Annotated in this window: 50 protein-coding genes; 28 read left to right on the top strand and 22 right to left on the bottom strand. The window is 72.4% G+C overall.

The window, feature by feature from the left end:
* Window positions 1-73 precede the first annotated feature (73 nt).
* Entirely contained in the window at window positions 74-1,075 is a 1,002-nt protein-coding gene (locus IG94_RS0133375; RefSeq protein ID WP_031046120.1) for an NAD-dependent epimerase/dehydratase family protein, read from the bottom strand.
* Window positions 1,076-1,297: 222 nt separating this feature from the next.
* Here IG94_RS0133375 and IG94_RS0133370 point away from each other — a divergent pair, with 222 nt between their 5' ends.
* The 4 genes from IG94_RS0133370 to IG94_RS0133355 all read left to right on the top strand — a co-directional run bounded on the left by IG94_RS0133370 (window position 1,298) and on the right by IG94_RS0133355 (window position 3,573).
* Complete coding sequence (locus tag IG94_RS0133370) at window positions 1,298-1,702, top strand: hypothetical protein (protein WP_031046116.1); 405 nt, start codon at window positions 1,298-1,300, stop codon at window positions 1,700-1,702.
* Window positions 1,699-2,340, top strand: a complete 642-nt coding sequence (locus tag IG94_RS0133365; protein ID WP_031046113.1) for a class F sortase — start codon at window positions 1,699-1,701, stop codon at window positions 2,338-2,340. Before IG94_RS0133370 ends, IG94_RS0133365 begins: the two co-directional genes overlap by 4 nt.
* 62 nt (window positions 2,341-2,402) lie before the next feature.
* Window positions 2,403-2,894 carry an RNA polymerase sigma factor gene (locus tag IG94_RS0133360; RefSeq protein WP_031046111.1) on the top strand — a complete coding sequence of 164 codons (492 nt, stop codon included), beginning with the start codon at window positions 2,403-2,405 and terminating at the stop codon, window positions 2,892-2,894.
* Complete coding sequence (locus tag IG94_RS0133355) at window positions 2,878-3,573, top strand: hypothetical protein (protein WP_263446478.1); 696 nt, start codon at window positions 2,878-2,880, stop codon at window positions 3,571-3,573. The genes IG94_RS0133360 and IG94_RS0133355 overlap by 17 nt, the downstream gene beginning before the upstream one ends.
* A 78-nt stretch (window positions 3,574-3,651) precedes the next feature.
* Here the strand turns inward: IG94_RS0133355 and IG94_RS0133350 are convergent, their stop codons facing one another.
* From IG94_RS0133350 to IG94_RS0133335, 4 genes are all read right to left on the bottom strand, one after another.
* The gene (locus tag IG94_RS0133350) at window positions 3,652-4,017 is read right to left on the bottom strand and encodes an SCO5918 family protein (protein WP_051159564.1); all 366 of its coding nucleotides are present in this window, start codon (window positions 4,015-4,017) and stop codon (window positions 3,652-3,654) included.
* Between the two features lie 114 nt (window positions 4,018-4,131).
* The gene (locus IG94_RS0133345; RefSeq protein ID WP_031046101.1) at window positions 4,132-5,736 is read right to left on the bottom strand and encodes a DEAD/DEAH box helicase; all 1,605 of its coding nucleotides are present in this window, start codon (window positions 5,734-5,736) and stop codon (window positions 4,132-4,134) included.
* A gap of 269 nt (window positions 5,737-6,005) precedes the next feature.
* Window positions 6,006-6,209, bottom strand: a complete 204-nt coding sequence (locus IG94_RS0133340) for a cold-shock protein (protein WP_019324834.1) — start codon at window positions 6,207-6,209, stop codon at window positions 6,006-6,008.
* Between the two features lie 198 nt (window positions 6,210-6,407).
* A complete protein-coding gene (locus IG94_RS0133335; RefSeq protein WP_031046096.1) occupies window positions 6,408-7,265 on the bottom strand; it encodes an aldo/keto reductase in 858 nt (285 codons plus the stop codon).
* A 281-nt stretch (window positions 7,266-7,546) separates the two neighbouring features.
* Here IG94_RS0133335 and IG94_RS0133330 point away from each other — a divergent pair, with 281 nt between their 5' ends.
* On the top strand, window positions 7,547-8,200 hold the full coding sequence (locus IG94_RS0133330; protein WP_031046094.1) for a helix-turn-helix transcriptional regulator: 654 nt from the start codon (window positions 7,547-7,549) through the stop codon (window positions 8,198-8,200).
* A 48-nt stretch (window positions 8,201-8,248) separates the two neighbouring features.
* Here the strand turns inward: IG94_RS0133330 and IG94_RS0133325 are convergent, their stop codons facing one another.
* A complete protein-coding gene (locus tag IG94_RS0133325; RefSeq protein ID WP_031046091.1) occupies window positions 8,249-8,833 on the bottom strand; it encodes a TerD family protein in 585 nt (194 codons plus the stop codon).
* Window positions 8,834-9,022: 189 nt separating this feature from the next.
* On the opposite strand from IG94_RS0133325, the gene IG94_RS0133320 reads away from it, so the two are divergent.
* The 7 genes from IG94_RS0133320 (at window position 9,023) to IG94_RS0133290 (ending at window position 15,974) form a co-directional block, all read left to right on the top strand.
* Complete coding sequence (locus tag IG94_RS0133320) at window positions 9,023-9,649, top strand: TetR/AcrR family transcriptional regulator (protein ID WP_037763932.1); 627 nt, start codon at window positions 9,023-9,025, stop codon at window positions 9,647-9,649.
* Between the two features lie 40 nt (window positions 9,650-9,689).
* Window positions 9,690-10,895, top strand: a complete 1,206-nt coding sequence (locus IG94_RS0133315; RefSeq protein ID WP_052410985.1) for an acyltransferase family protein — start codon at window positions 9,690-9,692, stop codon at window positions 10,893-10,895.
* 220 nt (window positions 10,896-11,115) lie between these two features.
* A complete protein-coding gene (locus IG94_RS0133310) occupies window positions 11,116-12,411 on the top strand; it encodes a phosphatase PAP2 family protein (RefSeq protein ID WP_031046086.1) in 1,296 nt (431 codons plus the stop codon).
* A 206-nt stretch (window positions 12,412-12,617) separates the two neighbouring features.
* Complete coding sequence (locus IG94_RS0133305) at window positions 12,618-13,139, top strand: toxin-antitoxin system HicB family antitoxin (RefSeq protein ID WP_031046085.1); 522 nt, start codon at window positions 12,618-12,620, stop codon at window positions 13,137-13,139.
* Window positions 13,140-13,238: 99 nt separating this feature from the next.
* On the top strand, window positions 13,239-14,081 hold the full coding sequence (locus tag IG94_RS0133300) for a DUF4097 family beta strand repeat-containing protein (RefSeq protein WP_031046084.1): 843 nt from the start codon (window positions 13,239-13,241) through the stop codon (window positions 14,079-14,081).
* Window positions 14,082-14,163: 82 nt separating this feature from the next.
* Window positions 14,164-15,189, top strand: coding sequence for an ATP-binding cassette domain-containing protein (locus IG94_RS0133295; protein WP_211269708.1), 1,026 nt, complete (start codon window positions 14,164-14,166; stop codon window positions 15,187-15,189).
* A complete protein-coding gene (locus IG94_RS0133290) occupies window positions 15,186-15,974 on the top strand; it encodes an ABC transporter permease (RefSeq protein WP_031046080.1) in 789 nt (262 codons plus the stop codon). Before IG94_RS0133295 ends, IG94_RS0133290 begins: the two co-directional genes overlap by 4 nt.
* Before the next feature lie 67 nt (window positions 15,975-16,041).
* On the opposite strand, the gene IG94_RS0133285 is transcribed toward IG94_RS0133290, so the two are convergent.
* Genes IG94_RS0133285 through modA form a run of 3 tightly spaced genes read right to left on the bottom strand, consistent with a single transcriptional unit; the run spans window position 16,042 to window position 18,910 of the window.
* Window positions 16,042-17,208 (bottom strand): ABC transporter ATP-binding protein, encoded by a 1,167-nt coding sequence (locus tag IG94_RS0133285; RefSeq protein ID WP_224326352.1) that lies wholly within the window; start codon window positions 17,206-17,208, stop codon window positions 16,042-16,044.
* Window positions 17,205-18,080, bottom strand: coding sequence for an ABC transporter permease (locus tag IG94_RS0133280; RefSeq protein ID WP_031046076.1), 876 nt, complete (start codon window positions 18,078-18,080; stop codon window positions 17,205-17,207). The genes IG94_RS0133285 and IG94_RS0133280 overlap by 4 nt, the downstream gene beginning before the upstream one ends.
* Window positions 18,077-18,910: a molybdate ABC transporter substrate-binding protein gene (modA, locus tag IG94_RS0133275; protein WP_031046074.1), complete on the bottom strand. Its 834-nt coding sequence runs from the start codon at window positions 18,908-18,910 to the stop codon at window positions 18,077-18,079. Before modA ends, IG94_RS0133280 begins: the two co-directional genes overlap by 4 nt.
* Window positions 18,911-19,096: 186 nt before the next feature.
* Between modA and IG94_RS0133270 the strand changes: the two genes are divergently transcribed.
* The gene (locus IG94_RS0133270; RefSeq protein ID WP_043485323.1) at window positions 19,097-19,588 is read left to right on the top strand and encodes a molybdopterin-dependent oxidoreductase; all 492 of its coding nucleotides are present in this window, start codon (window positions 19,097-19,099) and stop codon (window positions 19,586-19,588) included.
* Window positions 19,589-19,686: 98 nt separating this feature from the next.
* Here IG94_RS0133270 and IG94_RS0133265 read toward each other — a convergent pair whose 3' ends face one another.
* A complete protein-coding gene (locus tag IG94_RS0133265) occupies window positions 19,687-20,085 on the bottom strand; it encodes a TOBE domain-containing protein (protein ID WP_031046068.1) in 399 nt (132 codons plus the stop codon).
* Between the two features lie 68 nt (window positions 20,086-20,153).
* Window positions 20,154-20,927, bottom strand: a complete 774-nt coding sequence (locus IG94_RS0133260) for a polysaccharide deacetylase family protein (RefSeq protein ID WP_031046065.1) — start codon at window positions 20,925-20,927, stop codon at window positions 20,154-20,156.
* A 337-nt stretch (window positions 20,928-21,264) separates the two neighbouring features.
* Between IG94_RS0133260 and IG94_RS0133255 the strand changes: the two genes are divergently transcribed.
* Both IG94_RS0133255 and IG94_RS0133250 read left to right on the top strand, forming a co-directional pair.
* Window positions 21,265-22,323 (top strand): medium chain dehydrogenase/reductase family protein, encoded by a 1,059-nt coding sequence (locus tag IG94_RS0133255; RefSeq protein WP_031046062.1) that lies wholly within the window; start codon window positions 21,265-21,267, stop codon window positions 22,321-22,323.
* A gap of 140 nt (window positions 22,324-22,463) precedes the next feature.
* Complete coding sequence (locus IG94_RS0133250; RefSeq protein WP_031046060.1) at window positions 22,464-23,084, top strand: hypothetical protein; 621 nt, start codon at window positions 22,464-22,466, stop codon at window positions 23,082-23,084.
* An 87-nt stretch (window positions 23,085-23,171) separates the two neighbouring features.
* Here the strand turns inward: IG94_RS0133250 and IG94_RS0133245 are convergent, their stop codons facing one another.
* The gene (locus IG94_RS0133245) at window positions 23,172-23,582 is read right to left on the bottom strand and encodes a RidA family protein (RefSeq protein ID WP_031046057.1); all 411 of its coding nucleotides are present in this window, start codon (window positions 23,580-23,582) and stop codon (window positions 23,172-23,174) included.
* 90 nt (window positions 23,583-23,672) lie between these two features.
* Between IG94_RS0133245 and IG94_RS0133240 the strand changes: the two genes are divergently transcribed.
* Window positions 23,673-24,095: a winged helix-turn-helix transcriptional regulator gene (locus IG94_RS0133240; RefSeq protein ID WP_078892526.1), complete on the top strand. Its 423-nt coding sequence runs from the start codon at window positions 23,673-23,675 to the stop codon at window positions 24,093-24,095.
* A gap of 7 nt (window positions 24,096-24,102) precedes the next feature.
* Complete coding sequence (locus IG94_RS0133235) at window positions 24,103-24,930, top strand: SDR family NAD(P)-dependent oxidoreductase (protein WP_043485320.1); 828 nt, start codon at window positions 24,103-24,105, stop codon at window positions 24,928-24,930.
* Window positions 24,931-24,978: 48 nt separating this feature from the next.
* On the opposite strand, the gene IG94_RS0133230 is transcribed toward IG94_RS0133235, so the two are convergent.
* The gene (locus IG94_RS0133230) at window positions 24,979-26,544 is read right to left on the bottom strand and encodes an alpha/beta hydrolase (RefSeq protein ID WP_031046049.1); all 1,566 of its coding nucleotides are present in this window, start codon (window positions 26,542-26,544) and stop codon (window positions 24,979-24,981) included.
* Complete coding sequence (locus IG94_RS0133225; RefSeq protein ID WP_031046046.1) at window positions 26,541-27,779, bottom strand: serine hydrolase domain-containing protein; 1,239 nt, start codon at window positions 27,777-27,779, stop codon at window positions 26,541-26,543. Before IG94_RS0133225 ends, IG94_RS0133230 begins: the two co-directional genes overlap by 4 nt.
* Before the next feature lie 338 nt (window positions 27,780-28,117).
* Between IG94_RS0133225 and IG94_RS0133220 the strand changes: the two genes are divergently transcribed.
* Window positions 28,118-28,642: a hypothetical protein gene (locus IG94_RS0133220; protein ID WP_107060768.1), complete on the top strand. Its 525-nt coding sequence runs from the start codon at window positions 28,118-28,120 to the stop codon at window positions 28,640-28,642.
* 102 nt (window positions 28,643-28,744) lie between these two features.
* Here IG94_RS0133220 and IG94_RS0133215 read toward each other — a convergent pair whose 3' ends face one another.
* Window positions 28,745-29,227 (bottom strand): DUF5990 family protein, encoded by a 483-nt coding sequence (locus IG94_RS0133215; RefSeq protein WP_224326350.1) that lies wholly within the window; start codon window positions 29,225-29,227, stop codon window positions 28,745-28,747.
* Between the two features lie 201 nt (window positions 29,228-29,428).
* On the opposite strand from IG94_RS0133215, the gene IG94_RS0133210 reads away from it, so the two are divergent.
* The 3 genes from IG94_RS0133210 to IG94_RS0133200 are packed head-to-tail and all read left to right on the top strand — an operon-like array spanning window position 29,429 to window position 31,954.
* Window positions 29,429-29,719: a hypothetical protein gene (locus tag IG94_RS0133210; protein WP_031046040.1), complete on the top strand. Its 291-nt coding sequence runs from the start codon at window positions 29,429-29,431 to the stop codon at window positions 29,717-29,719.
* A complete protein-coding gene (locus IG94_RS0133205; protein ID WP_031046037.1) occupies window positions 29,712-30,764 on the top strand; it encodes a polyprenyl synthetase family protein in 1,053 nt (350 codons plus the stop codon). The genes IG94_RS0133210 and IG94_RS0133205 overlap by 8 nt, the downstream gene beginning before the upstream one ends.
* 26 nt (window positions 30,765-30,790) lie before the next feature.
* Window positions 30,791-31,954: an oxygenase MpaB family protein gene (locus IG94_RS0133200; protein WP_031046034.1), complete on the top strand. Its 1,164-nt coding sequence runs from the start codon at window positions 30,791-30,793 to the stop codon at window positions 31,952-31,954.
* A gap of 37 nt (window positions 31,955-31,991) precedes the next feature.
* Here IG94_RS0133200 and IG94_RS0133195 read toward each other — a convergent pair whose 3' ends face one another.
* The 3 genes from IG94_RS0133195 to IG94_RS39825 form a co-directional block, all read right to left on the bottom strand.
* Window positions 31,992-32,534, bottom strand: coding sequence for a DUF1707 SHOCT-like domain-containing protein (locus IG94_RS0133195; RefSeq protein WP_031046032.1), 543 nt, complete (start codon window positions 32,532-32,534; stop codon window positions 31,992-31,994).
* Window positions 32,535-32,698: 164 nt separating this feature from the next.
* Window positions 32,699-33,082 carry a hypothetical protein gene (locus IG94_RS0133190; protein ID WP_052410983.1) on the bottom strand — a complete coding sequence of 128 codons (384 nt, stop codon included), beginning with the start codon at window positions 33,080-33,082 and terminating at the stop codon, window positions 32,699-32,701.
* Between the two features lie 114 nt (window positions 33,083-33,196).
* On the bottom strand, window positions 33,197-33,571 hold the full coding sequence (locus IG94_RS39825; protein ID WP_157852374.1) for a hypothetical protein: 375 nt from the start codon (window positions 33,569-33,571) through the stop codon (window positions 33,197-33,199).
* A gap of 347 nt (window positions 33,572-33,918) precedes the next feature.
* Between IG94_RS39825 and IG94_RS0133180 the strand changes: the two genes are divergently transcribed.
* Window positions 33,919-34,728, top strand: coding sequence for a peptidoglycan-binding protein (locus IG94_RS0133180; protein ID WP_043485313.1), 810 nt, complete (start codon window positions 33,919-33,921; stop codon window positions 34,726-34,728).
* Window positions 34,725-35,621 (top strand): helix-turn-helix domain-containing protein, encoded by an 897-nt coding sequence (locus tag IG94_RS0133175; RefSeq protein WP_031046022.1) that lies wholly within the window; start codon window positions 34,725-34,727, stop codon window positions 35,619-35,621. Before IG94_RS0133180 ends, IG94_RS0133175 begins: the two co-directional genes overlap by 4 nt.
* Window positions 35,622-35,707: 86 nt before the next feature.
* Here IG94_RS0133175 and IG94_RS0133170 read toward each other — a convergent pair whose 3' ends face one another.
* Window positions 35,708-36,847, bottom strand: coding sequence for an FAD-dependent oxidoreductase (locus IG94_RS0133170; protein WP_031046019.1), 1,140 nt, complete (start codon window positions 36,845-36,847; stop codon window positions 35,708-35,710).
* 163 nt (window positions 36,848-37,010) lie between these two features.
* Complete coding sequence (locus IG94_RS0133165; RefSeq protein ID WP_031046017.1) at window positions 37,011-37,703, bottom strand: TetR/AcrR family transcriptional regulator; 693 nt, start codon at window positions 37,701-37,703, stop codon at window positions 37,011-37,013.
* A 177-nt stretch (window positions 37,704-37,880) separates the two neighbouring features.
* On the opposite strand from IG94_RS0133165, the gene IG94_RS0133160 reads away from it, so the two are divergent.
* Together IG94_RS0133160 and IG94_RS0133155 are read left to right on the top strand one after the other, a co-directional pair.
* Window positions 37,881-38,102, top strand: coding sequence for a type II toxin-antitoxin system VapB family antitoxin (locus tag IG94_RS0133160; protein WP_031046014.1), 222 nt, complete (start codon window positions 37,881-37,883; stop codon window positions 38,100-38,102).
* Window positions 38,099-38,509: a PIN domain-containing protein gene (locus IG94_RS0133155; protein WP_031046011.1), complete on the top strand. Its 411-nt coding sequence runs from the start codon at window positions 38,099-38,101 to the stop codon at window positions 38,507-38,509. Before IG94_RS0133160 ends, IG94_RS0133155 begins: the two co-directional genes overlap by 4 nt.
* Window positions 38,510-39,399: 890 nt before the next feature.
* On the opposite strand, the gene IG94_RS0133150 is transcribed toward IG94_RS0133155, so the two are convergent.
* Entirely contained in the window at window positions 39,400-39,813 is a 414-nt protein-coding gene (locus IG94_RS0133150; RefSeq protein ID WP_031046009.1) for an arsenate reductase ArsC, read from the bottom strand.
* 92 nt (window positions 39,814-39,905) lie between these two features.
* On the opposite strand from IG94_RS0133150, the gene IG94_RS0133145 reads away from it, so the two are divergent.
* Genes IG94_RS0133145 through IG94_RS0133135 form a run of 3 tightly spaced genes read left to right on the top strand, consistent with a single transcriptional unit; the run spans window position 39,906 to window position 42,443 of the window.
* Window positions 39,906-40,214 (top strand): ArsR/SmtB family transcription factor, encoded by a 309-nt coding sequence (locus IG94_RS0133145; RefSeq protein WP_019324863.1) that lies wholly within the window; start codon window positions 39,906-39,908, stop codon window positions 40,212-40,214.
* Window positions 40,211-41,320, top strand: a complete 1,110-nt coding sequence (gene arsB, locus IG94_RS0133140) for an ACR3 family arsenite efflux transporter (protein WP_031046004.1) — start codon at window positions 40,211-40,213, stop codon at window positions 41,318-41,320. The genes IG94_RS0133145 and arsB overlap by 4 nt, the downstream gene beginning before the upstream one ends.
* 58 nt (window positions 41,321-41,378) lie before the next feature.
* Window positions 41,379-42,443, top strand: coding sequence for an ArsO family NAD(P)H-dependent flavin-containing monooxygenase (locus IG94_RS0133135; RefSeq protein WP_031046000.1), 1,065 nt, complete (start codon window positions 41,379-41,381; stop codon window positions 42,441-42,443).
* A 10-nt stretch (window positions 42,444-42,453) separates the two neighbouring features.
* On the opposite strand, the gene IG94_RS0133130 is transcribed toward IG94_RS0133135, so the two are convergent.
* A complete protein-coding gene (locus IG94_RS0133130; protein WP_031045997.1) occupies window positions 42,454-42,822 on the bottom strand; it encodes an ArsR/SmtB family transcription factor in 369 nt (122 codons plus the stop codon).
* Window positions 42,823-43,409 lie beyond the last annotated feature (587 nt).

Below are 43,409 nucleotides of genomic sequence, written 5' to 3'. Positions count from 1 at the left end.
CCCCGCAGCCCGCCGCGCCAGCCCCCCGCCGCCCGCCGCGCCAGTCCCCCGCAGCCCGCGGGGGCCGGTGCGGTCAGTCCCCCCGCAGCCCGGCGCGGGCGAACTCCCGCATGCCCTCGGCGAATCCGACCGCCGGGCGCCATCCCAGCTCCTTCCGCAGCCGGGCGGAGTCCGCGGTGATGTGGCGTACGTCGCCGAGGCGGTACTCGCCGGTGACGACGGGCTCCGGGCCGCCGTACGCGTCGGCCAGTGCGGCGGCCATCCCGCCGACGGTCTGCGGGTCGCCGCTGCCGGCGTTGTAGGCGGTGAGCGTGCCGGCCGGCCGGTCCGCCGTCAGCGCGGCGACGTTGGCCGCGGCCACGTCCCGCACGTGCACGAAGTCCCGGCGCTGGCGGCCGTCCTCGAAGACCCGCGGCGCCTCGCCGCGCGCGAGGGCGGACCGGAAGAAGGAGGCGACACCGGCGTACGGGGTGTCGCGGGGCATCCCGGGGCCGTACACGTTGTGGTAGCGCAGCGACACCGCCGTCCCGCCGGTCGTCCGGGCCCAGGCGGCGGCCAGGTGCTCCTGGGCCAGCTTGGTGGTCGCGTACACGTTGCGCGGGTCGGCCGGGGCGTCCTCGTCGACCAGGCCCGGCGCCAGGTCCGCGCCGCACTCCGGGCACGGCGGCTCGAACCGGCCCGCGTCCAGGTCGGCGACGGCCCGCGGTCCCGGGCGCACCACCCCGTGCCGGGCGCACTCGTAGCGCCCCTCCCCGTACACGACCATCGACCCGGCGAGTACCAGCCGCCGCACGCCGGCCCCGGCCATCGCGGCGAGCAGCACGGCGGTGCCGAGGTCGTTGTGCGAGACGTAGTCCGCGGCGTCCGTGACGCCGTTGCCGAGCCCGACCATCGCCGCCTGGTGGCACACGGCGTCCACCCCGGCCAGCGCCCGCCCGACGGCCGCGGGGTCGCGCACGTCGGCGCCGGGGTCCTCGCGGACGTCGTAGCCGACGGGCTCGTGCCCCTGCTCCCGCAGGGCGTCGACGACATGGGACCCGATGAACCCGGCACCGCCGGTGACCAGTACGCGCATGCGTCCACGCTAGGCGCGCGGGCGCTCCGGGCCGGGCGCCACGACGGGCACGTCACGGGTCCGTAAGAAGCGGCGCAGCCGCCCGCCCGCGCACCCCTCTCACGACTTTGCCATCTCTTTACAACCTGTGTGCCGGCTGTCTCGTCTCTCCGTCCGATCCACCGCACCACCCAGCACCACCCCCCCCGCACGACTCCCTACACGACGAGAGTGAGCAACCCGATGCGCCGAACCCTCCTCAGCGCCGCCGCCCTGGCGTGCGCCGCCGTACTGGCCACCACCGCGCCCGCATCCGCCGACGACAGCCCGCGCCCCGCCCCCACCGCCCCGTCGGAGGAGCGCGCCCCGAGCACCGGCGACGAAGCGAGCGCCGTGCCGAGCGAGGAGAAGCCGAGCCAGGACAAGGACCGCTCCGAGGCGGCCACCCCGGTCCCGGCCGAGCGGGCGCCCGGCCGCGGCCAGGTCTCCGCCGTGCCCGAGGGCGCCGCCGACACCGGCGTCGCGACGTCCGATTCCTCCGGTACCGACGAGGGCCTCATCGGCGCGGGCGCCGGTGCCGTGCTCCTCGCGGGCGGCGTGACCCTGCTCGTGGTGCGCCGTCGTCGGGCGGCGGCGACCGGGGCATGATCCGTTCCTCCGGGCGCGCTCTCGCCGCCGCCGCGCTGGCCGTGCTGCTCGCCGGCTGCGGCGGGGGCGGCCAGAGCGAGGGCGGTGCCGCCGGCGGGGGCGGTGGCGCCGCGCCGGACCGCGGCGCCGCCTCGGCACCGTCCTCGCCGGCCGGGTCGAATTCCGCGCGTCCGCTGCGCCGTTCGGAGCCGGTCGGCCTGCGCATCCCGGCCATCGGCGTCGACACCCCGGTGATGCGGCTGGGGCTGGCGGCGGACCACACGGTGGAGGTCCCGCCCGTGGAGGACGACGACCGCGCGGGCTGGTACCGGCACTCGCCGACGCCAGGTCAGGTGGGCCCGTCCGTCCTCCTCGGCCACGTCACGGTGGGCAGCCACGGCGACGGCGTCTTCCGGCGCCTGGCGGAACTGCACCGGGGCGACCGGATCGAGACGCGCCTGGAGAACGGCACGGCCGCACAGTTCACGGTCACGTCCGTACGGACGGTCGCCAAGGCCGAGTTCCCGACGGACGACGTCTACGGGGACGTGGCCGGGCCGGAGTTGCGGCTCATCACCTGCGGAGGCCCGCGGACCGGCGAGGAGTACCGCGACAACGTCATCGTCTTCGCCGAACTCGGCTCCACCACGGGCACGTAGCGTCCCGCGGCCTCCCGACCGGCCGTGCCGCACACGGCATACCCTCACGACCATGGAGAGCGTTGAAACGGTCCCGTGACAGGGCGGCGTCCGAACTGTTCGCCGCCCTGTATCCGCGCCTCGCCGGCTGGTGCCGCCGTCTCGTCGACGACGACGGGACGGCGCACGAGATCGCCTCCGAGGCGTTCACCCGGCTCTGGGCCCGCTGGACGTCCGTGGAGGAGCCCCGCGGCTTCCTCTACGTCACCGCCGCCAACCTGGTCCGCGACCACTGGCGCAAAATGGAGCGCGAGCGCCGGGCGGTGCGCCGGGTCACCGCGGAGGTCGCGGTGCGTCCGCACGCCGAGCAGGCCGACCCGTCGGTGCGGATGCTCGTGCAGTCCCTGCCGGAGCGGCTGCGGGTGCCGATCCTGCTCCACTACTACGCCGACATGCCGATCCGGGAGGTGTCCGTGCTGACCGGACGCAAGGAAGGAACCGTCAAGGCCGACCTCCACGCGGCCCGCGAACTGCTCCGCGTCCACCTGAGGAGAAGCCTTGACCACACACCGTGAGGACGGGCCCGACGGGCAGGACGACCGGAACGGCGGGCGCGACGAAGCCCACTGGCGCGGTTCGGGCGACCGGCACGACCGGCACGACCGGGATGACCGGGATGACCGAGGCGACCGGCACGGCCGGTGGGAGCACGACGAGTCGGGCTCCGAGTGCGGCGCCGATGCCGAAGCCGACGATCCGCTGCTGGTCGTACTGCGTCCGGGCGCCGACTTCCTGGGCCCGCCGCCCGGCCGCTACCGGGAGATCCGCCGGGCGGCCTCCCGCCGGCGCCTGCTGCGGGCCGCCGCCGGCGCCGCGGCGACCGCTGCCGCCGCAGCCCTGATCGCGCTGCCCCTGCACTGGGCGGCCCCCGCGCAGCCCACGCGTCCCACGACACCGCTGGCTCCGGCGCCGTCCGGCTCCGAGACCCGGCCGCCGACGTCCGCACCGAGTCCGGCGCCCAGCGACCCTGCGCGAACTCCCAGCGAGATCCCCCTCCGGCCGTCCCCGGACCCGGGCCGCACGGAGCGCTCGGACCCCACCCCGTCGGCCCCCGACGCCGAGCGGTTGGACCGCCCGAGCACCGCGCAGGACGCCGAACGGCGGGTACCCGGAGACGAGACACCGGGCACCCGCCGTGAATCCGTGCCCACGCCGACGGCGGAGCGCGGGGCCGCCGCTGCGACGGAGCGCTGATCCGTCACGCGGTGCCGACGGCCGAGTGGGACGCCGATCCCACTCGGCCGTCCTGCGTGTCCGGCCCCGCCCCCGGCCTCAGGCGTCCTGAGGCGGGTTGAGCGCGGGGTTGAGCGCGGTGTCGAAGGCGGGGTCGAGCGCGGCACCGCCGAGCAGCGCGGACGCGGTCTCGACGGGCGTGGCGGCCGGCCCGGGCGCGGGTTCGGCACCGGGGGCGGGGTGGCAGGTGAAGCCGAGACGCGTCATGGCCCGGGTCACCTCGCCGCCGGAGAAGTCGCGGCGGTCCTGCCGGGTGACGACCTCGCCCACCTGCTTGACGGGGTAGCGGCGACGGCCGATCGTCACGGACTCGCCCGTGACGGGCTCGGGCGTGATCCCCTTCATCGAGTCCAGCACCCCGCCCTTGGTGAGGTCGAACGGGTACCGGGCGATGACACAGCGCATGATGCCTCCACAAGGGGGACGGGGCGGCACGGGCCGCCGTTCACCGGCGTCCGTACGGCCGCCGGGGAGAGGTGGAACGCGGGGGGGTGGAACAAGGGCTGCGTACGCGGCGGGTCAGGCAGCCGATCCGCCGGCGGACTGGCGGCGGGGCCTGCGGCGCGGGGCCTCGCCCGCGGGCCGGCCCTGGGTGCCGCGGCCCTGGCCGGTACGGGGCTGTGCGGTGCCGCGGCTCTGGGCCGTGCCGCCGCCCTGCCCGCCGCGGCCCTGCCCGCCGCGTCCCCGGCGCCCGCGGGAGGAGGCACCGCCGCCGGAGGACGCACCGCCGGACGCGGTGCGCCGGGTGCGCTGCTCCACGACCGGGACGGTGATGACGACGGGAACGCCGGAGGGAGCCTGCGCGCCGGTGATGCGGGACAGCTCCGCCTCGCCCGAGCGGACCGGGGTGACCTGCGGGGTGATACCGGCCAAGGCCATCAGCCGGGTCATCTCGCGCCGCTGGTCCGGGGTGACCAGAGTGACGACGGTGCCGGACTCGCCGGCCCGCGCCGTGCGGCCGCCCCGGTGCAGGTAGTCCTTGTGGTCGCCGGGCGGGTCCACGTTGACGACCAGGTCGAGGTTGTCGACGTGGATGCCGCGCGCCGCGACGTTGGTCGCCACCAGCGCCGTCACCTGCCCGTCCTTGAACTGGGTCAGGGTGCGGGTGCGCTGCGGCTGGGACTTGCCGCCGTGCAGGCCCGCGGCGCGCACCCCGCTCTTGAGCAGGTGCTTCACCAGCCGGTCCACCCGGTGCTTGGTGTCCAGGAACATGATGACCCGGCCGTCGCGCGCCGCGATCTCGATCGTCGCCTGCTGCTTGTCCTCCTCGTGGACGTGCAGCACGTGGTGCTCCATCGTGGTGACGGCACCGGCCGACGGGTCGACGGAGTGCACCACGGGGTCCGTGAGGTAGCGCCGGACCAGCCGGTCGACGTTGCGGTCCAGGGTGGCCGAGAACAGCATCCGCTGCCCGTCCGGACGTACCTGGTCGAGCAGGGCGGTGACCTGCGGCATGAAGCCCATGTCGGTCATCTGGTCGGCCTCGTCGAGGACGCTGACGGCGACGTCTCCGAGGTGGCAGTCGCCCCGGTCGATGAGGTCCTTGAGGCGTCCGGGCGTCGCGACGACGACCTCCGCGCCGGACCGCAGCGCGCCGGCCTGCCGGCCGATCGACATGCCGCCGACCACGGTGGCCGAGCGCAGGCCCACGGCGCGGGCGTACGGGGTGAGCGCGTCGGTGACCTGCTGGGCCAGCTCGCGGGTGGGGACGAGGACCAGGGCGAGCGGGCGCCGCGGCTCGGCGCGCCGGCCGGCGGTACGGGCCAGCAGGGCGAGGCCGAAGGCGAGCGTCTTGCCGGAGCCGGTGCGGCCGCGGCCGAGGACGTCGCGGCCGGCCAGGGAGTTCGGCAGGGTCGCGGCCTGGATCGGGAACGGCACGGTCACACCCTCGGTGCCCAGCGCGGCCAGCAGCCGGGGCGGCAGGTCGAGGTCGGCGAACGCCTCGACGGCGGGCAGGGCCGGCGTGACGGTCTTCGGCAGGGCGAACTCGCCGCCCTGGGGAGCGGGTGCCGTCCGGCGCCCGGAGTTCTGGGAGCGGCCGGGATTCTGGGAGCGGCCTGCGGCCCGGGAGCGGCGGGGACCGCCGCCGGAGCGCCTGTGGTCGTTGGAGCGTGCGCGGTCCATGCGGAACCTTCCTCGTACGGCGAGCGATACGGCGGGAGGGCGCGTATCACGGGACGGCGCGTATCAAGGGAGCCCGCGGCTGAGGAGATGCGCAGGGAATCGCAAGAACGAGCCGGATCCGGTCGCTGTCGGCGCAGTCGTCGTCGAGGACGTACTGGCCGGGGGACCGGAGGGGAATGTCGGGTGGAGAAAAAGAGAGAAACGCGAGTGAGGGCCCGCACCCCGAGGTGCGGGCCCCTACTGCGACGTGTGAGAGCGCGTCGTGAGCGTCAGGCGACGACGATGTTCTCGGCCGTCGGGCCCTTCTGGCCCTGCGCGATGTCGAAGGTCACCTTCTGGCCCTCGAGGAGCTCACGGAAGCCCTGGGCGGCGATGTTCGAGTAGTGGGCGAAGACGTCGGGGCCGCCGCCGTCCTGCTCGATGAAGCCGAAGCCCTTTTCCGAGTTGAACCACTTCACGGTGCCGGATGCCATGTTTTTCTCCTTCGGTACGGTGCTCGGAGCCCACCCTGTGCGGACTCCGGTCGCCGTAATGATCACCCCGTCGGAAAAAACCTTCAGGCAACCACAACTGCAACTTCCGTCGACAGTAGCACGCCGTGACCGGGCAGGCTCTGGTGACAATCCGCTGGTCGGATCGTCAGAGCGGCCGGATCGCCGGAGTGGGCCGCGTCATGTCAGGTCGGCGATGTCCTCCGCGGTGAGGTCGATCGACCCGGCGGCCACGTTCTCCTCCAGGTGGGCCGGCGAGCCGGTGCCCGGGATGGCCAGGGTCACGGGGGAGGACGCGAGCAGCCAGGCGAGGGCGATCTGCTGGGCCGTGGCCCCGTGCCGGTCGGCGACCCGGGCGATCCGGTCCTCGCGGATGTCGCTCAGGCCGCCGCCCAGCGGGAAGTACGGCACATAGGCGATGCCCGCCTCCTCGCAGGCCGCGAGTACCTCCGCGTCGTCGCGGTTGCCGGCGTGGAAGTGGTTCTGCACGGCCGCGACGGGCGCGATCGCCCGGGCCTCGGCGAGGTGCCCGGCGTCCACGTGGCTCAGGCCCAGGTGCCGGATCAGGCCCTCCTCGCGCAGCGCCGCCAGCGCCTCGAAACGCGCGGCGACGGACTCGCCGCGCGGGGCGGGGCCCATGCCCCCGGCGCGGAAGTAGACCAGGTCGAGGCGGTCGAGGCCGAGGGCCTCCAGGTTCTCCTCGACCATCGGACGCAGGGCGGCCGGATCGGTGGTCGCCTCGGCGCCGCCGTCGGCTGTGCGCACCGGGCCGACCTTGGTCGCGACGACCAGTCCCTCCGGGTAGGGGTGCAGGGCCTGCCGGATCAGGTCGTTGGCGCGGACGGTGCCGTCGTCGCTGGTGTAGAAGCCCGCGGTGTCGATGTGGTTCACACCCAGCTCCACGGCACGGCGCAGTACGGCGCGTCCGGTCTCCGGGTCGCGGGCCGGGCCGTGGAAGCCGTTGGCGGACAGGCGCATGGCTCCGAAGCCGAGCCGGTGGATGGGGAGGTCGCCGCCGAGGCGGAAGTCGTTGCTCATGCCCTCACCCTGCGAGCCCCGGCCCCGCCTCCGCGAACCCCTGGCAACTTGCTGCCAAACCCGCGGTGGGGAGGGGAGCGGGGCGGTGTCCCCGTCCCCGTGGCGAGGGTGCGCCCGTCCCCGTGGCGAGGGTGCGCCCGACCCCGTGGCGCGCACGTGCCCGTCCCCGTAGCGCGGGTGCGCCCCTCTCCGTGGCCCTGGTGCGCCGGTCCGGGACCCCGCCGATCGCTGGGCCCCCGATCGCGGGGCGCGCCGACACGCCGCGGGGTGACAATGGCCGTATGGCAGAGAGCGTGACGATCCACGGAGAGCTGGACCTTCTGGCCCGGGCCGGGCACCTGTTCTCATCGGTCACCGAGGAGTTCGTGTGCGCCGCCCGCGACCTCGACACCTGGCCCCGCCCCCGCTCCCAGGAGACGGCCCGCGCCCGGGTGCGGGCCAGCCGCGTGCGGCGGGTGCGCAAGCTGTTCAGCCCGACCGCGCTGGTCGGCGAGGAGAGCCGCCAGGGACTCGTCGAGCTGGCCGGTTCCGGCGCCCAGGTGCGTATCGCCGCGGGCGCCCTGCCGCACGAGACGATCGTCATGGACCGCCGGTACGCGATCCTCGCCGGGGCCGACGCGCCCACCGGCCGCGCGTACACGGTGACCACCGAACCCGCCGTGGTCGGCGGGGTGTACGCCCTGTTCGAGGCGGCCTGGGAGGCGGCCACCGACCTGGCGTCCTTCCTGCGGGGCGAGCAGCCCCACCTCGACGAAGGCAGCCGGGCGGTGCTGCGGGCGCTGGGCTCCGGCGCCACCGACGAGGCCGCCGCGCGGGAGCTGGGGATGTCGCTGCGCACCTACCGGCGCCGGGTCGCCGAACTGCTCGCCGCGCTCGACGCCGGGTCGCGCTTCCAGGCCGGGGTGCGCGCGGGGGAACTCGGCCTGACCGGCTGAGGGGAGGCGCCCCCCCCGGCCCTACACTTCTGCCCCCCCGCCGCTCGGCTACTTGCTGACCGCGAAGCGCATCAGGGCGTGCTCGTCGCCCTGCTTGATCTTGCCGGTGTCGTTGATGACCTCCAGCTTCCAGGCGCCGCCCACGCGCACGGCCTTGGCCACGGCGCAGCCGTTGTCCTGGCTCAGCAGGCTGGGCCAGATGTCGGCGACCTGCTGGGTGCTGCCGCCGGTGGCGTCGTACACCTTGAAGCTGATGTTGCGCGCCTTCTGGAAGTTGCTGCCCTTCTTGTACGCGGCCGCGACGAACACGATGGACGTGATGACGCTCGGGAGCCGCGCGAACTCCACGGTCACCGTTTCGTCGTCCCCGTCGCCGTGACCGGTCTGGTTGTCGCCGCTGTGGAGCAGCGAGCCGTTGCCCATGGGGTCGAGCGAGTCGAGCCCGGCCAGGCGCACGGGGTCGGCCCCCTGCAGGGCGACGGCGATCAGGTCGAGGTCGGTGCCGGTCTTGCGGCGCAGTTTGCCGAGCACGCCGCCGCTGCTGCCGGCGGTGGGGTCCCAGGAGACTCCGATGGACAGGTGGGTGACCCCGTCCAGGTCCGCGGGTCCGTCTTCCTTGGTGAGCGTGATCATGCGCGAGTCATCCTCCGTTTTCGGGCCTACAGCGCAGAGTCTGCCTGGCGCCGCGAAGATCCGAAATGGCGGGTCTGTCACGACGGCGGGGGCCGGGGCAGGGTTCCGGGGCCGGACGGTCGCCGCGCGAGCCCGCCCCGGTGGCTCGCGACCGGGGGCGCGCCACCCCCGATTGACTACGCTGCGGGCATGCGGGCGGTGGAGAAGAGCGACCTGACCGGGCGGGCGCGGCTGCGGGCCGCGGCGCTGGAACTGTTCGCCGAGCGCGGCTTCGAGGCGACCTCGACCCGGGCGGTGGCCGCGGCGGCCGGTGTCTCACCGGCGCTGGTGACCCGGCACTTCGGTTCGAAGGACGGGCTGCGCGCGGAGGTCGACCGGTACGTGCTGGAGCGGATCGGCGGCGAACTGGCCGGCGTGGACCCGGCGGACGGCCTGCTGGAGTCCCTGGGGTCGGTCTCGGCCCGCCTGTTCGGCGCGGACCCGGTGCTGAGGGGGTATCTGCGCCAGGTGCTGCTGGAGGACAGCGAGGCCAGCGCGGAGCTGTTCGGCCGGCTGCTGAGCGGGGCGCGGGCCGAGCTGGAGCGGCTCTCCGCCGTGCACGGGACGTCCGGCGGGGGCGGCGGCGCCGACGACGCGTGGGCGCCGTTCCAGCTGCTCTGCCTGATCCTCGGTCCCCTGCTGCTGGAGCGGGTGATGCAGCCCAACCTGGACGACCCGATGTTCGCCCCGGACGTCCTGCGGCACCGCAGCGCCGCCAACCAGCGCCTGCTCCTGCACGGCTTCTACGGCTCGCCGGAGGAGCGCCCGGGGGGCTAGCACCAGTGCAAGGTGTACATGTGTTGAGGATGCTCAACACATGTACACATCGCATACTCCTCCCGCCACTCCTCCCTCCTCCTCCGGGCCGCCGGGCGGCCGCCGCCTCGACTGGCTCGACAACCTGCGCGTCGCGCTGACCGTGCTGGTCGTGCTCCACCACGCCGCCCAGCCCTACGGCCCCGCCGACTGGTGGTACGTCGAGGGCGAGCCGCGGTCCGGGGCCCTCGCCACGTTGTCGGCCGTCGACGGCGCGTTCTTCATGAGCCTGTTCTTCTTCGTCTCCGCCGTCCTCGTCCCCGCCTCGTACGAGCGCCGCGGGGCCCGGCGGTTCCTGACGGGCCGGCTCGTCCGGCTGGGCATCCCGGTCGTCGTCGGCGCGCTGACGATCGTCCCGGGGCTGATGTACGCCTACTACGTCCACTACCGCGGCTATCCGCCCCTCTCCTTCCCGCGCTACTTCACCGACGTGTACCTGGGGCTGGGTGACAGGCCGGCCGGCTGGAGCGGACCGTCCTGGCCGGACCTGCAGTTCGGGCACCTGTGGTTCATCCAGAACCTGCTCGCCTGCACCGTCGTATACGTCGTCCTGCGCCGCCTCGGCGGCCTGCTGCGCCCGCGGGCCCGCCGCCGCCTGCCCCCGCCCGGCCCTCTCGCGCTCGCCGCCCTGACCGTCCTCGTCGCCGGTGCCACCTTCCTCGTCCGGCTGCGGTACCCGCTGGACGAGTGGGTGCCCGTCCTGGATTTCCTGCAGGTCGAGCCCGCGCGCGTGCCGCAGTACCTCGTCTTCTTCACGGCCGGTCTGCTCGCCTCCCGGCACGACTGGCTCGACCGCTTCGACGCCCGCGTCGGCTGGGCGTGGCTGGCGGGCGGGGCGGTGGGGGCGGCCGTGCTGTTCGCGGTCGGCGCCGACGCGGAGTGCTTCGGACCGGGCGGCGCGAACGGGCCGGCCGCGCTGTGGGCGGCGTACGAGAGCGCGCTGTGCGTGGCGCTGTGCGTCGGCCTGCTCACGCTCTTCCGCGCGGTGGCGGCCGGCGGCACCCGCTGGTCGCGGGAGCTGGCGGCGGACTCCTACGGCGTGTACATCGTCCACCTGCCGCTGGTGGTCGCCGTGCAGTACGCCCTGGCCGACCGGAGCACGTCCGCGGCGGGCCTGTGGCTCGCGGTGTCCGTCCTCGCGGTGCCGGCCGCGTTCCTCCTCGCCGCGGGAGTGCGCAGGCTGCCGGGCGCGCGCCGCGTACTGTAGCCGGGCGTCGCAACCCGTGGCGTAATTCTTTCGTCTTCTCCGGCTGACGGGACGGCAACATTCCCGTTGACCGAAAGGTCATCATCCGCCTGAAAGCGGCTAAATCGGCTGGATCGGTAAAGCGGCTGAAAACGGCCGAAAAGAATGAAGATTGAGATACATGCCTTCACCGATACTTTCGCGAATAGGTTGGCATCGGCCGCGGGTCAGACTCTGGGCCGTGGCGGGGGTGGTGACCCTCGGGTTCCTCATCGCACTGGAGGTCGCCGCGCGGCGCTACGGCCTACCCGGGCCGATCACCAACCAGGCGAAAGAGGTGGTGTTCGCCCCGGCGTCGGGACCGCTCCTGTACGCCGGGCTGGCGCTGACGATGGTGGTGCTGACCTGGCGGCAGCGGTTCGTCGCATTCGCCGCCGCCCTCGGCATCGACGCCGCGGTGGCCCTGGTGCGGTGGCTGGCGGACGCCACGGTCACCGGCGGACACGCCTTCGGCAACGGGGCGCTGTGGGTGGTCCTGGGCTGTGCGGTCACGGCCCTCACCCGCCGCACCGGCGCCGAACGGATCCTCCTGCTGAAGGGCGCGGGACTGGGTCTCCTGCTGGTGGCCGGCCGCAAGACGGGGGACGCCTGGCTCCTGATCACGGCCAAGGCCCACCCCGCGGTGCTCGACCCCTACGTGGCCGTCGCCGACCACGCGCTGGGCAACCCCTCCTGGCTGGTGGGCCGGGCGGTCAGGGCGTCGGGGCCGGTCGGCGCCCATCTCCTCGACTGGGTCTACGCGCAGCTCGCGGTGGCCGCGGTCGTCGTCGCCCTCTACCAGCTGCGGCACGTGTCCGCCGAGCGCCGCTTCCCGAAGCACCACCTGGTGCGCACCTTCCTGCTGATAGGCCTGCTCGGGCCGGGCATCTACATGATCTTCCCCGTGGTCGGGCCGATCTTCACCTACGGCGCCGGAGCCTTCGGCACGGGCGGTGAGCAGTGGGCGATCGCCCCGCTGTGGCCGGACACGCTCCCGCCGATCGGCCCGCCCAGGCCGTGGACGTACGACGGGATCACCCCCCGCAATTGCATGCCGAGTCTGCACACGGCGTGGGCCACGGTGATTTTCCTGCATTCCCGGAAGGGGCCGCGCGTTCTGCGTTTCGCGGGCACGTTCTGGCTCGTCGCCACCCTCACCGCGACCCTGGGTTTCGGTTACCACTACGGAATCGACCTCGTCGCCGGCGTGGTGTTCGCCGTCACGGTCGAGGCGGGGCTGCGCTCGTTCGACCGCGGCTGGGACCGCGCGGGACTCCGGCTGGTCGCGCACGGAGTGGTCGTCTTCGCCGCGGTCCTGGCCGCGTCCCGCTATCTGTCGGTGGACCTGGCCCGCCATCCTCTGGTGTTCGGCCCGCTGCTGCTGCTCGCGATGGCCTCGGTGCTCCACGGCTACGCGCGGACCACGAAACGGTGGGCGGAGCCGGAGCCCCGGACGGCCGTCACGCGACCGCCGGGACCGCGCCTCGAAGCAGCCTGATGTCGCGACGGCGTCATGGGGCATCAGGTGACGCCACAGTGACGTCAGGGGGCGTCGGGTGGCGCTCCCGACTGGCTCCACCCGACCGAACTGCCTGACTTGCTTTCCCGTGTTTCCCCAGGTGGTCGCCCTGATGGGGTGCTTTGACGTCATGTGATGCACTGAAAGGGTTGCAGGTGACGTCATGATGGTGCCACCATGACGTCATGGACCTCACCCCGTATGTCGACAGCCTCCGCCGCGACCTCGCGGTGGCCGCCGAAGCCGGTGGCGACGAAGCCCGCGAGCTGGCCGAGCGGCTGATCGCGCCGCTGGAGTCGGCCGCCCGGCTGGCCATGCTCAACGTGCTCTCCGCCGCGATGGACGAGATCACCCGCGACCTCGCCCCCGGCTCGGTCGACGTACGGCTGCGCGGGCTCGACCCCGACTTCGTGGTGACCCCGCCACCGGCCGACGCCGGCGAACCCGCGGTGCCGGCCGCCCCGCCCGCCGGGGTGCCGACGACGCAGGCCCCCGCCGACGGCGACGAAGGCGGCGCCGCCCGGGTCAGCCTGCGTCTGCCGGCCCAGCTGAAGGCGCGCGCCGAGGAGGCGGCGAACAGCGAGGGCCTGTCGGTCAACGCGTGGCTGGTGCGGGCCGTGTCGACCGCGGTCGACGGCGGCGGCGCACCGCGCACGACGGGGAAGGTCCGCACCGTCGGCCAGAGCTTCACGGGCTGGGTGCGCTAGCGGCGCCCCGCCCGCCCCGGGCAGTCGAGCACAGCACCACCCTCCACACCACGTCCCACCAGCGGGGACGCTCCCAGGACTCACGAGGACGGTACAGCCATGCCTTCTTACGACACTCCCGAACCGATCGCCGTCACCGCCCACGTGGGCGCCGGTTCCGTCCGGTTCACCGCGAGCGACCGGAGCGACACGGTCGTCGAGGTGCGGCCCGGCGACCCGAAGCGGGACAAGGACGTGCGGGCCGCCGAGCAGACCGAGGTCGCGTACGCGAGCGGCGTCCTGACCATCAGCACCAGGGAGCGCCGCTTCATCGGACCCTCCGGGGCCGTCGACGTGACGGTGGAGCTGCCCACGGGTTCGCGCGTCGACACGGACGGCTCCTGGACCCAGGTCCTCGGCGAGGGCCGGCTCGGCGAGGTGCGGGTCAAGACGTCGGGCGGCGACGTCCGCCTGGACACGACCGGCCCGCTGCACCTCACCGCCTCCCACGGCTCGGTCACGGTTGACCGGGTCGAGGGCGGCGCCGAGATCACCACCAGCTCCGGCAGCGTGCGCGTCGGCACCGTCGGCGGCCCGGCCGTCCTCAAGAACTCGCACGGTTCCACGACCGTGGGCGCCGCCCTGGGCGACCTGCGGGTGCAGCACGCCAACGGGGACATCGGGATCGCCCGCGCCGAGGGCTCGCTCACGGCCACCACCGCGCACGGCACGCTGCGGGTGGACGAGGTGGCCCGCGGCGAGGTCCGCCTGGAGACCTCCTACGGCGCCATCGAGGTCGGTGTCCGCGCGGGCACGGCCGCCTGGCTCGACGTCAGCTCCGGCGGCGGGCAGGTCCGCAACGAACTCGCCGCGTCCGGCGGCCCCGAGGAGGCCGAGGAGACCGTGCGGATCCGCGCGCGCACCCGGTACGGCAACGTCGACGTCCGCCGCGCCCGCGCCTGAACGCCCGCGCGCAACTGGTCCGTTCACTTCACCCGCTGTACCACGACACCCGCTCACCTCACTCGTCGAACGGGAGGGCGCCATGCCTTCATCTGTCATGCCCACGTCCAGCCACGGTGACGGTGCACAGCCGTCCCCCACCGCTCCTGTCCCTTCCTCTTCTCCTTCTCCTTCTCCTTCCGCCGCACCGGCCGTCTCCGCCGTCGGTCTGCGCAAGGCGTACGGCGACCACACCGTCCTCGACGGCGTCGACCTGCGGATTCCGGCCGGTTCCGTGTTCGCCCTGCTGGGCCCCAACGGCGCCGGCAAGACCACCACGGTGCAGATCCTGTCCACCCTTGTCGCCGCCGACGGCGGGCAGGCGCAGGTCGCCGGACACGACCTCGCCACCGCGGGCCGGCAGGTGCGGGCCGCGATCGGCGTCACCGGGCAGTTCTCGGCCGTCGACGGGCTGATCACCGGCGAGGAGAACATGCTCCTGATGGCCGACCTGCACCTGATCCCCAGGCGCGAGGGACGACGCGTCGCCGCCGGGCTGCTGGCGCGCTTCGGCCTCACCGAGGCCGCGAAGAAGCCCGCGTCCACGTACTCCGGCGGCATGAAGCGCCGACTGGACATCGCCATGACCCTGGTCGGCGGCCCGCGCGTCATCTTCCTCGACGAGCCCACCACCGGACTCGACCCGCGCTCGCGCCACAACATGTGGCAGATCATCCGCGAGCTGGTCACCGGCGGCGTGACCGTCTTCCTCACCACCCAGTACCTGGAGGAGGCGGACGAACTCGCCGACCGCGTCGCCGTACTGAACGACGGCCGGATCGCCGCCGAGGGCACCCCCGACGAACTCAAGCGCCTGGTTCCCGGCGGGCACGTCCGGCTCCGCTTCACCGGCCCGGACGCCTACCGCGGCGCGGCCACCGCCCTGCCCGAGGGCGCCCGGGACGACGAGGCCCTCACCCTGCGGGTCCCCGGCGACGGCAGCCAGCGCGCGCTGCGCTCGCTCCTCGACCGGCTCGACACCGCGGGCGTCGAGGCCGACGAACTCACCGTCCACACCCCCGACCTCGACGACGTGTTCTTCGCCCTGACCAAGGAGACCGCCCGATGAGCAGCCTCACCCTCGCCGCACGCAACTCCTCCACGATGCTGCGCCGCAACCTCCTGCACGCGCGCCGCTACCCCTCCCTCACCCTGAACCTGCTGCTCACCCCGATCATGCTGTTGCTGCTCTTCGTCTACGTCTTCGGCGACACGATGAGCGCGGGCATGGGCGGCGGCGCGGACCGCTCCGCCTACATCGCCTACCTCGTACCGGGCCTGCTGCTCATGACCATCGGCAGCACCACGGTCGGCACCGCGGTCTCCGTCTCCAACGACATGACCGAGGGCATCGTCGCCCGCTTCGGCACCATGCCCATCCACCGCGGTTCCGTGCTGGCCGGGCACGTGGTCGGAAGCGTGCTGCAGTCGGTCGCCAGTGTCGTCCTCGTCGGTGCCGTGGCCGCCGCGATCCGTTTCCGCTCCACGGACGCCACCGCCCTGGAGTGGCTCGCGGCCTTCGGACTGCTCGCGCTGTTCGCCACGGCGCTCACCTGGGTCGCCGTCGGCATGGGCCTGGTCAGCCCGAACGCCGAGGCGGCCGGCAACAACGCGCTGCCGCTGATCTTCCTGCCGCTGATCTCCAGCACCTTCGTGCCCATCGACGCCATGCCGGGCTGGTTCCAGCCGGTCGCCGAGTACCAGCCCTTCACGCCCGCCGTCGAGACCCTGCGCGGCCTGCTCCTCGGCACGGAGATCGGCGCCAACGGGTGGCTCGCGCCCGCCTGGTGCCTGGCGCTCTGCGCGCTCGGCTACTTCTGGTCGCGGTCGGTCTTCGACGGCGGCCGGAAGTGACGGGTGCTCCCCGCGGTCTCTCCCCCCCCGCGGTCTCTCCCCCCCGCGGTCTCCCCGCGGTCCTCGGTCAGTCCCGGTAGGCATGGGTCTGGGTCGCCTTGACCGTGGCCCAGACGGTGACCCCGGGATGGAGGCCGAGTTCGGCGGCGGCGACCGTCGTCAGGTCGGCGGCGAGCGGGAGTTCGCCGGCGAGGTCGGCGCGGATCCGGTCGCCGTGGGTCTCCAGGCCGGCCACCTCGCAGCGCCAGAGGTTGCGGGCGCTGGCGCCGGTGGGCCGCTCCCGGTGCAGGGTGACCGCGCTGGGCGGGAAGGCGACGAACGCCGGCCCGGTCAGCTCCTCGTCGGCCGTGATCGCGGCCCCGCCGTCGAGCCGTACGGTGTGGCCCTCGGCCCGCCCCCGGTAGAGGTTGAGGCCCACCAGGTGGGCGATGTAGTCCGTGCGCGGACGGCGGGCGATGTGGGAGGGGGCGCCCTCCTGGACGACGCGGCCGTCCTCCACGACGACGAGGTGGTCGGCGAGGACCATGGCGTCCAGCGGGTCGTGCGTGACGAGTACGGCGACGGCCTCGAAGTCGGCCAGATGGTGCCGGAGTTGGGCACGGACGTCCAGGCGGGTGCGGGCGTCGAGGGCCGCGAGCGGCTCGTCCAGGAGCAGCAGCCGGGGCCGGGTGGCCAGGGCGCGGGCGAGGGCGACGCGCTGGGCCTGGCCGCCGGAGAGCCGGCGCGGCTTGGCACCGGCGTGCTCGGCGAGTCCCAGCCGCTCCAGCCACCCGGCGGCCTGCGCCCGGGCCTGCGCCTTGGACACGCCCTGGCAGCGCGGCCCGAAGGCCACGTTGTCCAGCGCGGTCAGGTGGGGGAAGAGCAGGTAGTCCTGGAAGACCACGCCGACCGGCCGGGCCTCGGGCGGCGTACGGTCCAACTCCGCACCGTCGAGTCGCAGATGACCGTCCGAGAGCGGGACGAGGCCGGCGAGGGCGCGCAGGGCCGTGGTCTTGCCCGCGCCGTTGGGGCCGAGCAGCGCGACGACGTCACCGGGCGCGGCCGTCAGCGCCACGTCGAGCCGGAAGGCCCCGCGCTCGACGACGAGCCGCGCGTCGAGCCCGTCGGCGGCGGTGCCTTCGGTCTTCTCGATGGCCTCGGTCTTCTCGGTGGTCCCGGCGTCCTCGGTGGACTCGCTGGACTCGCTGGACTCGCTGGACTCGGTGTTCGCGGTGTTCGCGGTGTTCTCGGTCATGAGGCGGTCATCCAGCGGTCGCGCAGTCCGGCGAGTACGGCGACGGACACGGCCAGGAGCACCAGGCTGAGGGCGATGGCGGCCTCCGGGTCGCTCTGCAGGGCGAGGTAGACCGCCAGCGGCATGGTCTGGGTCCGGCCCGGGAAGTTGCCCGCGAAGGTGATCGTCGCCCCGAACTCGCCGAGCGCCCGCGCCCAGGCCAGCACGGCACCCGCGGCGATCCCGGGCGCGATCAGCGGCAGCGTGACCCGGCGGAAGGCGGTGAAGCGGGAGGCGCCGAGCGTGGTGGCCGCCTCCTCATAGCGGGGGTCGGCGGCGCGCAGGGTGCCCTCGACGCTGATGACGAGGAACGGCATCGCCACGAACGCCTCCGCGAGGATCACGCCGGCGGTGGTGAACGGCAGCGTGATCCCGAACCAGGTGTCCAGCCACTGCCCGACGACGCCGTTGCGGCCCAGCGCCATGAGCAGGGCGACACCGCCCACCACCGGCGGCAGCACCAGCGGCAGTGTCACCAGGGCCCGCACGAGTCCCCGTCCCGGGAACTCCACCCGGGCAAGGAGCCAGGCCAGCGGCACGCCGATCACCATGCTCACCAGGGTCGCCGCCGTGGCGCAGATCAGCGAGAGCCGCAGGGCCTGCCACACCTCGGTACTGGTCAGCAGCTCGGGCATGCTCGCCCAGGGCGCCCGGATCAGCAGGGCGACCAGCGGCAGTACGAGGAACGCCAGCCCGATCAGCGCCGGCACGAGCAGCGGCAGCGGGGCCCCGCCCCGGGCGGCACGGCGACGCCGCGGCCGTCCGCCCGCAGCGGGACCGACCGCGGGGCCGACCGCGGCACCGCCCTTGCGCGGCGGGGTCGGCGGGGTCACGGCGCCGTGAACCCGGCCCCGGTCAGCACCTTCTGACCCTCGGCGGACCGCACCAGCTCCATGAACGCCTTGCCCGCCGCGGAGTTGGGCGCGTCCTTGAGCAGGGTGATCGGATAGTCGTTGACGGCCTTCGCCGACTCGGGGAACTCCACGCCCTCCACCTTGTCACCCGCGGCCTGCACGTCGGTCTTGTACACGACCGCCGCGTCCGCCTCCTTCAGCACCACCTTGTTCAGCGCCGACTTCACGTCCTCCTCGTAGGAGACCGGGGTGAGCTTCAGGTCGGCGGCGGTCAGCGCCTTCTGGGCGGCGGCGCCGCACGGCACGGTCTTGTCGCACAGGACGACCTTCAGATCGTCCCCGGTGAGGTCCTTGAGCGAGGAGACGCCGTCCGGGTTGCCGGGCAGGGTGGCGATCTCCAGGCGGTTGCGCACGAAGGTGGCGGGTGTCCCGGCGGCGGCGTCGGCGTCCGTGACGACCTTCATCGTCTTCGGGCTGGCGGACGCGAAGACGTCGGCGGGCGCCCCGCCGGTGATCCCGGCGGCGAGCGAGTCGCTGCCGCCGAAGTTGAAGACGACCTTGGTGCCCGGGTGCTCCTTCTCGAAGGTCTTGCCCAGCTCGGTGAAGCTCTCCGTCAGCGAGGCGGCGGCGAAGACGTTCACGGTCCCGGACACCTTGTCCGAGCCGCCGGAACCGGAACCGGTGTCGGAACCCGATCCGGCGTCGGAGCCGGAGTCGGAGGACGAGCAGGCGCTCAGCGCCAGCAGCGCCGCGACCCCCGCCCCGGCCAGCTGAGACGTCCGCCGGGTCCGGCGCGCGGAACGGGTCATCACGGGTCCACTCCCTCGGTCCTGCCTCGGGCCCGAACGGACCCGCGTCAACCCGATGATAGTGCCGCAGGTGCAAGCTGAAAGTCACCTGTCTCTTCGCATGAGCGGTCGCAGGAGATCTTCGTCCTGGCATGTGCGTTTGTACGGGATGCCGTGCCGGGTACCGTCAGGGAGGAGGTGAGAGCCGTGAGCCAGTCCCTCGCGAACGCCGGTCCGGCCGCCGCACCGACGGCGGAGATGGTCATCACCGGCGACCTGCGCCGCCCGGCCCGGCTGAAGGTCTCCGACCTCCTGGCCTGGCCCCAGCACACGGCGCAGGTCGCCTTCGAGTGCGCCACCAGCGGCGTCCGGCACCACCGCTTCACCGGCCCCCTGCTGTACGACGTCCTCACCGACGCCGTCCCCGACTTCGACCCGCGCCGGCGCAAGGAGCGGCTGCGCTTCCTGATCGCCGTCAGCGGCGCCGACGGCCACTACGCACTGCTGTCCTGGGCGGAGATCGACCCGGACTTCGGCCGCGCCCCGGTCCTCCTCGCGGCCAGTCTCGACGGCGCCCCGCTCGACCGTGCCGGGTCCCAGCTGGTGCTGCCGCAGGACCGCTGCGGGGCGCGGTACGTCAGCGGCGTCGAGGTGGTCCGGGTGGACGGCCGTCCTCCGGTGCCGACCGCGGCGGGGTAGCTGCGGTCAACAGCGGTCAGCTGCGGTCGGCACCGGTCAGCAGCAGGCAGTGGCGGTCAGTAGCGGGCAGTGGCGGGGCAGCGGTCGGGCAAGCGGGCTCACGGCCGGTCGATGTGCACGTTCGTGGACTTCACGCGGGCGGTGGCCTCCATCCCCACCTCCAGGGACAGTTCCTCCACCGCCTCCCGGGTCAACAGCGACACCAGCCGGTGCGGGCCGGCCTGGATCTCGACCTGTGCCGCCACGTCACCGAGCTTGATCGCGGTGACGATGCCGGGGAAGGCGTTGCGCACCGACGTGTAGGACGCGCCCTCCTCGCCGCCCGCGCCGCCCTGGGCCAGTTCCACGGAGAAGGCGGCGAGGTCCTTCCCGTCGATGAGCCGCCTGCCGCCCTCGTCCCGGTGGGTCGCCATCCGGCCCGCGTCCGCCCACCGTCGGGCCGTGTCCGGACTCACGCCGAGCAGCCGGGCCGCCTGGCCGATCGTGTATGCCTGCATGGCCGCCAAGATAGGCGACCCCGGCCGGCCCGGACGCACGCGGCCGCCGCCCGCCGGAGGGCCGGGACTCAGCGCACCGGGAACCCGAAGGAGTAACCCTGCTCCTTGAGCCAGGGCAGGACCCGGCGCAGGGCCTCGACGGTCTGGGTGCGGTCGCCGCCCGCGTCGTGGAAGAGCAGCGTCGGCCCGTTGGAAAGCTCCCGCTGCACGGTCTCGACGATGGCGTCCGTGCCCGGCCGATCGAAGTCCTTGGTGTCCACGTTCCAGCCCAGCGGGCGCATCCCGTGGGAGGCGGCGAGCTTGCGGCTGTAAGGGGTGAAGGCACCGCCGGGCGCCCGGTAGTACAGGGGCCGTACGCCTCCGGACGCCTTGATGATCATGCGCTCGGCGTCGAGGATCTCCTTCGACTGGTAGGACTCCGGCTTCTTGTCCATGGCCGTGTCGTGGGAGACGGTGTGGTCGCACAGCCGGTGCCCGGCCGCGACGACCTGCTTCACGAGGTCCGGATAGGTCTGCGCCTGAACGCCCGTCACGCAGAACGTGGCCTTCACCCCGTACTCGTCGAGCAGGTCGAGCACTTGGGGGGTCCACGTCGGGTCGGGGCCGTCGTCGATGGTGATGTTGACGCCGCGCGCTCCCGCGTCCGAGGCGTGCACGATGGACACGTCGACGGGCTCGGCCGCTCCGCCCGGGGCGGCGGACGCGGACGGCTTCGGTGACGCGCTGCCGACGGAATCGGCCTGCGCGGTCCACACCGACGCCCCGACGGCCAGCAGCGTCACCCCGAGCGCGCCCCCGACCACCTTGCCGTACCAGCCCCGCCCCGCCCCGTGCCGCGCCATGTCCGCTCCGCCTTCCCGCTGTTGCCCGCCGGCCTCGGTCAGCCCGAGTCCATCAGGCAGGACGGCGAAGGGTTGCCCGGGGATCCGCCCGTTACGGATCGCGGACAGTCCCGGAGGGGTTCGCGGACAACTCGGCACGCGGGCGGGCAGCGCGGCGGCACCAGGCGGAGCGGGATCTTCCACTTCACGTAACCTTACGGTCGAAAACTTATCGCCGTAGCCCCTTGCGCGAGCGGTTCCTACACCCGTAGCTTTACACCCGTAAGCAAACGCCCGAAGCTCAGGCCGCAGCCGCAGCCTTCGAGCCAGCCGTGAACCGAATCGCGAGGGACAAGCCATGGACCACCACACCGCCACCCCCACCACCGTCACCGCGACCGAGGTCGTCCTGCCGGGCAAGGTCGAGCCCGAGGGCCTGGAGGTGCGCACCCACGAACTGCCCGCCCCGGACAAGGGCCAGGTCGTCCTGCGGATGGAGGCGACCGGCGTCTCCTTCGCCGAGCAGCAGATGCGCCGCGGCAAGTACTTCGACCAGCCGCCCTTCCCCTTCGTGCCGGGCTACGACCTGGTCGGCACCGTCGTCGGGACGGGCCCCGGGGCCGACCCCGAGCTGGTCGGGCGCCGCTTCGCCGCCGTCACCAAGACCGGCGCCTGGGCCAGCCACCTCGTCGTCGACGCCGCCGACCTGATGCCCGTACCCGACGGCATCGACCCGGCCGCGGCCGAGACCGTGATCGTCAACGGCGTCACCGCCTGGCAGATGCTGCACCGCACCGCCAAGGTCCGGGCGGGCGGCACCATCGTGGTCCTGGGCGCCAACGGCGGCGTCGGCTCCACCCTCGTCCAGCTCGCCCGCCACGCCGGCATCACCGTCATCGGCACCGCCTCCCCCCGCCACCACGAAGCGCTGCGCGAGCTCGGAGTCAGCCCCGTCGACTACCGCGACCCCGACATGTACGCCCGCATCCGCGAACTGGCCCCCGACGGCGTCGACGCCGTCTTCGACCACATCGGCGGCCCCGCCATCGAGGACTCCTGGCAGCTGCTGCGCCGCGGCGGCACCCTCGTCTCCTACGGCACCGCCGCCAGCAAGGACGAGGAGGGCAACTCCCAGGCACCCGTGCTCAAGCTCTTCGCCCGCCTCGGCGCCTGGAACGCCATGCCGAACGGCAAGGGTGCCCACTTCTACAACCTCTGGGCCGGCAAGCGCCGTTGCCAGACCTCCTGGCAGCGGCGCATGACCGAGGACTTCACCCAGGTCCTGCGCCTGGTCGCCGACGGCAGCCTCACTCCGCAGATCGCCGCGACCTTCCCCCTGGCCGACACCGTCGCCGCCCTGCGGCTGGCCGAGTCCCGCACCGTCGCGGGCAAGGTCGTCATCGTCCCCGGCAAGTGAGACCGGAGACACCGGCCCCGAAGCCCCGGCCCCCAAGCGCCCCAGCCACCCCACATGCTCCACGCGCCCCACTCGCTTCACGGGGCGCCCGCCCTCCTCCCGGCCCCTCCCTCACCTCCTCCCACCCTCGGAGCCCCGCCATGTCCTTCACCGCCCCTGCCGCCCCCGCCGCCCCCGCCGTCACCGCACCGACCGCGCTCCGCCCCTCGGCCGACGTCGCCAACCTCGCGACCTACGTCAGCTTCGGCCTGGCCTACGTGCTGGGCCACGGCTCGGCCGCCCTCTCCCGGGGTGACGCACCCCTGCTCGACCTGCCGGGATGGCTGCCCATGGCCCTCCTCGGAGCGGGCCTCGTCGCGGGCACCGTACTCGCCACCCTCGCGGCCCTGCGGGCCCAGCGCGCCACCACCGACCCCGCCGCCGTCCGCACCGGCCAGCTCCTCGGTGCCCTCTGGGTCACGGCCTTCGCCGCCCTGTTCCTCCTCATCACCGGCCTGGCCGCCGCCGTGGACAACCCCGACCTCCAGACGCTGCTGTGGCCCACCGGCTCGGGCTTCGTCGTCGGCCTCATCTACGTCGCCGAGGGCGCCACCCGCCGCAACACGCTCCACTACGCCCTCGGCACCTGGCTCGCCCTCGTCTCCGCAGCCGCCCTCCTCCTCGGCGACCCCGCCTTCTACTGGGTCCTCACCCTGGCCGGCGGCGGCGCGTACGCCCTCGCCGCCCTCCTCGAACACCGCCGCCTCGCGCGACGCGGATGACGAGTCCCGAGCGGCACCCGCCTCCGCTGCGGCAGGCCCAGGTCACTGACCCGGGCCTGCCGCAGCGGAGGCGGGTGCCGTCGCGGGTCAACCGACCAGTGCGGTGGCCTCGACCTCCACCAGGACGTCCGGCTCGAAGAGGTGGTCCACGCCGATCAGGGAGGCCGGCGGCATGGGGCGCGGGAGGCCGATCTCGTCGGCGACGGCCTCCACCCCGGCCATGAAGGCGTCGATCTTCTCCGGGCGCCACCCGGTCACGTAGAAGGTCAGCCGCAGCACGTCCGCGAACGACGCGCCCGCGCCCGCCAGCCCGACCGAGGTGTTGCGCAGCGCCTGGGAGACCTGCCCGGCCAGGTCGCCCGGCGCGACCGGTGTCCCGTCGGCCAGGCGTGCGATCTGCCCGCTGACATGGACGTGCGTCGTACCGGTCCCGACGGCCACGTGGTGGTACGGAGTCGGTTGCAGCAAGCCTCGCGGTGTGAAGTGCCGAACGGCCATGGGTGTACTCCCTGCTTACTCGGTGCCCGGTTCAGGTATCCGTAAGCTACTTAGTGCAAGAAGGACACTTCAACGAGACCAGGTTTCCCCATGGACACCGTCCGCATCAGCGCTCCGCACCGCGAACTGCTCGACCAGGTGCTCGACAAGTGGTCGCTCAGCGTCCTCAGCGAACTGTGCGAACGCCCGTGCCGCTTCAACGAACTGCGCCGGGCCATTCCGCAGGTCACCCAGAAGTCGCTGACGGCGACCCTGCGGCGCCTGGAGCGCAACGGCGTGGTCGCACGCGAGGTCGTGTCCACCCGTCCGGTGGCGGTCAGCTACCGCATCACGCCCCTCGGCAAGACCCTGCGCCCGCCCGTCGACGTGCTGCTCACCTGGGCCGCGGACCACATGCCCGCCATCACCCGGGCCCGCGAGGCCTTCGACGCGCCGGGTGGGGGACCCGGCTCCGACCGCAGCGAGAGCTCCGACCGCGGCGAGAGTTCCGACCGCAGTGAGAGCGAGAGGTGACGCGCACGTGAGCACCGAGAGCGCCGAGAGCACCCGGCAGGGACGCACGGCCCTGGTGACGGGAGCCTCCTCCGGCATCGGCGCGGCGTACGCGCGGCGCCTCGCCGCGCGGGGATGGGACACCGTCCTGGTGGCGAGGCGGGCCCAGCGGCTCGACGACCTCGCGCGGCGGCTGCGGGAGGAGGGGACGGGCACCAGGGTGGAGACCCTGGTGGCGGACCTCTCGGACCCCGCGGACCTGGCGCGCGTGGCGGACCGGGCCGCCGGCGACGACATCGGCTTCCTCCTCAACAACGCGGGGATCAACGGCTACGGCCCGTTCGCCGACCTCGACCCCGCGCTCCTGCGGAAAGTGCTGGACGTCAACGTCCTCGCGGTCACCGTGCTGGCCCGGTCGGCGGTCGCCGCGATGCGGGAGCGCGGCCGCGGCACCCTGGTCAACGTGGCCTCGCAACTGGCCTTCGCCGGGTCCCTGCCACCGGGACCGCTGCCCGAACGCGCGGTGTACGGCGGCACGAAGGGGTACGTGGTCACCTTCACCCGCACCCTCGCCGCCGAGCTGGCCGGCACACCCCTGCACGTCCAGGTGCTCTGTCCCGGCCTGACCGCCACCGAGTTCCACCGCTCACGCGGCGAGGAGCCGGTCGAGGGCCGGGAACAGCAGGTGCACGAGGACGGCGGCATGCCGGTGCACCAGGTCGTCGACGCGTCGCTGGCCGCGCTGGACACCGGCGACGTGGTCTGCGTACCTGGCCTGCGGGACACCACGCCGGTCGACCGCCTGACGGAGGCCGAACGTACCCTCCGCGAGGCGGCCCGGCGGGGGACGCCGTGACCGCCTCCGTCGTCTCCCCCGGGGCCTTCGGTGAAAGGGCCGGGGCCCTCAGCCGGACGACCGGTCGCAGGTGACGTCCGTGCCCGGCAGGCGGCCGGTGGACAGGTAGCTGTTGACCGTCGCGTCGGTACAGGAGTCGCCGAAGATTCCGTACACGGCGTGCTGGTCCGCGCCGCGGAGGGTGACCAGGCGGGAGGACGGCCACATGCGGCGCAGCGACCGCGCGCTGTCGTAGGTGGTGCGCGGATCACCGGTCGCGTTGACGAGCAGGGCCGGGAGGTCGCCGCGGATCGCGGTCGGGCGTTCGCGCGGCCGGTCCCAGAAGGCGCAGGGGGTGATGTTGTTGCTGACCGGACCGAACAACGGGTCCTTCGCGCGGGAGCGTTGGACGTCGCGCCAGTACACCTCGGGGGAGCGCGGCGCGGACACGTCCCCGCACAGGATCGCCGTCTGGACGCTGCCGTACGCGGAGTCGGATCCGCTCATCAGGAAACCGAGCGTTTCGGCCAGCCACGGCGAGGGCGCGACCCTACGGCCGTCGGCGGCGCGGCGCATGTCCCGGACAGCCAGGGCGAAGTCGCCGTAGGCCGCGTCGTTGTCCTGGGAGAGGCCGTTGAGGAGGAGGACGGGAACCATCCGGTCGTCCACCCGGTGGCCGCCGATCGACAGGGGCGTACGCGCGGCCGCCGCCTGGACGCGGTCCACGGTCGCGAGCACCCGGTCCGGCGTGCGGCCCAGGCCGTAGGCGGCGTCGCGCGCGGCGGCCCACGCGGCCCAGCCCTTGAGGGCGTGCCGGTTGGCCGCTTCCGTGCCGCGCAGCAGCCGGGGGGTGTAGCGGTCGGGGGCGAGGACGCCGTCGAGTACGACGCGGTCGGTGCGGCCGGGGAACATCGTGGCGTACACCTGGCCGAGGTAGGTGCCGTAGGAGTATCCGAGGTAGGAGATCCTCCGCTCGCCGAGCGCGGCGCGGACGACGTCCAGGTCGCGCGCGGTGTTCCGGGTGGTGACGTACGGCAGGAACTCGCCCTGGGACGTCCGGCAGCGATCGGCGAGGTCCTCGGCCATGGCCACCGAGCGGTCGAAGCCCGCACGGTCGGTCCCCGCGCCGCGTATGGAGGAGCCGGTGGGCCAGTGGCAGTCCAGTGGTGTGCTGCGGCCGACGAAACGGGGGTCGACGCCCACCACGTCGTAGCGCTCCCCGGTCTGCCGCATCGCCGCGCGCACCCACGGCGGGTCGCCGATCGTCTGTCCGCCGGGGCCCCCGCCGTTGAGCAGCAGCGCGCCCACGCGGTGGGCGGTGTCGGTGGCCCGGATCCGCGAGATCGCGACGGTGAGGGTGCGGCCGTCCGGTTCGGCGTAGTCCAACGGGACGGTGACGTCGGCGCACTGGGCGCCCGCCTGCTGGAGTTCCCTGCCGGTGTCGTCGTCGGGCCCGAGCAGGCAGCTCTTCCAGTCGAGGTGCTGCCGGTGGTAGCGGGCGAGCGGGTCCGCCGTCGCGGGGGCGGTGCCGGTCGCCGCCGCGGGCGTCGCGGCGGCACCGAACGCCCCGACCAGACACAGGGCGATCCCGGCCGCGGTGCGGGCGCCGGGCCGATGGCGCGGGAAGCGCATCATGCGGAGTTCCTCTCTGAAGACCTGCCCCCGCAGAGGGACTTGTCGACGACGTCCAGGAAGTCGAGTTCGGCCGGAAGCGAGTCGGGCACCGTGTTCAGGGCGACGGCGGCGCTCCGGCCGCCGGGGCCGACGGCGACCAGGGCCCGGTGTCCGCCGGGCACGGTTCCGGCGTGCCCCCACCACGTCCCGCCGCAGGACAGCGGCGTCGAGATCAGGCCCAGCCCGTAGCGGGCGCCGGGCCACACGCGGTCGGGGTCGGCCTCCACCGTGCGCTGCATCTCGGCCAGTTGGGCCGCGGGCAGTAACCGGCCGCCGAGCAGGGCGCCGGCGAACCGGGTCAGGTCGCCCGGCGACGAGACCAGGGCGCCGCCGGCCCCGGCGAAGGTCATGTTCCAGTCGGTGCCGTCGACGCGCCGGCCGTCGCCGCCGACGAAGTAGCTGCGGGAGTGGGGGCCCTGGACACGGGGGTCGTCACCGGGCCAGTAGGTGTCGTGCAGCCCCAGGGGCTTGATGAACCGGCGGTCGATCTCCGCCTCGGGGGAACGGCCGGTGACCTCGCGGACGAGGAGGCCGAGGACGAGGTAGTTGGTGGTGGCGTAGTGCCAGGCGCCCTGCGGGGGCGGCAGTTCGAGAGCGCGCCGGACGAGCTCGCGGGGCTCGAAGCGGCGGTACCGCAACTGCTCGTAGTCCTCCCACTCGGGAGCTTCGAGGTAGTCGGGCAACCCACTGGTGTGCTGCAGAAGTTGCCGTACGGTGATCTGCCCTCCGTCGTACCCGTGCCCGTACCCGTGCGCGTGCCCCTGGATCAGTCCGGGCAGCCGGCGCTCGACGGGCTCGTCCAGCGAGAGGCGCCGCTCGGCGACGAGTTGGAGGACGAGCGCCGCGGTGAAGGTCTTGGTCACGCTGCCGGCGCGCAGCCGGTCGGCGCTGTTCATCGGGCGCCCGGTCCGCAGGTCCGCCGTCCCGGCGGCCTCGGTCCAGCGCCCGCAACGCCCGTCCGTGGCAGGGTCGTTCACCAGCACCGCGGCGCCGGGTATGCCGTCGTGTTCGGTGAGGAGGCGCACCGCCCGGCGGGTCTGCTCCTGCCCGCCGCACTCGCCCCCGACGGGTGGACCCGGCGCCCGCGCACTCGCCGCCGGGACGGTGGTCGCCAGTGCCGCCAGCACGGAGGCCGTGACCAGAGCCGGCAGTCCCACGCGTCTGCCGCTCCGTGAAGCCGCTAAGAAGGTTGACATGCCACGTCACAGTAGGCACGGACGGCCCCGCGGTCCCTCCGGCAGGCAGGCGCTCGCAGCGGAGGCAGCCCCGACCGAAAACCCGGGAGCAGCCCTCCTGGACAGCTGAAACCTCCCTTGCTAGGAGCCGCCTTCGACTGACGACGAAAGAACTCCCCGTCTGAGAGAACAATGAATATCGGCACGCGTCGCAACCCTTCGCCGACGCCTTCCCTCTTCACTGTCGGAATCGGCCTTCGGCTGGTGTCCGTCCCCTTCCGGACGCGTACGGAAGGAGATACCCCCGCACCAATAGAGCCGTACTGAGGTCGCCGCACATCATGCAAAGGGGAAAGTTCGTGCGTTCACGCAGGATCGTCACAGCCGTAATCGCCGCTGCCTTCGTCATGCTCCCGGCGGGCACTGCTCTCGCAGGCAGCGGGCCGGCACCTGCGCCTTCCGAGAATTCCGCGTCGAAGTCCACGGCGGCCACCCCCGAAGGAAATCCCCTGAGCGCGAAGGCGCAGGCCGGCGGTGTCTGCGACGACGCCCACCAGATCGGAAAGACCGGCTACATCAAGCGCGACGGCACGACCATCGCCTCCGTGAAGCAGTTCTACTCGCCCGAGTGCAAGGAGAACTACAGCTACGTCTGGCTCTGGCAGGACTTCGTCGACCAGGAAGACGACTACACCGTCAGCGCCGGTGTCTGGAGCTACACCCAGAACCACGAATTCGGGACCGAGAGCTGGGAAGCGGACAACGGCCAGGAATACTGGTCCGGCGGCACCGACACGGTCAGCGACTGCACCTCCGCGGGCGGCGCCGTGGAGCCGGCGGGGAGCGACACCACGTACTCGGGAACCACCGACACGCGCTGCTGACGCCCCACTCACCTTCCCGCCCGAACGCCCCGTACGGGGCCGGGCGGCGGCAACCAACCCCCGGGTCGACGACCCGGGGGTTGGTGCGCGACTACGCCGCCCTCACCGCGGTGTGTCCCCCTGTCCGGCGCGCTCGGCGGTCCAGGTGATGTCCGGAGGCCGGACCCGCGCGCAAAGGGGCCCGCCCTGTGCGTCGGTCAGGCCGAGCCGTCCGGCCAGCAGTCCGCCGCGCGCGGCGGCGAGTACGTCGGCGGGGACGGCGTCGAGCATCAGTTTGGCGCGGCGGAACATCGTGAAGGCGCCCGCGTCGTCGACCGTGCCCCACGACAGGTAGACGAACCGATGACCCAGACGGTCCTGCACGTAGGGCCCCTGGACCTCGATGCCGTCCGGCGAGACGCTCGTGGTGCACTCCAGCGTCCAGCTCGCGGACCGCGCGTCACCGGGCTGCGGCGCGAGGAGTTCACCCGGCCGGTCGCGGCGCTGCACGGCGACATGGACGTTGCGGTACTCGGAAACCCTGCCACCGACGAGGACCGGGCAGACGAGACCGGGCAGACCGACGGCGTCAATGCGGATACGCATACGGCCCATCATCCCGCCGGCCCGGCCGCCGCGGAGCGGGGACCCCGTGACCCTGCTCCGCGACGAGCCTCGTGGTCATCTGTTCGGTCTTGTCACTCAATACGGTAATGAGGCGTGCTCGTCGCACTCATGTCGGCATGCTGTCCCACGGGGCGCCGGTTCGCCGTCCACGGAAGTTCCGACTGCTCGGGGAGTTGCAGCATGACCCAACCGTCGCGACAGGAAGGCGGCCTGGACGAGCAGGCCGTACTGTTGGTGGCCGGTCTCGCGGACCTGGCATTCAGCACGATCGGTTCCGCGACCAGCGCGTTGAAGGGTTTGGTACGGCGCTCGGACGCAGCCGACCTGGCCCGGGACGCCGAGCAGGACCTGATGGCCCGCGGCCGGCTCACTCTCGACCGGTACTCGGCCCAGCCGGCCCATCTCGAGGTACTCGCGCAGCACGTGGTGACGCGCTCGGCCGCCTCGGCCGACACGGACGGCGATGATTGACTCCTGGGACCGGGCCGCTTTCAAGGCCCGCGTCGACGACACCCTGTCCGCCTTCCTGACGGCGGAGACCGACGAACTGCTCTCGATCGACCCCGATCTGAAACCGGTCGCCGAACAGGTGCGGCTCGCCGCCGCGCACGGCAAGAGGCTGCGAGCGGCGTTCTGCTACTGGGGATGGCGGGCGGCCGGACAGCCCGACAGCGAGGCTCTCCTGCGGGCGGCGGCCTCCATGGAACTGGTCCACGCCGCCGCCACCGTCCACGACGACCTCATCGACGACAGCCCTCGACGGCACAGCCGCCCCACCGCGCACATCGCCCTTCTGGAGCCCGTCCGAGGCCGCCCCGGGGCCGCGGCCGCAGCGCGTTCGCTGGCCATGCTGGTGGGTGACCTGCTGATGGCCCTCGCCGGGCAGTTGTTCACCTCCAGTGGCCTGCCGGCCGCCTATCTGGCCCGGGCCCGGCCGCTGTGGTCGGCTCTCGCCCGTGAACTGATCGCCGGCGAGTGCCTGGAGATCCTGCGCACCGCCGGCCCGCCGGACACACAGGACTCCTTGAAGGTCATCCGGTACAAGACCGCCAAGTACACCGTCGAGCAGCCTCTGCTCCTCGGCGGCCTGCTCGCAGGTGCGTCACGGCAGTTGCGGGAGGGGTACTCCGCCTACGGCCTGCCCCTGGGCGAGGCGTTCCAGCTGCGCGACGACTTGCTCGGCCTCTTCGGCGATCCCGACCGCACCGGCAAGGCCGCCCTCGACGACGTGCGCGGCCACCGGCCCACCGCACTGCTGGCGGAGACGTGGAAGGCCGCCGACGGCACCCAGCGAGAGCACCTGCGCGCGCTCCTCGGACGCGACGACCTCGACGACCGCCACCTCGCGACCGTGCGCTCGCTGATGACCGAACTGAAGGCTCCCCAGCGCATCGAGCACATGATCACGGCGCGCACCGAGGCAGCCGCCCGGGCCCTGCACGGGATGGACCTGCCGCGCCAGGCCCGGTGCGCCCTGGCCGACCTCGCCCGCTCCGCGACAGACCGCCTGCACTGACCACGCACGGACCACCCGGAGACACCATGACCTACAGCGAAGCATCCATGGACTCGCTGCGGCAGGCGGGCGACGAACTCGCCGACGCCGTCGTGGCCACTCTGTTCGAACGCGGGGAGGTGGGCACGTTCAACTCCCTGATGCGCTACGTGTCCACCGCCGGTACGCCCCTGCCCGACGGCCTGCCGGAAGTAGCCCGCGAGTACTTGCAGGCCACCAGTGTGCCGCCGGCGTGGGTGGACTGGGGGGAGATGGAGAAGGCACGGCTGTTCTTCATCGACAACAACGTGCACATCTCCACCGCGCTCTCCTTCGCCGCGATGCCGGCCTGCTACGTCGTCCCGCACGTGGCGAAACTGCTGTCCGCCACGCACGGGCTGAACTACCCGTCCAAACGGATGGCGGAGACCGGTCAGTTCACCGTCTACCTGATGCAGCCCGACGCCTTCGAGGCGGGCGGCCGGTTCATCCCCGCCGCCCAGAAGGTCCGTCTGCTGCACGCCTCCATCCGCCACCACCTCAAGCGGGAGAACCGCTGGGACAGCGAGGCACACGGCACGCCGATCTGCCAGGAGGACATGATCGGCGGGCAGCTGTTCTTCTCCCTGCTCGTCCTGGACAGTCTCCACCGGCTCGGCATCCACATGTCCACCGAAGGGGCCGAGGCGTACTACTACGCATGGCGGGTGGTCGGTGCCATCCTCGGCGTCGACCAGGACGCCGTACCCAGGACGCTGGAGGAGGCGCGGCAGTTCCAGGACCTCTACATGCTCCGCCACATGGGGCCGTCCGACGAGGGCGCGCACCTGACCCGGCAGCTGATCGACCTCTACGAGGAAGTCGTCCCCGGCACCTTCTTCGACCCGATCGTCTCCGCACTCGTCCGCTACCTGATCGGCGACACCTGCGCCGACTGGCTCCGGGTGCCCCGCACGGCCTGGGACAGCGTGGTCAAGGCCGCCCCCACCCTGCTCGGCGTCCTGGAGACCATCGAGGACCGCTCCCCGCTCGGTGCCTGGGCCCTGGACCGCCTCGGACACCTCACCACCATCTTCGAGCTGTCCTCACTCACCCGCGGACGCGTCATGCACTACGCCATCCCGGAACAACTGAAGAAGGACTACGGCGTCACCGGCGCCGTACCCCGCACCCACAGGTGGACGCCTCCCGCCCCGACCGTCACGCCCTGACCGGACCGGTGCCGGCAGGGCGGCACCGGGCGGGGCCTCAACGGAGGGTGTGGCGGATCCTCAAGCGTCCGTACCCCATGGCCCCGTGCAAGCGAATCACCGGCCCGCCGGGCCGGGAACGCCGCGGGACCCTGTAGCGCAGGTCCTTCCAACCAGTGTTCAGGTCCTCGACGTCGACCACCGCGTCACGAGGCACCGTGATCCTGGCCCCGCCGGTCCCCAGTTGCAGCTCGATGTCGACGACCGGGTGTTCGATGATCGCCCGGGACAGGTCGAGGCGCACCCGTCCGTATGCCGACTCGACCTTGAGGACCCGAGGCACCCGCCACGCGCCGCGCCGCTTGATCCGTCCGCCGGCGGCGCCGATCGTGGCCGTGCGTGCCGGGGGCTCCTGCGGGAGAGAGACCAGAGCGGACGCGAGTGCGCCGCGCGTCGTGGCGCTGAGCACCTGGTGAAGGCGCTCGTCCAACACCTCGTGGGCGATGAGCCCTTCGGCGTACGCCTCGCGCAGGCGCCGCACGGCTGCATCACGATCGTCTTCACCGATCGGCGACGGCGCTTCTTCCGGTAAGGAGGCCACGTTTTCACCGTACTGCCGAGTCGGCGCGGTGGAACCCCGGTCGCACCGGCGGCAGCCGGCGCGGGGCCGGACAGGAACATCCTGCCCGCCCCCGCCCCGCCCCGGCTGCCGTACGGCCCGCGTCCCGCGGCCCGCGTCCCGCGTCCCGCGTCCCGCTCAGGGCGTCACACGTCGAACTCGTACAGGTACGCGTCGACGATCGCTCCCTTGCGCCAGCCGGAGTGGAAGTTCACCTTGGTGCCCTTGGGGCAGGCCTGCGGGCTGTAGTAGGTCGTCCCGCTCGGGAAGGTCGCCTTGACGCGGGCGCACTGGCCGTCGTTGTCGGTGTCCTTGACCCATCCGACGATCCCCACGTTCTTGGTCCCGTTGCTCTCTGTGAGGCACGTCACCTCCCAGAACGCCTCGGCGCCGGACGTCTTGGGGTTCAGGGTGGCCCCGCAGCCGGCAGCCGCGGCAGGGCCGGCGGTCAGCAGGGTCGCACCGACGCCCAGAACGAGGGAGGCCGCCGCGCCGGCGGTAAGCGTGCGGATCTTCCGTGAAGCCTTCACTCCGAGTTCCTTACTTTCGTGGTCTCTTCCCAGGGCCCCGGGGGCCAGGCGATGCACACGCCGGAGTCCTCGATCAGCCTTCTCCGGGCAGCAGCGGGGCCGCCCGTCGCGCGCTCAGACGTCGAACTCGTACAGATACGCGTTGATGATCTGGGACTTGGTGCTGCTCCAGGGCGACGCGAAGCCGACCTTCGTTCCCTCGGGGCACGCCCGCGGGCTGTACCACTTGTCCCCGTCGGCGTACTCCACGCGCACCCGGGCGCACTGGCCGTCGTTGTCGGTGTCCTTGACCCATCCGACGACGTGGATGTGGCCGGCGTCGCACGCCACGTCCCACGCGGCCGAAGCTCCCGCCGTTTTGACGCTGAGCGACGCGCCACAGGCGGCTGCCGCCGCGGGGGACGCTCCGAAGACCACGGACCCCCCGGCCAGAACCGAGGCGGCCACACCGGCGGTCAGCCAGCCTCGCGGACCCACACGCTTCTTCAATGACCTGTTCCTTTGCTCAGTTGTGCATCGAACGGGATACCTGTGCCGCCGGCGCCGATCCCGGCCACGGCGGTGAAGGCCCCATGAGCGTGCGGGGTCGGCGCGACCGCTGACCACAGCCCACGCAGAAGTGGCCCCGTCCCGAGACATCCCGCGCGTTGACCTGCGCAGACGTCGCCCTGCGCGTCCCCGCAACGGGACCGCGACGGGACGGAAGGGCTGCGTCCGCGACAGGGCGGAGCCGCGCCGGACCGGAGTTCCGCGCTGTACACCCGTGATGGCTGATGCAGAATGAGACCGAGGTACGGGGGCGGGCCCGGGGGGTCCCGAACGCGAGTGGGAGAAGCGTGTCGCACTGGAGGGAACTGCCCGCAGAACTGCATCCAGACGTCCGCCACCTGATCGTGCGGCTGCGGAGGCTCAAGGATCGCAGCGAGTTGAGCAAGCGCGGACTGGCCGCGAAGACCGGGTACAGCGCCAAGTCTTGGCAGCGGTATCTGAACGGCAGGTCTCTGCCGCCCCGCGAGGCCGTCGAGTCGATGGCCCGCGTCGGCGGGGACAATCCGCACCGCTTGCTGGTGCTGCACGAGATCGCCGCCCAACGCTGGTCGGAAGGACGGGCGGTCACCACCCCCGCCGCCGCCCCCGCCCCGGATGATGGCCCTGCGCCACCGGAACACGCCCCCACCGAACAGCAGCGGCAGGGGCGTCACCTGCGCGTCGCGGTCACGGCGGCGGCCGTGGTGACGGCGCTGTCCGTCACCGCGGCGCTGCTGCTGGCCGTGCGGCTCACCGAGGCCCGTGCCCAGCTCGCGGACGAACGCGCCGGTGTCGCCGCGACGGCCGTGGCCACCGTGTCGGAGTCCATGGTGCCGGTCATCTACACCTGCGAGCTGGAGCAGCGCGACGGACGCTGGTACGCGGGCCTGAGCCGGACCACCGACATCCTCCTGTCCAACACCCAGATGGGGCTCGAAGTGGCCGAGGCCCAGTGCCTGCTGCAACGGGCGGGCTCCGAACCGGGCGACATCGACGGCGTCTTCGGTCCGAAGACCCGGCGAGCGGTCGAGCGCATGCAGAAGCGCGGCGGGCTGATCGTGAACGGGGTCATCGACCCGCCCACCTGGCAGGCCCTGCGGGAGGGGGCGCCCCAGTGACCACGGAACACACCCGGCTGGTCGCGGCCCTGCGAGAGCTGAAGGCCGGATCAGGACTGAGCCTGGCGGCGCTCGCGGAGCGAACGCCGTACAGCAAGTCCTCGTGGGAGCGTTACCTCAACGGCAAGAGCCTGCCCCCTCGCCAGGCCGTACGGGACCTGTGCCGACTCGCGAACGAACCGGACGGGCGACTGCTGGCCCTGTGGGAGATCGCCGAGTCGCACTGGAGCGGACGCGCGACGCCCCCAGCGCCCGCCGCCCCCACCCCTTCCACGGACGAGCCGCCCCAGTCACCGCCCCAGCAGGCGCCGCCGCCCACCGGGGCCGGCCGGCGACGTGCCAGGGGCAGGCTGCTGCTGGCGCTGGCATCGGCGTACACCGTGATCGTCGGCGGCGCCGCGGCCCTGCTGTTCCTCCTGCTGCCGGACTCGGAGGCGCGGGAGGACGAACCGCCGACGGCCTCCGTCCCGTTCTCCCTCGCTCCCCAATGCCAGGGAGCCGCCTGCGAGGGCCGGGACCCGATGCGCCTGATCTGCGGCATCGGCCCCGACACCCTCGCCTCGCACCGCACGGCCACCGGCGCCCACGTCGAGCTGCGCCACAGCACGAAGTGCGGTGCGAGCTGGGTCCGGACCTGGGGGACCGAGATCGGCGACCGGGTGGACGTCACGGCAGGCGGCCCGACCCACGACGTGCGCATCAGGAACGAGGAGGACGCGGCGGCCTTCGTCTACACCGAGATGACGGAAGTCGGTCCCGGCAGCACCGTCCGGGCCTGCTTCCGGCCCGCGGCGCCCGACGGCGAACGCGAGTGCTTCGAGGCCCGCGTCGACGGGACCGCCACCACGACCGAGCCACCCTCGTCCTCCGCGGCGTCAAGCCCTCGCGCGTAACGCCCGACGCCGGGAAAGAACCGGCTGTCTGCGGGGGCGCACTGCTGGGCGTGGGGCCGGATGCAGCGGCCTGCGGCCGGTCGCGGTCACCCGGCCGCCGGCCCGGCGGTGAAGAACTCGATCATTCGCTCCAGTCCCCGGTCGCCGAACATCGTCTCCAGGCTGGCGGCGGACTCGGCCGCGGACGCCTCGCTGCGTGGGAAGAGGGCCTGTTCGTACGAGGCGAGCGCGGCCTCGGTGTCGCCGGGGTGAGCGGCGATCGTCTCGGCGAGTTCGGCACCGTCGAGCATGGCCAGGTTCGCGCCCTCGCCGGCGAAGGGGGACATGAGGTGGGCGGCGTCACCGAGGAGCGTCACCCCCGCGGTCCGCTCCCAGCGGTGTCCGACGGGCAGCGCGTGGATGCGGCGCGGGGTGACCGTGTCCGCGCCGGCGACCAGGCCGCGCAGGTCCTCGTGCCAGCCTTCGAAACGAGCGAGTACGGCGGCCTTGGCGGCGGTGAGGTCGGTGAAGTCGACGGTGTCCAGCCAGTCTTCGTCGGCCTTCAGCGCGGCGTAGACGTGGAGGCTGCCGTCGGTCTCGCGGTGCGCGAGGAAACCGCGCCCCTCGCTCAGGCTGATGAAGAAACCGCCTCCGACGAGGGCGGCGCCGCGTGGGTGCCGGGCGTCGGCGTCGTGCAGGTCGGTCTCGGCGAAGGAGATGCCGGTGTAGGCGGGCGTGGCGGCGGAGAGCAGGGGCCGTACCCGGGACCAGGCCCCGTCGGCGCCGATCAGGAGGTCGGTGGTGACGGCGGAGCCGTCGGCGAACGTCACCTCGTGGCGGCCGTCGCCCAGCGCCCGGACGGCCGTGGCCTTCCTGCCCCAGCGGATCGTGCCGTCGGGCAGCGAGTTCAGGAGCAGGTGGCGCAGGTCGCCGCGGTCCACCTCCGGGCGGGCGCCGGTTCCGTCGTCCTGCTCGCGGACGTGGACGGTGGCGTCCGGGCCGACCAGGCGCATCTCCTGGCCGCCCCCGTGGACGATCTTGAGAAAGTCCTCGTGGAGGCCGGCGGCGTGCAGCGCCTTCTGGCCGTTCTCCTCGTGGATGTCGAGCATGCCGCCCTGGGTGCGGGCCGCGGCGGACGCCTCCAGTTCGAAGACGGCGGCCCGGACGCCGTTGACGTGCAGGACGCGGGCGGCGGTGAGGCCGCCGAGGCCTCCGCCGATGATCGCGACGGGGTGATGGGTACTCATGGGTCCTCCTGCTGACTGACCGAGTACGCGGGAAACCTGCGGCTCGGGAAGACCGGACACGGTCCACGGTAACGAACACGTTCGTCACGTACAAGTTCGCCAGTGGGCATGTCCCGACACGACCGCCCACCCATTCGCGGACGGACGGTCGCCGGGGCAGGCTTCAGCCGTTCGTGCCGGGGACGGGGGTACGCGTGATGCCGTTGACCAGAACGTCGAAACTCCAGCCCATACGGTCCTCGGGCGAGCCGCTGACCAGGGCGGGCATGTGCGCCCTGATGGCCGGATGGGCCTCGTCCACGGAGTGGAGGGCCCGGGTGGTGGCGTTCCAGTCGTCCTCGGTCATGGGGTCGTGTTCCTGCGCCGACTGCTCGGCGGCCGTGGCCGTGGCGTCCTGGAGCAGCTTGTCCACGCCCCACGCGACCTGGTCACGGGAGGCGCCGCTGCGGGACAGCAGGTCCAGGACGCGCTCCACCAGGCGCAGGTAGTTGACGCCGCTGGGGCGTGCCACCAAGGCGGACCGGGCGAGCTGCGGATGCGCGAACAGCACGGACGTGTAGGAGGCCAGTACGGCGCGGAGCTGCCCGCGCCAGTCGCCCCCCGCGCCTCCGCCGGTCAGGTCGACCTCGCCCAGCAGGGCGTCGAGCACGGCCGCGTGCAGTTCCGCGGTGTTGGCCACGTAGACGTACAGCGAGGCCGGGCCGGTGTCCAGCTCCTTGGCCAGGCGGCGCATGGTGACCTTCTCCAGCCCCTCGGCGCGCATGACCCGCACGGCGGTGTCCACGATCCAGCGCCGGGACAGCGCAGGCTTCGCGGGCCGCTCCCGGCGGCTGATCGGCTCTCTCCTCACAGTCATGCACCGATCGTAACGAACACGTTCGCCTCTCGCTGCGTACCCGAGGTGAGGCACGCGTGAGGAGCCCGTGGGGCGTCCGGTACAGCCATACGCGGGGCGGGGCCGGCATGTGGCCCGGCTAATGTTGGTGACGTATTCTTCTATGTACATCACCAACATTGCCTGGGAGGCGAGGTTATGTCCGTGACCCAGATCGACATCGATGACGACGCCCTGGAGCGCGCCATGGCTCTGGCCCATGTCCGGACCAAGAAGGAGGCGGTCAATCTCGCTCTGCATTTCTACGCCGAGCAGCAGGAACGTGCGGCGCGCATCAGCCGTCACTTCGAGCGTGCCCGCGAGTGGGGTGCCGTCGAGGACGCCGAGCGCCTGCACAGGGTGGAGAAGCGCAGCCGGTGATGTACCTGCTCGATACGTCCGGCCTGGTCAGGCTGCTCCGCGATGCGAACCTGCAATCGGCCTGGCACGACGCGATCGATGCCGGAGCCATCGCATCCTGCTACGTGCAACGCACCGAGTTCCTGTACAGCGCCCGGAATCGCAGCGAGTACGACGAGATCGCGGAAATGTTCTCCGACCTCTATCCCGATGCGGCGGTGCCGAAGAATGCAGGGCGTTGGATCAGCGCGGTGCAACACCGTATGGCTCAGGCCGGGGAGCACCGCAGTGCCTCGGCAGTAGACCTTGTCATCGCAGCCACTGCCGCCCACCACGGCCTGACTGTCCTCCACGACGATGCCGACTACGGCACTGTCGCCCGGCACGCATCCGACCTGAACGAGCACAACGTCAACGACGTCGTCTGACACACCTTCGTCGCCCGACGAGTGGCGCATTCCGGGTGGCGAGGGGCTGTCGTAGGGGGCTGGTGCATCCGCTGCCTGAGACTTCTGTTTAGCCGCGTGATCGTTGCCTTCAGACAGGAAGCCCGAATTGACAGACCGTTCCATGCGTACGTGGAAACGGTGCCTTGCGCACTGCCCGCGGCGGTACGCGAGCGCAAACGACAAAAAGGCCCAGGTCTCTGACCTGGGCCTCACTCATGGAGCGGGTGACGAGAATCGAACTCGCGCTCTCAGCTTGGGAAGCGACGGCGCTTCACGGGTGAGATCACCTCTCACCTGCGGCTACGTATTCTGGAGCGCGTTTTCGGCTACCTGTTCCGCGCCGCTGTTTACCGTTGTTGTCCGGTCGTATGGGCACGCTGTGGGCACGAGGCTGGTCGGCGCTGCTTCGCGGAGGGCCGCTGGGCACTTGGCGATGAGGAATGCCTGGCGGGGGAGCACCGCTGCCACGGTGACTTGCGTGTGCACACTCCTAACCGAGGATGCCAAGATCACAAAAAGCGTCTCTTTGGGCACAGACTTCGATCTTCGCCGCAGGCAGCCTGGGGTTCTGGGCGAGGAGGCGGCCGATGTGGTGGATCGGGATGGGGCTCGGAGGCGTCGCGGGTGTTGTGGTCCTGCGCGTTCTGCTCCGGCAGGTCCGGGGGCTGTTGCTGGACTTCGGCGACGTGACGCGAGCCTGGACCGAGGTTTTGTCGAGTATCGGTGGTGGGGAAGGCCGACGGGTTGGTTGCTGCGCTGCGCGCTATCGGTGCCCCGGGGCCGTGGATGCTCCGAGGTGTGTACGCCGGCTCAAGTAGGCGATCTGTCGTGAGGCCATGGTCGATCCGAGTGCGGGCTGCGGGCGTTGCTCATGACTGCGGCTCTGGCGCGATCTCCTTGATCAGGCCCTCGACCAGCACCTTGATCTCGTCGCGGATCGGGCGGACGGCCTCGACGCCCTGGCCGGCCGGGTCCTCCAACTGCCAGTCCAAGTAGCGCTTGCCCGGGAAGACCGGGCACGTGTCGCCACAGCCCATGGTGATGCAGACGTCGGACTCCTTGACCGCGTCCACGGTCAGCATCTTTGGCACCTCGGCGGAGATGTCGACACCGACCTCGCGCATCGCCTCGACGGCGGCCGGGTTGACGTTCTCGCCCGGGTTGGATCCGGCGGAACGGACCTCGACGCGATCCCCGGCCAGGTGGGTCAGCCACGCGGCTGCCATCTGCGAGCGGCCGGCGTTGTGGACGCAGACGAACAGCACGGAAGGCTTGTCGGGCATCAGGAGGTCTCTCTTGTCTCGAGACGGCATCAGGCGCGCATGGCATCAGCGCCCGATGGTGTCAGTCACCACTGATGTGAGAGTATCAGTGCATGATGACGTCAGTCGACACTGACCTGATCCGGGTCCTGGCGGACCCGCTCAGGCTGCGGATCGTGACCCTGCTCGCCAAAGAGACGCTGTGCACCACCCACCTCGTGGAGGAGACCGGTGCCCGGCAGACCAACCTCTCCAACCACCTGAGAGTGCTGCGCGAGGCCGGCGTCGTCGAAACCGAGCCGTGCGGCCGCTACACGTACTACAGGCTCCGCCCGGACGTCATCGCCTCGCTCGCCGGCCAGTTCGCCGACCTGGCCGACTCCGCACGCAACGCCGTCGAGAACAAGAGGGCCTGTCCGTGACCCGCACCGAAGCCCCCGCGACGACCACCGAGGAGCCCTCCGTCGTCGCGAAGCTGTCGACGCTCGACCGCTTCCTCGCCGTCTGGATCCTCATCGCCATGGCCATCGGCCTCGGCCTGGGCCGAGCCATCCCGGGTCTGGACGACGCCCTTGCCAGGGTCGAGATCGGCGGCATCTCCCTGCCGATCGCCGTCGGCCTGCTGGTCATGATGTATCCGGTCCTGGCCAAGGTCCGCTACGACAGGCTCGACGCCGTCACCGGCGATCGCAGGCTCATGGCCTCGTCGCTGGTGATCAACTGGATCGTCGGCCCGGCGGTGATGTTCGCGCTCGCCTGGATCTTCTTGCCGGACCTGCCCGAGTACCGCACCGGCCTGATCATCGTCGGCCTGGCCCGCTGCATCGCCATGGTCATCATCTGGAACGACCTCGCCTGCGGCGACCGCGAGGCCGCCGCCGTACTCGTCGCCCTCAACTCCGTTTTCCAGGTCCTGGCGTTCGGTCTGCTCGGCTGGTTCTACCTCGACCTGCTGCCCGGCTGGCTGGGTCTGGGCGACGGCGAACGCCTGGACATCTCCATGTGGAAGATCGCCCTGAACGTCGTCATCTTCCTCGGTGTTCCACTGCTCGCGGGCTTCCTCACCCGCCGCATCGGCGAGAAGAGGCTCGGCCGCGAGAAGTACGAGTCCCGCTTCCTGCCGAGGATCGGTCCGTGGGCGCTCTACGGCCTGCTGTTCACGATCGTCATCCTGTTCGCCCTGCAGGGCAGGACCATCACCTCGCAGCCGCTGGACGTGGTCCGCATCGCGCTGCCGCTGCTGGTGTACTTCGCGGTCATGTTCTTCGGCACCTTCCTGCTGGGCAAGGCGATCGGCCTCGCCTACGACCGGACGGCCACCCTCGCCTTCACCGCCGCCGGCAACAACTTCGAGCTGGCCATCGCCGTCGCCATCGCCACTTTCGGTGTCACCTCCGGCCAGGCCCTGTCCGGCGTGGTGGGTCCGCTCATCGAGGTGCCCGTCCTGATCGGCCTCGTCTATGTTTCGCTGGCCTGGCGCAAGAAGTTCACCCCGTCCGCTCCGACCACCGAGGGCAGAGGCTACTGATGCATTGCCTCACGGCCCGCACCGTCCGGTCCATCACGTGCGCGGCGGCGCAGGCGGCATGACACAGCACTCCGACGTGGTGGTGATCGGCGGCGGTCAGGCAGGGCTCGCCGCCGGCTACCACCTGCGCCGCCTGGGCCTCGACTTCGTCGTCCTCGACGCCCAGGCCACCCCGGGCGGGGCCTGGCAGCACACCTGGGACTCGCTCCACCTGTTCTCCCCGGCAGCCTTCTCCTCGCTCCCCGGCCGCCTCATGCCGCCGCAGTCGGGCCAGGAGTACCCGGACGCCGGGCACCTGGTCGCCTACCTGAGCGACTACGAGAAGCGATACGACCTCCCGGTGCAGCGACCCGTCCGGGTGATCGGCGTGCACGCCGACAGCCGGCTGCTGCGAGTGGAGACCGACTCCGGCCCGTGGTACACACGCGCGGTGATCAGCGCGACCGGCACTTGGTGGCGTCCCTTCCTCCCCGCCGTCCCCGGCCGCGGCGACTTCCAGGGCAGGCAACTGCACACCGTCTCGTACCGCGGACCGCGGGACTTCGCGGGCCAACGCGTGATCGTCGTCGGGGGCGGCAACTCCGGCGCGCAGATCGCCGCCGACCTCGCCCACGACACCGAACTGACCTGGGTGACCCGGCGTCCGCCCCGGTACCTCGCCGACGACATCGACGGCCGCGCCCTGTTCGACGCGGCCACCGCCCGACGTCGCGCCCTCGACGAGGGCCGCACCGACACCGGAGGCGTCGCCTCGCTGGGGGACGTCGTCGCCGTACCGCCCGTGCGCGAGGCCCGGGACGCCGGGCGGCTCAAAGCGTCACCCATGTTCGCCCGCCTCGACCGCGACGGCGTCGCCTGGGTCGACGGCACGCGAGCGCCCGCCGACGTGGTGATCTGGTGCACCGGCTTCCGGCCTGCCCTCTCCCACCTGTCACCCCTGGGCCCGCGCGGCCCGCGCGGCCACATCCCCACCCAAGGCACGCGTGCAGTGGCGGACCCCCGGCTGCACCTCCTCGGATACGGAGACTGGACGGGCCCCGCCTCCGCCACGCTCATCGGCGTCGGACGGCCGGCCCGCGACGCAGCGCGGGAGATCGCCGGGCTTCTCGAAGGTGCAAGGTGATCCGCGTGCGCTACCGAACGGCCAGCAGTTGTCCCATCGCCGCCAGTACCGACGGCTCGACCCGGTAGTAGACCCAGGTGCCGCGCCGCTCGGACGTGAGCAGGCCGGCCTCCTTGAGCTTCTTCAGGTGGTGGGAGACGGTCGGCTGCGAGACACCGACGTCGGAGATGTCGCACACGCATGCCTCGCCGCCCTCGTGCGAGGCGACGGCCGAGAACAGCCGCAGCCGCACGGGGTCGCCGAGCGCCTTGAACATACGGGCGGTGCGCTCGGCCTCCTCGGCGGTGAAGGGACGCTCGCTCAACGGCGGGCAGCACGGCACCGCGGCGACGGGGGCCTCGGATCGTTCCAGCAGCGGCAGTGCCTTGGCATTCGACATACGTCTATGTTGACACATGTCGAACTAGCCCAGCCAGAGTCAGCGGGCGTCGAGATGGGCGACAAGGCGCCGTACGACGCGGGCGGCGTCCCTGCCGACCCCGCGCAGGGAGTTCGAGGAGAGGCTGCGCTGCCATTCCAGGCCGACGTACGCCAGTCCGGGATGGGTGGTCGACAGGCCCTCCCGGTGGCGCGGTTGGCCGTCGCAGTCGAGGGCGCCGAGCGGGCGCAGATAGCCGAGGTCGGGTCGGTAGCCGGTGGCCAGGACGATCGTGTCGATCTCCTCGGTGGCGCCGTCGGTCCATGTCGCCTTCGTGCCGTGGCTCTGTTCACGAGTTGTGACAGCGATTGTTCACCGCTTCGGCAGGCACTCGCACCGGGCCGTGTTCGATTCCCGCGAGTAGTGACAGCACCGGGTCCGCTGGCGCCCGACTGACGGTTCCGCCTACTCCATCGTGGAAGCATGTGCCGATGTGCAACTCCCTAACCGTGCTGGGAACGTGTGGTGCTTGGCCGGAGGCAGGACGGGCAGCGAGCGGCTTCCTGCTGGAGGCATACGGCTTCCGCCTGGTCTTGGACCTCGGATAC

This window comes from Streptomyces olivaceus (assembly GCF_000721235.1).
Taxonomy (GTDB): domain Bacteria; phylum Actinomycetota; class Actinomycetes; order Streptomycetales; family Streptomycetaceae; genus Streptomyces; species Streptomyces olivaceus.
This window is presented reverse-complemented; position numbering and strand designations above follow the sequence as displayed.

What these genes read in the sequence shown, in the direction of transcription:
- IG94_RS0133170 (WP_031046019.1), bottom strand. Translation starts at nt 36,847, where the DNA reads ATGAGTACCCATCACCCCGTCGCGATCATCGGCGGAGGCCTCGGCGGC.
- IG94_RS0133365 (WP_031046113.1), top strand. Translation starts at nt 1,699, where the DNA reads ATGATCCGTTCCTCCGGGCGCGCTCTCGCCGCCGCCGCGCTGGCCGTG.
- IG94_RS0133325 (WP_031046091.1), bottom strand. Translation starts at nt 8,833, where the DNA reads ATGATCACGCTCACCAAGGAAGACGGACCCGCGGACCTGGACGGGGTC.
- IG94_RS0133245 (WP_031046057.1), bottom strand. Translation starts at nt 23,582, where the DNA reads ATGGCCGTTCGGCACTTCACACCGCGAGGCTTGCTGCAACCGACTCCG.
- IG94_RS0133135 (WP_031046000.1), top strand. Translation starts at nt 41,379, where the DNA reads ATGACACAGCACTCCGACGTGGTGGTGATCGGCGGCGGTCAGGCAGGG.
- IG94_RS0133345 (WP_031046101.1), bottom strand. Translation starts at nt 5,736, where the DNA reads ATGGACCGCGCACGCTCCAACGACCACAGGCGCTCCGGCGGCGGTCCC.
- IG94_RS0133210 (WP_031046040.1), top strand. Translation starts at nt 29,429, where the DNA reads ATGACCCAACCGTCGCGACAGGAAGGCGGCCTGGACGAGCAGGCCGTA.
- IG94_RS0133225 (WP_031046046.1), bottom strand. Translation starts at nt 27,779, where the DNA reads ATGTCAACCTTCTTAGCGGCTTCACGGAGCGGCAGACGCGTGGGACTG.
- IG94_RS0133240 (WP_078892526.1), top strand. Translation starts at nt 23,673, where the DNA reads ATGGACACCGTCCGCATCAGCGCTCCGCACCGCGAACTGCTCGACCAG.
- IG94_RS0133375 (WP_031046120.1), bottom strand. Translation starts at nt 1,075, where the DNA reads ATGCGCGTACTGGTCACCGGCGGTGCCGGGTTCATCGGGTCCCATGTC.
- IG94_RS0133350 (WP_051159564.1), bottom strand. Translation starts at nt 4,017, where the DNA reads ATGCGCTGTGTCATCGCCCGGTACCCGTTCGACCTCACCAAGGGCGGG.
- IG94_RS0133260 (WP_031046065.1), bottom strand. Translation starts at nt 20,927, where the DNA reads ATGGCGCGGCACGGGGCGGGGCGGGGCTGGTACGGCAAGGTGGTCGGG.
- IG94_RS0133335 (WP_031046096.1), bottom strand. Translation starts at nt 7,265, where the DNA reads ATGAGCAACGACTTCCGCCTCGGCGGCGACCTCCCCATCCACCGGCTC.
- modA (WP_031046074.1), bottom strand. Translation starts at nt 18,910, where the DNA reads ATGACCCGTTCCGCGCGCCGGACCCGGCGGACGTCTCAGCTGGCCGGG.
- IG94_RS0133370 (WP_031046116.1), top strand. Translation starts at nt 1,298, where the DNA reads ATGCGCCGAACCCTCCTCAGCGCCGCCGCCCTGGCGTGCGCCGCCGTA.
- IG94_RS0133285 (WP_224326352.1), bottom strand. Translation starts at nt 17,208, where the DNA reads ATGACCGAGAACACCGCGAACACCGCGAACACCGAGTCCAGCGAGTCC.
- IG94_RS0133295 (WP_211269708.1), top strand. Translation starts at nt 14,164, where the DNA reads ATGCCTTCATCTGTCATGCCCACGTCCAGCCACGGTGACGGTGCACAG.
- IG94_RS0133145 (WP_019324863.1), top strand. Translation starts at nt 39,906, where the DNA reads ATGATGACGTCAGTCGACACTGACCTGATCCGGGTCCTGGCGGACCCG.
- IG94_RS0133305 (WP_031046085.1), top strand. Translation starts at nt 12,618, where the DNA reads ATGGACCTCACCCCGTATGTCGACAGCCTCCGCCGCGACCTCGCGGTG.
- IG94_RS0133200 (WP_031046034.1), top strand. Translation starts at nt 30,791, where the DNA reads ATGACCTACAGCGAAGCATCCATGGACTCGCTGCGGCAGGCGGGCGAC.
- IG94_RS0133205 (WP_031046037.1), top strand. Translation starts at nt 29,712, where the DNA reads ATGATTGACTCCTGGGACCGGGCCGCTTTCAAGGCCCGCGTCGACGAC.
- IG94_RS0133265 (WP_031046068.1), bottom strand. Translation starts at nt 20,085, where the DNA reads ATGCAGGCATACACGATCGGCCAGGCGGCCCGGCTGCTCGGCGTGAGT.
- IG94_RS0133160 (WP_031046014.1), top strand. Translation starts at nt 37,881, where the DNA reads ATGTCCGTGACCCAGATCGACATCGATGACGACGCCCTGGAGCGCGCC.
- IG94_RS0133230 (WP_031046049.1), bottom strand. Translation starts at nt 26,544, where the DNA reads ATGATGCGCTTCCCGCGCCATCGGCCCGGCGCCCGCACCGCGGCCGGG.
- IG94_RS0133290 (WP_031046080.1), top strand. Translation starts at nt 15,186, where the DNA reads ATGAGCAGCCTCACCCTCGCCGCACGCAACTCCTCCACGATGCTGCGC.
- IG94_RS0133255 (WP_031046062.1), top strand. Translation starts at nt 21,265, where the DNA reads ATGGACCACCACACCGCCACCCCCACCACCGTCACCGCGACCGAGGTC.
- IG94_RS0133130 (WP_031045997.1), bottom strand. Translation starts at nt 42,822, where the DNA reads ATGTCGAATGCCAAGGCACTGCCGCTGCTGGAACGATCCGAGGCCCCC.
- IG94_RS0133330 (WP_031046094.1), top strand. Translation starts at nt 7,547, where the DNA reads ATGGCAGAGAGCGTGACGATCCACGGAGAGCTGGACCTTCTGGCCCGG.
- IG94_RS0133315 (WP_052410985.1), top strand. Translation starts at nt 9,690, where the DNA reads ATGTACACATCGCATACTCCTCCCGCCACTCCTCCCTCCTCCTCCGGG.
- IG94_RS0133165 (WP_031046017.1), bottom strand. Translation starts at nt 37,703, where the DNA reads ATGACTGTGAGGAGAGAGCCGATCAGCCGCCGGGAGCGGCCCGCGAAG.
- IG94_RS0133340 (WP_019324834.1), bottom strand. Translation starts at nt 6,209, where the DNA reads ATGGCATCCGGCACCGTGAAGTGGTTCAACTCGGAAAAGGGCTTCGGC.
- IG94_RS0133300 (WP_031046084.1), top strand. Translation starts at nt 13,239, where the DNA reads ATGCCTTCTTACGACACTCCCGAACCGATCGCCGTCACCGCCCACGTG.
- IG94_RS0133150 (WP_031046009.1), bottom strand. Translation starts at nt 39,813, where the DNA reads ATGCCCGACAAGCCTTCCGTGCTGTTCGTCTGCGTCCACAACGCCGGC.
- IG94_RS0133320 (WP_037763932.1), top strand. Translation starts at nt 9,023, where the DNA reads ATGCGGGCGGTGGAGAAGAGCGACCTGACCGGGCGGGCGCGGCTGCGG.
- IG94_RS0133215 (WP_224326350.1), bottom strand. Translation starts at nt 29,227, where the DNA reads ATGCGTATCCGCATTGACGCCGTCGGTCTGCCCGGTCTCGTCTGCCCG.
- IG94_RS0133250 (WP_031046060.1), top strand. Translation starts at nt 22,464, where the DNA reads ATGTCCTTCACCGCCCCTGCCGCCCCCGCCGCCCCCGCCGTCACCGCA.